Origin of the sequence: Sphingobacterium sp. MYb388, assembly GCF_037479535.1 — a bacterium.
Taxonomy (GTDB): Bacteria; Bacteroidota; Bacteroidia; order Sphingobacteriales; family Sphingobacteriaceae; genus Sphingobacterium; species Sphingobacterium anhuiense.
On sequence record NZ_JBBGYV010000005.1, the window covers coordinates 1 to 57,671 of the forward strand.

49 protein-coding genes and 2 tRNA genes (1 of these 51 running past the window's edge) are annotated in these 57,671 nt (G+C 36.2%); 16 read left to right on the forward strand and 35 right to left on the reverse strand.

Annotated elements, in window-relative coordinates; translation table 11 throughout:
* Window positions 1-441: 441 nt before the first annotated feature.
* From WH188_RS16380 to WH188_RS16390, 3 genes are read right to left on the reverse strand one after another with little or no spacing between them, the layout of a single operon-like run.
* Window positions 442-1,167: an MIP/aquaporin family protein gene (locus WH188_RS16380; RefSeq protein ID WP_132773140.1), complete on the reverse strand. Its 726-nt coding sequence runs from the start codon at window positions 1,165-1,167 to the stop codon at window positions 442-444.
* A 10-nt stretch (window positions 1,168-1,177) separates the two neighbouring features.
* A complete protein-coding gene (gene glpK, locus WH188_RS16385) occupies window positions 1,178-2,686 on the reverse strand; it encodes a glycerol kinase GlpK (RefSeq protein WP_339424407.1) in 1,509 nt (502 codons plus the stop codon).
* Window positions 2,687-2,704: 18 nt separating this feature from the next.
* Window positions 2,705-4,279, reverse strand: a complete 1,575-nt coding sequence (locus WH188_RS16390; protein WP_339424408.1) for a glycerol-3-phosphate dehydrogenase/oxidase — start codon at window positions 4,277-4,279, stop codon at window positions 2,705-2,707.
* A 525-nt stretch (window positions 4,280-4,804) separates the two neighbouring features.
* On the opposite strand from WH188_RS16390, the gene topA reads away from it, so the two are divergent.
* Genes topA through cmk form a run of 3 tightly spaced genes read left to right on the forward strand, consistent with a single transcriptional unit; the run spans window position 4,805 to window position 8,353 of the window.
* A complete protein-coding gene (gene topA / locus WH188_RS16395; RefSeq protein ID WP_183912082.1) occupies window positions 4,805-7,243 on the forward strand; it encodes a type I DNA topoisomerase in 2,439 nt (812 codons plus the stop codon).
* Between the two features lie 5 nt (window positions 7,244-7,248).
* On the forward strand, window positions 7,249-7,662 hold the full coding sequence (locus WH188_RS16400) for a hypothetical protein (protein WP_021191794.1): 414 nt from the start codon (window positions 7,249-7,251) through the stop codon (window positions 7,660-7,662).
* Between the two features lie 4 nt (window positions 7,663-7,666).
* Window positions 7,667-8,353 carry a (d)CMP kinase gene (gene cmk, locus WH188_RS16405; RefSeq protein WP_132842228.1) on the forward strand — a complete coding sequence of 229 codons (687 nt, stop codon included), beginning with the start codon at window positions 7,667-7,669 and terminating at the stop codon, window positions 8,351-8,353.
* Between the two features lie 14 nt (window positions 8,354-8,367).
* Here cmk and WH188_RS16410 read toward each other — a convergent pair whose 3' ends face one another.
* From WH188_RS16410 to WH188_RS16425, 4 genes are all read right to left on the reverse strand, one after another.
* Window positions 8,368-8,661 (reverse strand): hypothetical protein, encoded by a 294-nt coding sequence (locus WH188_RS16410; RefSeq protein WP_021191795.1) that lies wholly within the window; start codon window positions 8,659-8,661, stop codon window positions 8,368-8,370.
* 115 nt (window positions 8,662-8,776) lie between these two features.
* Window positions 8,777-9,976, reverse strand: a complete 1,200-nt coding sequence (locus tag WH188_RS16415; protein ID WP_168126993.1) for a pyridoxal phosphate-dependent aminotransferase — start codon at window positions 9,974-9,976, stop codon at window positions 8,777-8,779.
* Window positions 9,977-10,072: 96 nt separating this feature from the next.
* Window positions 10,073-10,447, reverse strand: a complete 375-nt coding sequence (locus WH188_RS16420) for a DUF1573 domain-containing protein (RefSeq protein WP_021191797.1) — start codon at window positions 10,445-10,447, stop codon at window positions 10,073-10,075.
* Window positions 10,448-10,573: 126 nt separating this feature from the next.
* Window positions 10,574-11,539: a KpsF/GutQ family sugar-phosphate isomerase gene (locus tag WH188_RS16425; protein WP_339424409.1), complete on the reverse strand. Its 966-nt coding sequence runs from the start codon at window positions 11,537-11,539 to the stop codon at window positions 10,574-10,576.
* Window positions 11,540-11,638: 99 nt separating this feature from the next.
* On the opposite strand from WH188_RS16425, the gene recQ reads away from it, so the two are divergent.
* The 3 genes from recQ to WH188_RS16440 all read left to right on the forward strand — a co-directional run bounded on the left by recQ (window position 11,639) and on the right by WH188_RS16440 (window position 15,926).
* Window positions 11,639-13,828 (forward strand): DNA helicase RecQ, encoded by a 2,190-nt coding sequence (gene recQ, locus WH188_RS16430; RefSeq protein ID WP_132773128.1) that lies wholly within the window; start codon window positions 11,639-11,641, stop codon window positions 13,826-13,828.
* A 15-nt stretch (window positions 13,829-13,843) separates the two neighbouring features.
* Window positions 13,844-14,659 (forward strand): 3-deoxy-8-phosphooctulonate synthase, encoded by an 816-nt coding sequence (kdsA, locus tag WH188_RS16435; RefSeq protein ID WP_132773126.1) that lies wholly within the window; start codon window positions 13,844-13,846, stop codon window positions 14,657-14,659.
* A 175-nt stretch (window positions 14,660-14,834) separates the two neighbouring features.
* Complete coding sequence (locus WH188_RS16440) at window positions 14,835-15,926, forward strand: SGNH/GDSL hydrolase family protein (protein ID WP_132842232.1); 1,092 nt, start codon at window positions 14,835-14,837, stop codon at window positions 15,924-15,926.
* Window positions 15,927-16,115: 189 nt separating this feature from the next.
* Here the strand turns inward: WH188_RS16440 and WH188_RS16445 are convergent, their stop codons facing one another.
* Window positions 16,116-17,297, reverse strand: coding sequence for an NAD(P)/FAD-dependent oxidoreductase (locus tag WH188_RS16445; RefSeq protein WP_132842233.1), 1,182 nt, complete (start codon window positions 17,295-17,297; stop codon window positions 16,116-16,118).
* A gap of 274 nt (window positions 17,298-17,571) precedes the next feature.
* Between WH188_RS16445 and WH188_RS16450 the strand changes: the two genes are divergently transcribed.
* Window positions 17,572-17,793, forward strand: a complete 222-nt coding sequence (locus WH188_RS16450) for a hypothetical protein (RefSeq protein WP_132773120.1) — start codon at window positions 17,572-17,574, stop codon at window positions 17,791-17,793.
* Between the two features lie 62 nt (window positions 17,794-17,855).
* Here the strand turns inward: WH188_RS16450 and WH188_RS16455 are convergent, their stop codons facing one another.
* The 12 genes from WH188_RS16455 to WH188_RS16510 form a co-directional block, all read right to left on the reverse strand.
* A complete protein-coding gene (locus WH188_RS16455; RefSeq protein WP_339424410.1) occupies window positions 17,856-19,178 on the reverse strand; it encodes a serine hydrolase domain-containing protein in 1,323 nt (440 codons plus the stop codon).
* Window positions 19,175-19,786, reverse strand: a complete 612-nt coding sequence (locus WH188_RS16460; RefSeq protein ID WP_132842237.1) for an HAAS signaling domain-containing protein — start codon at window positions 19,784-19,786, stop codon at window positions 19,175-19,177. Before WH188_RS16460 ends, WH188_RS16455 begins: the two co-directional genes overlap by 4 nt.
* A gap of 1 nt (window position 19,787) precedes the next feature.
* Entirely contained in the window at window positions 19,788-20,120 is a 333-nt protein-coding gene (locus WH188_RS16465) for a PadR family transcriptional regulator (protein ID WP_021187958.1), read from the reverse strand.
* 267 nt (window positions 20,121-20,387) lie between these two features.
* Entirely contained in the window at window positions 20,388-21,029 is a 642-nt protein-coding gene (locus tag WH188_RS16470; protein ID WP_339424411.1) for a DNA alkylation repair protein, read from the reverse strand.
* Window positions 21,030-21,502: 473 nt separating this feature from the next.
* Complete coding sequence (locus tag WH188_RS16475) at window positions 21,503-22,612, reverse strand: hypothetical protein (RefSeq protein ID WP_339424412.1); 1,110 nt, start codon at window positions 22,610-22,612, stop codon at window positions 21,503-21,505.
* Window positions 22,613-22,783: 171 nt separating this feature from the next.
* Window positions 22,784-23,242, reverse strand: coding sequence for a hypothetical protein (locus tag WH188_RS16480; RefSeq protein WP_339424413.1), 459 nt, complete (start codon window positions 23,240-23,242; stop codon window positions 22,784-22,786).
* Window positions 23,243-23,761: 519 nt separating this feature from the next.
* Window positions 23,762-24,316, reverse strand: a complete 555-nt coding sequence (locus WH188_RS16485; RefSeq protein WP_339424414.1) for an RNA 2'-phosphotransferase — start codon at window positions 24,314-24,316, stop codon at window positions 23,762-23,764.
* A gap of 222 nt (window positions 24,317-24,538) precedes the next feature.
* Window positions 24,539-25,222 carry an ankyrin repeat domain-containing protein gene (locus WH188_RS16490; RefSeq protein WP_021191020.1) on the reverse strand — a complete coding sequence of 228 codons (684 nt, stop codon included), beginning with the start codon at window positions 25,220-25,222 and terminating at the stop codon, window positions 24,539-24,541.
* A 151-nt stretch (window positions 25,223-25,373) separates the two neighbouring features.
* Entirely contained in the window at window positions 25,374-25,505 is a 132-nt protein-coding gene (locus WH188_RS16495) for an Arm DNA-binding domain-containing protein (protein WP_132842246.1), read from the reverse strand.
* A gap of 434 nt (window positions 25,506-25,939) precedes the next feature.
* Window positions 25,940-26,029 (reverse strand) — tRNA-Ser (locus tag WH188_RS16500).
* A 484-nt stretch (window positions 26,030-26,513) separates the two neighbouring features.
* Window positions 26,514-26,600 (reverse strand) — tRNA-Ser (locus WH188_RS16505).
* Window positions 26,601-26,732: 132 nt separating this feature from the next.
* Entirely contained in the window at window positions 26,733-28,847 is a 2,115-nt protein-coding gene (locus WH188_RS16510) for an HD family phosphohydrolase (protein WP_132773093.1), read from the reverse strand.
* 170 nt (window positions 28,848-29,017) lie between these two features.
* On the opposite strand from WH188_RS16510, the gene rpe reads away from it, so the two are divergent.
* The 4 genes from rpe (at window position 29,018) to WH188_RS16530 (ending at window position 36,194) form a co-directional block, all read left to right on the forward strand.
* Entirely contained in the window at window positions 29,018-29,698 is a 681-nt protein-coding gene (rpe, locus tag WH188_RS16515; RefSeq protein WP_021188287.1) for a ribulose-phosphate 3-epimerase, read from the forward strand.
* A gap of 454 nt (window positions 29,699-30,152) precedes the next feature.
* Entirely contained in the window at window positions 30,153-32,915 is a 2,763-nt protein-coding gene (locus WH188_RS16520; protein ID WP_132842248.1) for a bifunctional aconitate hydratase 2/2-methylisocitrate dehydratase, read from the forward strand.
* Window positions 32,916-32,974: 59 nt separating this feature from the next.
* Complete coding sequence (locus WH188_RS16525; RefSeq protein WP_339424415.1) at window positions 32,975-35,242, forward strand: aconitate hydratase; 2,268 nt, start codon at window positions 32,975-32,977, stop codon at window positions 35,240-35,242.
* A 61-nt stretch (window positions 35,243-35,303) separates the two neighbouring features.
* A complete protein-coding gene (locus WH188_RS16530; protein WP_132773085.1) occupies window positions 35,304-36,194 on the forward strand; it encodes a hypothetical protein in 891 nt (296 codons plus the stop codon).
* Window positions 36,195-36,236: 42 nt separating this feature from the next.
* Here the strand turns inward: WH188_RS16530 and WH188_RS16535 are convergent, their stop codons facing one another.
* Entirely contained in the window at window positions 36,237-37,073 is an 837-nt protein-coding gene (locus WH188_RS16535) for an MBL fold metallo-hydrolase (protein ID WP_339424416.1), read from the reverse strand.
* Between the two features lie 82 nt (window positions 37,074-37,155).
* Window positions 37,156-38,298, reverse strand: coding sequence for a serine hydrolase domain-containing protein (locus WH188_RS16540; RefSeq protein WP_339424417.1), 1,143 nt, complete (start codon window positions 38,296-38,298; stop codon window positions 37,156-37,158).
* 328 nt (window positions 38,299-38,626) lie between these two features.
* On the opposite strand from WH188_RS16540, the gene WH188_RS16545 reads away from it, so the two are divergent.
* Window positions 38,627-41,155, forward strand: a complete 2,529-nt coding sequence (locus tag WH188_RS16545) for a TonB-dependent receptor (RefSeq protein WP_339424418.1) — start codon at window positions 38,627-38,629, stop codon at window positions 41,153-41,155.
* Between the two features lie 82 nt (window positions 41,156-41,237).
* On the opposite strand, the gene gap is transcribed toward WH188_RS16545, so the two are convergent.
* The 7 genes from gap to WH188_RS16580 all read right to left on the reverse strand — a co-directional run bounded on the left by gap (window position 41,238) and on the right by WH188_RS16580 (window position 47,126).
* Window positions 41,238-42,236, reverse strand: a complete 999-nt coding sequence (gap, locus tag WH188_RS16550; protein WP_021190354.1) for a type I glyceraldehyde-3-phosphate dehydrogenase — start codon at window positions 42,234-42,236, stop codon at window positions 41,238-41,240.
* A 9-nt stretch (window positions 42,237-42,245) separates the two neighbouring features.
* A complete protein-coding gene (locus WH188_RS16555; RefSeq protein ID WP_021190353.1) occupies window positions 42,246-42,854 on the reverse strand; it encodes a TlpA family protein disulfide reductase in 609 nt (202 codons plus the stop codon).
* Window positions 42,855-42,952: 98 nt separating this feature from the next.
* Window positions 42,953-44,038, reverse strand: a complete 1,086-nt coding sequence (locus WH188_RS16560) for an AI-2E family transporter (RefSeq protein ID WP_132773075.1) — start codon at window positions 44,036-44,038, stop codon at window positions 42,953-42,955.
* A gap of 215 nt (window positions 44,039-44,253) precedes the next feature.
* Window positions 44,254-44,646, reverse strand: a complete 393-nt coding sequence (gene gloA2 / locus WH188_RS16565; protein WP_339424419.1) for an SMU1112c/YaeR family gloxylase I-like metalloprotein — start codon at window positions 44,644-44,646, stop codon at window positions 44,254-44,256.
* Between the two features lie 6 nt (window positions 44,647-44,652).
* On the reverse strand, window positions 44,653-45,717 hold the full coding sequence (locus WH188_RS16570; RefSeq protein WP_339424420.1) for an NADH:flavin oxidoreductase/NADH oxidase: 1,065 nt from the start codon (window positions 45,715-45,717) through the stop codon (window positions 44,653-44,655).
* A 53-nt stretch (window positions 45,718-45,770) separates the two neighbouring features.
* A complete protein-coding gene (locus WH188_RS16575; RefSeq protein ID WP_339424421.1) occupies window positions 45,771-46,487 on the reverse strand; it encodes a 3-ketoacyl-ACP reductase in 717 nt (238 codons plus the stop codon).
* Window positions 46,488-46,538: 51 nt separating this feature from the next.
* A complete protein-coding gene (locus WH188_RS16580; protein WP_231577778.1) occupies window positions 46,539-47,126 on the reverse strand; it encodes an NUDIX domain-containing protein in 588 nt (195 codons plus the stop codon).
* Between the two features lie 22 nt (window positions 47,127-47,148).
* Between WH188_RS16580 and pyrE the strand changes: the two genes are divergently transcribed.
* Both pyrE and WH188_RS16590 read left to right on the forward strand, forming a co-directional pair.
* A complete protein-coding gene (gene pyrE, locus WH188_RS16585; RefSeq protein ID WP_021190349.1) occupies window positions 47,149-47,796 on the forward strand; it encodes an orotate phosphoribosyltransferase in 648 nt (215 codons plus the stop codon).
* Between the two features lie 19 nt (window positions 47,797-47,815).
* Window positions 47,816-48,214, forward strand: a complete 399-nt coding sequence (locus WH188_RS16590) for an SRPBCC family protein (RefSeq protein WP_132773065.1) — start codon at window positions 47,816-47,818, stop codon at window positions 48,212-48,214.
* Between the two features lie 79 nt (window positions 48,215-48,293).
* Here WH188_RS16590 and WH188_RS16595 read toward each other — a convergent pair whose 3' ends face one another.
* The 6 genes from WH188_RS16595 to WH188_RS16620 form a co-directional block, all read right to left on the reverse strand.
* A complete protein-coding gene (locus tag WH188_RS16595) occupies window positions 48,294-49,010 on the reverse strand; it encodes a superoxide dismutase (protein ID WP_132842264.1) in 717 nt (238 codons plus the stop codon).
* A 448-nt stretch (window positions 49,011-49,458) separates the two neighbouring features.
* Window positions 49,459-50,751, reverse strand: coding sequence for a branched-chain amino acid transport system II carrier protein (gene brnQ / locus WH188_RS16600; protein WP_339424422.1), 1,293 nt, complete (start codon window positions 50,749-50,751; stop codon window positions 49,459-49,461).
* A 423-nt stretch (window positions 50,752-51,174) separates the two neighbouring features.
* On the reverse strand, window positions 51,175-52,266 hold the full coding sequence (locus WH188_RS16605) for a hypothetical protein (protein WP_339424423.1): 1,092 nt from the start codon (window positions 52,264-52,266) through the stop codon (window positions 51,175-51,177).
* Window positions 52,267-52,284: 18 nt separating this feature from the next.
* Window positions 52,285-52,845, reverse strand: coding sequence for a biliverdin-producing heme oxygenase (locus WH188_RS16610; RefSeq protein WP_339424424.1), 561 nt, complete (start codon window positions 52,843-52,845; stop codon window positions 52,285-52,287).
* An 18-nt stretch (window positions 52,846-52,863) separates the two neighbouring features.
* Complete coding sequence (locus WH188_RS16615; RefSeq protein ID WP_168126968.1) at window positions 52,864-53,583, reverse strand: HmuY family protein; 720 nt, start codon at window positions 53,581-53,583, stop codon at window positions 52,864-52,866.
* Window positions 53,584-53,587: 4 nt separating this feature from the next.
* Window positions 53,588-55,957 (reverse strand): TonB-dependent receptor, encoded by a 2,370-nt coding sequence (locus WH188_RS16620; RefSeq protein WP_339424425.1) that lies wholly within the window; start codon window positions 55,955-55,957, stop codon window positions 53,588-53,590.
* Between the two features lie 290 nt (window positions 55,958-56,247).
* Here WH188_RS16620 and WH188_RS16625 point away from each other — a divergent pair, with 290 nt between their 5' ends.
* Window positions 56,248-57,099 carry a heme/hemin ABC transporter substrate-binding protein gene (locus tag WH188_RS16625; protein ID WP_339424426.1) on the forward strand — a complete coding sequence of 284 codons (852 nt, stop codon included), beginning with the start codon at window positions 56,248-56,250 and terminating at the stop codon, window positions 57,097-57,099.
* 8 nt (window positions 57,100-57,107) lie between these two features.
* On the forward strand, window positions 57,108-57,671 hold the 5' portion of the coding sequence (locus WH188_RS16630; protein WP_208698610.1) for a FecCD family ABC transporter permease. It continues 471 nt past the right edge of the window; the window shows 564 of its 1,035 coding nt (coding positions 1-564); the start codon lies at window positions 57,108-57,110; the stop codon falls past the right edge of the window.

Sequence of the window (57,671 nt, forward strand, 5' to 3'; positions counted from 1 at the left end):
AGAACATAGCTATTCCTGTTCTTTCGGTAGCTTGTGCAGGCCCTTCATGCTCATCATTTTACCTATTCAGCTTTTACATCCTCTTCTTATGGGACAATCATACTGTCACTATATCTTTCGATCTCTAATTTTTAATACTCATATAATGCTATTTGATACTTCTTATGTACTAGGGACTATTATGTTCTCGTGAACGCTGGGGTTGTGCACTGCCTTTTTATTTCTTCGTTATCACTTAGCTATTCAGTTTTGTATGTAACATATGATAGTCCATTTGAGATCACATGATTTACGGGCAATAGGTTTCCCTTTCATTATACTTGATAAAAAATAACCTAATCCAGTTTATTTAGCTGGATTAGGTTATTCTTAATGCTTATTATGATATTTATTATAGAATATTGGATTTTTATTCTTGCAATTGGACAAATTTTAATCGTCTTAATTTATACATAAATAGATCAATGTGGCAAGAGTACTGCCTATAAGTGGACCGACTATAGGCACCCAGGCATATGCTAGATTAAATGTTTTTTTATTCTTTATCGGTAATAAAGCATGTGTAATTCGAGGGCCTAAATCTCGGGCAGGGTTAATGGCGTACCCGGTTGTACCGCCTAAAGATAATCCGATTACCCAAACAATAAAACTTACCGGTATTGCTCCTATAGTACCTAGGCCCAAAGTTTGTCCTTGTTGGATAGTTGGTTCAGTGAAATGTAAGATGCAAAAAATTAAGACAAAAGTACCTACAATTTCACTGATGATGTTAATTTTAGGATTAAAGATAGCAGGTCTTGTACAAAACACGGCCTCTTTGGCTCCTGCATCTTCGGTTTGGGTGAAATGATCTTTGTACATCAACCAAACGACAAATGAACCAAACATAGCCCCTAAAATTTGCATTGTGATGTATTGAAGTCCTAAACTTAAGGTCATTTTGTTCAATATTAAATTAGCAAGTGTAACCGCAGGATTAAGATGCGCCCCGCTATAGGGTCCTGCAATCGTTACTCCGGCGAATACAGCTAATGCCCAAGCTGTACTGATTACCATCCAACCTGAATTGTTCCCTTTAGTATCTTTTAGTACAACATTTGCGACAACTCCTCCCCCTAGTAAAATGAGCACGGCTGTCCCAATAAATTCTGCGATTAGTACATTCATAATAACTGGCTTAAGCGTTAAGATCGTAGTTAGCCCAAAACTTGGTTGTCTCTACAGCGCGCTTCCATTCTCGCAATGATTGTTCAATTGATGGATCTGGTATTGGTGTAAATGTTCTGTTTATTTGCCATTGTTTTGCTATTTCTTCCACACTAGGCCAAAATCCAACCGCTAGACCGGCTAAATATGCTGCTCCAAGTGCTGTCGTTTCTGTCACTTCAGGACGTATGGTAATTGTATTGAGAAAGTTAGCCTGGGTTTGCATCAGAAAATTATTCGCACTGGCTCCGCCATCTACACGAAGTTCTTTGATTTCAATATTTGAATCAGACTGCATAGCAGTCAAAATATCTGTTATTTGAAATGCGATTCCTTCTAGCGCAGCCCTGGCAATATGAGCGACATTGCTGCCCCTAGACAATCCTAATATCGTACCGCGTGCATAAGGATTCCAATGTGGTGCTCCTAAACCTGAAAAAGCCGGAACCATATAGACACCATCGCTGTCCGGTACACTTTCAGCCAATTTTTCTATTTCTGCAGAAGTTTTGATGATACCTAATTCATCTCGTAACCACTGCACAACAGCTCCTCCAATGAATACACTTCCTTCCAGAGCGTATGTTACCTTTCCTCCAATTCTCCAAGCAATCGTAGTGACTAAATTGTTATTCGAAAAAATTGGTTTTGAGCCAATGTTCATTAATAAGAAGCAACCTGTTCCATAGGTATTTTTTGCCATTCCTTTTTGGGTGCACATTTGTCCAAATAGTGCCGCTTGCTGATCGCCCGCAATCCCTGCAATAGGTACACTACTGGAAAGGATCTGACCCGAAGTATGTCCATATACCTCTGACGAGGAGGCAACTTTAGGAAGGATACTTGCAGGTACGTTAAATATGGTCAGCAATTCATTATCCCATGTTAACGTTTCGATATTGTACAACATCGTTCTTGATGCATTGGACACATCGGTTACATGGACAGCTCCATCAGTTAGGTTCCAAATAATCCAACTATCTATGGTTCCAAAAGCGAGATCGCCCACATTTGCTCTTTCTCTAGCACCTTTTACATGATCTAATATCCAGTTGATCTTAGATGCGGAGAAGTAGGCATCGATACGAAGACCTGTTTTTTTCTGAATGGTATTGCCATGACCTTGATTTTCGATCTGCTTACAATAGTCTGCTGTTCTTCGATCTTGCCATACAATAGCATTATAGATGGGTTCCCCGGTTTTTCTATCCCAAATAATAGTGGTTTCACGCTGATTTGTAATTCCGATGGCTTTGATATGTTTTGGGGTAATCTTCATCTTGGCCATAACTTCTGTAAAAACTGAAAGTTGACTGGACCAAATCTCTTTAGGATCGTGCTCAACCCAACCAGATTTTGGATAAATCTGCTTGAATTCTTTTTGTGCTATCGCTTCTATTTTTCCTGACTTCGAAAAGATAATTGCTCTTGAGCTCGTTGTGCCCTGGTCTAATGCCAAAATGTATTCTTTAGTACTCATAAATGCGTTGTTAATGGATTAGGAATTGTAAGTATAGTTTTTACAAAGTATAAGGAATTGTGCAAGCTGTTCTTCTTCCCATGTTTTCGATTGCTCAAGTTCTTTGGACATAATCTGAACAACTAGGGGAGCTGCCTCCATGGCTGCTTTTGCATCTAAAAACAGCATGCGTATCCTTCTTGCTAAAACATCTTCCAGGCATCTTGCCATTTCATTTCTTACTGCCCATACTACTTCTGCTGCGATATAATCAAATTTGGGGTGAATCTTTTGGGACAAATTTGGATCCTTTTGTGCTAACTCTTGTATTAACTTTGCATCTGAACCGTATATCTGCCAGTGTCCCTGCTGTTTTTCTTGAAGATAACCATGTATTTTTAAGGTTTTTGTAATACAAGGAGCTGTATTTAACTTTCCGATTTGAATGGCTTTGTTAACGGTATCTTCTGCCATTTTACGATATGTCGTCCATTTCCCTCCTGTAATGGTAATCAATCCTGATTTACTGCTGATCAGTTTATGGTCCCGGGAGATTTCTTTTGTTGAAGCTGGATTACTTTCATCTGGTGCAGCCAGTGGTCGCAAACCTGCAAATACACTGAGTATATCTGCTCGGGTAGGAGCAGGATTGAGGTAGTTTTTAGCTGTTTCTAAAATAAAATCTACTTCTTCTTCTAAAGGTCTTGGTTCAATAGTGTGAATATCTAAGGGCGTATCTGTCGTTCCTAATAGGATGTGGTCGTGCCATGGCACACCAAATAGCACACGTCCGTCATTAGTTTCCGGAATCATAAGGGCATCTTCTTCCCCTAAAAATTTCTTGTCAATGACAAGATGTGTTCCCTGAGATGGTCTTACTAAATTCTTATGGACAGGTGATTCCAGTTTTAATATATCATCAACAAAGATTCCGGTCGCATTAATGACTGTTTTTGCTTTAACTTCAAAATTCTGGTTTGACTCTAAATCTGTAAAAGAAACACCACAAACTTGACCATTTGTATCTTTATGAATGGCATTTACATCACAATAGTTTAAGATTGTTGCATCAAGAGAATTTGCTGTCTGTGCTAGATTGATCGCAAATCGGGAGTCATCAAACTGGCCGTCATAGTAGATTATACCCCCTTTTAGATTATCCTGTTTGACAGCATGCAGTTTTGCAACAACCTGACTGCTGGATAAAAATCTGGAAGTTCCGATCCGGTATGCACCGGCCATCCAATCATAGATTTTTAATCCAATCAGATATTTCCACTTACTGAAAAATGTATAGCATGGAATAATAAAACTTTGAATTTTAGCTAAGTGTGGTGCATTTTGGAAAATTAATCCTCTTTCATGCAATGCGGAATAGACAAGTTTAATATCTCCATTTGCGAGATACCGCACACCACCATGGACTAATTTCGTACTCCTACTTGAGGTTGCTTTTGCAAAATCATATTTTTCGAGTAATAATGTTTTAAATCCTCGAGAAGCCGCATCGACAGCGATACCAAGCCCAGTTGCCCCGCCTCCAATGATAACAATGTCCCATTTTGAAGTTTTATTTACGTTTTCTAGATTCGTCTTTCTTTTGAAATTGCTCATACAATGATATGATTTTGGATATTTTGTTTATCAAATGTTCACTTTTTCAGGTATATCTTTTATAAAGAAGGGCCTTACATTATAAACGAAATAGCTTGAAAGTTTGTTTTATTTATTTTTTAATTAGTATTTTGTTCTCCAAATTGTTTTTTACAAAGTCACCAACCGATTGGAGTTTGTTTTCTTGTCGTTAGGTAAACCAAGGTAATCTTTTCGTCAGCTATAACGATACCTTAACCATTTATTAGCTATATGGTTGTTGTCAATAATTGGTAGGTCATACATTTGATGTACGATTTCATCCAATATAGATGTAATTTAAAGAGGTACGTCTTTGGTATTATTAAAGCTTGTTTGTTAAATTTCTACGGGTAAAAAACAGAATTTTATAAAAAAATATGAACCCTTGTTTTGGAATAAAACAAATGGTTATTTATTTTTTTTTCCTTAAATAATGTAAAAAAAGACTAAAAATATTGTCATTCGTTAAAGAAATGCCTTTATTTGCACAAATCTCAAATTTAAATGGCTAAAAATTTACTCATAGTAGAGTCTCCGGCGAAAGCGAAAACAATAGAAGGGTATTTAGGGAAGGACTTTTTGGTAAAGTCCAGTTACGGACATATTCGTGATTTGGTGAAGACCGATGATGCTATTGATACAGATAAAGATTTTCAACAAAAATATGAAGTGCCGAGTGATAAGAAGGCTGTTGTCAGTGAGTTAAAGAAATTAGCAAAAGCTGCAGAAACAGTTTGGCTAGCATCCGATGAGGACCGCGAGGGGGAGGCTATATCGTGGCATTTATTTGAGACTTTAGGTTTAAAAGATGAGAGTACTAAGCGTATTGTATTTCATGAGATCACCAAACCTGCGATTTTAAAGGCCATTGAGAATCCACGTAAAATAGATTATAATTTAGTAAATGCACAGCAGGCCCGTCGTGTACTGGATCGTTTGGTAGGATTTGAGCTTTCACCTGTGTTATGGAAGAAAGTAAAACCATCGTTGTCCGCAGGACGTGTTCAATCGGTAGCAGTGCGTTTAATTGTAGACCGCGAGCGCGAGGTTATAAAATTTAATGCGGAAGCATCATTTCGTATTGTGGCATTTTTCCATACTGGAAAAGTTAAAGATAGTTTTAAAGCTGAGTTGCCACAGCGTTTTGCAACAGAGGCTGAAGCAAAGCAGTTTTTAGAGGATTGTAAGACAGCGGAATTTGCTGTTAAGAGTTTGGAAACAAAACCTGCGAAAAGAGCTCCAGCGGCTCCGTTCACTACCTCAACGCTACAGCAGGAGGCTAGTCGTAAGCTAGGATTTTCTGTTGCGCGTACTATGCAGGTTGCTCAACGCTTATATGAAGCTGGTCGCATTACCTATATGCGTACCGATTCTGTTAACTTAAGTGATACAGCAACAGAAGCTGCTGAGAAAGAAATTCGTTCTGCTTATGGTGATCGTTATCATAAGTTAAGAAAATATAAAACAAAAACTTCTGGAGCTCAAGAGGCTCACGAAGCCATTCGTCCAACTTATTTTTCTGAACATAGCATTGAAGGTGATGCAGCAGAAAAACGTTTATACGATTTAATTTGGAAACGTGCTATTGCTTCTCAAATGAGTGAGGCAGAGTTCGAGAAAACATTAGCTAAAATTTCTATTTCTACACGTAAGGAGGATTTATCTGCTTCAGGTGAGGTCATGAAGTTTGATGGATTTTTGAAAGTTTATTTTGAATCTACAGATGATGATCAAGAGGTAACGAATGATGATGATAGCGATAACTCCTTGTTGCCACCTTTGGTAACAGGACAATCGGTCGTATTGAAAAGCATGAACGCGACAGAGCGTTTTACAAGACCTCCTGCTCGTTATACAGAGGCAGCTTTGGTGAAGAAGTTGGAAGAATTGGGTATTGGTAGACCATCTACTTATGCACCGACAATTTCTACGATTCAAAATCGCGGTTATGTAGTGAAAGAAGAAAGAGAAGGACGTTCACGTGACTATCGTGTATTGACTTTAGAAAATACGGAAATCTCTGCCGTTACTAAGACTGAAATTACTGGCGCTGAAAAAGGAAAAATGTTTCCAACAGATATAGGTATTGTTGTTAATGATTTCTTAGTTGAACACTTTAAAGGCATTGTAGATTTTAATTTCACGGCAAAAGTAGAAAAGGAATTTGATGAAATTGCACATGGTTTGACCGAATGGACAGATATGTTGCGTGAATTCTACGGACCTTTTCATTCAGAAGTACAGAATACGTTAGAAAATGCTGAACGTGCTAACAACGAACGTGAGTTGGGTGTCGATCCTGTATCGGGTAAACCTGTCTCTGTACGTATTGGTAAGTTTGGTCCTTTGGTGCAGATTGGTGCACAAGATGATGAAGAGAAACCTCGTTTTGCATCTTTGAGAAAAGGACAGATGATCGAAACGATTACTTTTGAGGATGCTATGGAATTGTTTAAGCTTCCTAAGAAGGTTGGTATCTTTGAAGAAAAGGAAATGACTGTTGCTATTGGCCGTTTTGGACCTTATATCCGTCATGATTCTTCTTTTTATTCTTTACCAAAGAATGTTGATCCACTTGATGTGACAGAGGAAGAGTGTATCCAGATTATCAAAGACAAGAGACAAAAAGATATTGAAAAGGTAATTCGTGTTTTTGACGAAAATCCTGAAGCTCAAATTGAACAAGGCCGTTGGGGACCGTTTATCCGTTTTGGAAAACAGAATTTGAAAATTCCAAAAGGAACAGAAGTAGAGCAGATCACGTATGAAGATGTCTTGAAATGGGCGGAAGCTGATGCTCCTAAAGGCAAAGGAAAAGTAACTGCTAAAAAAGCGACTACTGCAAAGAAAGCTCCTGCTAAAAAAGCTCCAGCAGCGAAGAAAGCGACTGCGGTTAAAAAGACAGCTACAAAGGCTGCTGTGAAAGCGACTAAAGATAAATAATTGAAATGAAAAAGGATTTACCTGAAAACATTGTTCAAAATATTACGATTGCTGTTGTTTTGGAGAGTGAAAGCCCGGAGTCAAAAGTTTGGAATGTTTATTTAATTAATGAAAAGAATCAAGAAATTCAAAATGTCTTGGTTACTTCAAAAGGTTATGGCGAAAAGGATGGTGCAAATGTGATCACAAGCACATTACGTCATTTTATCGGTAATGTTGCTCCACATTCTTTCGAAAAAATCGAAGCTATTGATGAACAGGTATTCGGTTTAACCAATGAATATTGGTTAAGCTTTTATATTGATAATATTATTTACGATAAGAAATACATCTTCCTACCTGAAAGCATTATAGAAGGGAATTTAATACTGGTTCCTTTAGTGAATAAGCTTGGGGTGATTATTGGGGGGATGAATTAGTTTTATGACAACAAGACATAACTTTATTATCGCTATTGATGGTTTTTCATCATGTGGTAAAAGTACAGTGGCAAAAGCACTGGCCAAAAAATTAAAATTTGTTTTCATTGACAGTGGTGCAATGTACCGTGCTGTGACACTTTATTTTCTCAGAGAGGGAATAGATATGAAAGATGATAAAGCAATAGCTGAGGCGTTGGAAAATATTCATATCGATTTCATTCCTAATGATGATAAAACTGAGATTCATCTTAATGATGAAGATATATCGGATGAGATCCGTCAGATGTATATTTCGGATATGGTGAGTGAAGTGAGTACAATAAAAGCTGTGCGTCAAGCCATGGTAAAACAACAGCAGAAATTAGGGCGGAGACGTAATATCGTGATGGATGGTCGCGATATAGGCACAACTGTATTTCCGGATGCAGATATGAAAATTTTTATGACAGCGGATCCGCAAGTACGTGCTAATCGACGTTATTTAGAATTGACCAATAAGGGAGAGCAGGTGACGATCGATGAAATTGTTAAGAATCTGGCACATCGTGATCATATTGACAGTACCAGGGAAGAAAGTCCTTTGCGTAAAGCGGAAGATGCCATTGTATTGGATAATTCTTATATGAGTCAAGAAGATCAATTGACATTTGTCATTGATGAATATACAAAAAGAAGAGCTTCCAAATAGGAAACTCTTCTTTTTTATTTAATGCTATTGATCTGTTGTTGTTCTTTTAGTTTCGCAACATTGTTTTTCTCTCCAAATTCTTCTGTTTTTTCTTGGAAAGAATCTAATAGTTGACGGATTGCATCTGAATTGTCTGCTGTACGTTGAAAAATATCCGGTAGAATCTTTTCTAGATTTTGGTCTCCAAGTTCGATATTATCCACCTCGATTTTCCCAATTTTTTCTAATACGGCTTGCTGACTTTTCCTAACATCTTCTAATTCTCTCGCAATTTTTTCCATCAATTCAAATTTCTTCAATTTATCCATATTATATAAAATTTAGTGATCAATTACTATATATAACGTATAAAGTGGTCAAAATGTTTTAAATAAAAAAGGGTTGCTCATTTGAGCAACCCCTTTTATCATCTATACTCACTGATTAGTGTGTACGTCCTGGGTAAACTTCCAGTCCTTTTTCTAAGCAGATCAATGCTTTTTTTAGATCGTTCTGATTAAGAACGTATGCTAGTCGAACTTCGTTGATTCCGGCACCTGGAGTGCTGTAGAAGCCTGTTGCAGGAGCCATCATAACCGTTTCATTTTCGTATGCAAACTCTTCTAGCATCCATTGACAGAATTTATCTGCGTTATCGATCGGTAGTTTTGCTACAACGTAAAATGCGCCACCTGGATTAGGTGAAAATGCACCTTCAATTTTATTTAAGCCGTTGACTAAAGTATCACGACGTGCAGTATACTCTTCAGACACTGCCTCAAAATAACTATCTGGTGTATCTACAGCTGCTTCACCTGCAATTTGTCCTTCCAAAGAAGGGCTTAAACGCGCTTGTGCAAACTTTAGAGCGACTTGGTACAGTTCTTTATTCTTTGTGATTAAGCAACCTATTCTGGCACCACATGCTGAGTAACGTTTTGAAACGGTATCAAAAACAACAACATGTTGTTCCAGTCCCTCCAGATGCATAGGTGAAATGAATTCACGCCCATCATAACAGAATTCGCGGTAGGCTTCATCAGAGAATAAGTATAAATCATATTTTAAACAAAGCTCACGCAATGCTTCTAGTTCTTCTCTAGAATACAAATAACCTGTAGGGTTGTTCGGATTACAGATCGCAATCGCTTTTGTTTTTTCAGTGATTACTTTTTCAAACTCCGCAATAGAAGGTAAAGCGAATCCATTGTCGATATAAGACATGATCGGTTTTACCACAATGTCTGACGAGCATGCGAAGCCGTTGTAATTGGCATAGAAAGGCTCAGGAATGATTACTTCTTCACCCGGGTTAAGACAGGCCTGCATCGCAATCATAATCGCTTCAGAGCCACCGTTTGTCACTAAAATATCAGTAGGTTGGATATTGTAGTTTAATTTATTGTAGTATGTCGTCAGTTTATTGCGGTAAGATGCTGTTCCTTCAGATGCCGTATAGGCCCAAACTTTGAAATCAATGTTTTTTAATGCATTGAGCATTACTTCTGGCGTTTCAATGTCCGGCTGTCCGATATTTAAGTGATAGATTTTTTTCCCTTCTTTTTTTGCTTGATCAGCGAAAGGTGTTAGTTTTCTAATTGGGGATGCGGGCATGTTATACCCTTTTTCTGATATTGATGGCATTATTTTATATAAATTAGCGAAACAAATCTACTGAATTAAAACTAAAAAAGCCACTTTACTTGAAGTGGCTTTTCTTTAATTATGTACGCAAAGTAATTATTCTACAATTCCTTTGATGTATAAAGTTTTTACAGGTGTTTTTGTGTTGGATGTTACTGTAAAGCTTTTTGTAAAAGGTGCTTTTGAAGCAGCGTTGAAAGTAACTTTAATTGTTCCTGTGTCACCTGGTTTGATTGGTGTTTTTGTAAATTCTGCTACTGAACATCCACATGAAGGCTTAACATCAGAAATAATGATAGGCTCACTTCCTGCATTCGAAAATTTGAAACTGTATGATACTGGAGTTCCTTGTGCGATCTTTCCAAAATCATGTGTTTCTTTTTCAAATTTAAATTCGCTCTGACTTGTTTGCATTGCAGTAAATCCTACAAATGCAATAATAACAGTTAATACGGCTAAAAACTTTTTCATATCTTCTTCTTCTTAATTTGTTAACTATGCTCTTTGATAATGTCAAACAACGTACCAAAATAGAAATTTTAATACGTAATTGCCTTAGAAAAGAACGCGATAACAATAATATTACATTATGTATGACTAGATTATTCCTTCTTTTAATAAATCTTGAATATGTATGATGCCATCATACATATTTCCTTGTAAAACAATTAATTGAGACACGTTATTCTGACGCATCATATGCAGCGCATTTACAGCAAGCTCTGTTTTGTCGATCGTTTTAGGATGTGTCCCCATAATATCGCTCGCAGTTAATCCTGTAAGATCTTCATGATTTTCAAGCATACGGCGAATATCCCCATCGGTAATGATGCCCACAATCTTTTCATCTTGCAATACTGCAACAGCACCTAATCTGTTTTGTGTGATGGTCAGTATGATTTCTCTGATAGTGGCATTACTTGGGATTTTTGGTTTTTCATTTTGATCGGAGAGATCCGCTACTTTTAGGTATAATTTTTTACCTAGCGCACCTCCTGGATGGTATTTTGCAAAATCCTGATCTGAAAAATCGCGACATTCCTGCAGACATACCGCCAGTGCATCGCCCATTGCTAGCTGAGCAGTGGTACTTGAGGTAGGAGCAAGATTGTTAGGGCATGCTTCTTTTTCAACAGTGGTGTCCAGTACGAAATCCGCTTGTTCAGCCAGATAAGAATTGATATTTCCTACCAGAGCGACCAATGTATTTCCGGTCTGCTTCAAGAAAGGCACCAGGACTTTGATTTCAGGAGTTGTACCACTTTTTGAAATTGCGATGATTAAATCTTGGTTTTGAATGATCCCTAAATCACCATGAATGGCATCGGCTGCGTGCATGAAAATGGAGGGTGTTCCAGTCGAATTCATTGTCGCAACAATCTTTTGTGCGATAATAGCACTTTTTCCTATTCCAGTGACAATAACACGGCCTTGTAAGTTAATTATATGTTTAACCACGTTAACAAAGTCGTCGTCAATCCGTTGTGATAAATCAGCTACCGCTTTAGCTTCTTCTTGTATAGCTTGGATAGCTATATTTTTTATATCGATGTTGCTTTTCACAAAAAAAATATCTACTTTTATATTAAAGAATGAATACAAAAATAGGTTATTTTACAGATTTTTTGGTCATTTATCTATCTTATTTTTGCCCGAGGCTCGATGGAAATAGAAAAATCACTTTTCGACAATTTACAAGATTTTTTTGGTTTTGATACTTTTAAGGGGGATCAAGAAGCAATCATAACAAATGTACTACAGAGAAAGGACACATTTGTCATAATGCCTACTGGGGGTGGTAAATCCATCTGTTACCAGTTGCCGGCATTGATGAGTGAGGGGACAGCGATTGTCATTTCACCGTTAATTGCCTTGATGAAAAACCAAGTTGATCAGCTTCGCGCATTTGGCGGAGAGGATAGTATTGCTCACTTTTTAAATTCTTCATTGAACAAAGGTGATATCATGCGTGTCAAACAGGATGTTACAGCAGGGAAAACAAAATTACTTTATGTAGCACCAGAATCGCTTTCGAAATTGGAGAATGTCGAGTTTCTGAAGCAGATTACGGTATCTTTTGTTGCTGTCGATGAAGCCCATTGTATCTCCGAATGGGGACATGACTTCCGTCCGGAATACCGCAAGATTCGTCAGGTTATCAATGGTATAGGTGAAAAAATACCCATTATTGCATTGACAGCTACAGCTACACCTAAGGTGCAGTCAGATATTCGTAAGAATCTTCAAATGAATGATGCTATGCTCTTTAAATCTTCATTTAACAGAGGTAACTTATTCTACGAAGTAAGGCCGAAGAAAAATGTCGTTAAAGAAATTGTTCGTTTTATAAAAGGACAGTCTGGTAAAACAGGTATCATCTATTGCTTGAGCCGTAAGAAGGTTGAAGAAATTAGTGAAGTTCTTAATATCAATGGAATCAAAGCACTTCCTTATCATGCTGGATTGGATGCGAAAACACGCGCCGATACACAGGATAAGTTTTTGATGGAAGATGTCGAAGTTATCGTAGCAACGATAGCATTCGGTATGGGTATTGATAAGCCCGATGTACGTTTTGTGATTCACCATGACATTCCAAAATCTATGGAAGGTTATTACCAAGAAACTGGTCGTGCTGGACGTGATGGTGGAGAAGGTCTATGTTTAGCTTTTTATTCGGAGAAAGACGTTGAGAAATTAACGAAATTCATGAAGGATAAGCCCGTTGCTGAAAGGGAAATCGGAACACAAATTTTAAAAGAAGTTATTGATTATTCAGAATCTGCAGTCTGTCGTCGTAAACAAATTCTACATTATTTTGGTGAGAATTTTGACGAAACCGGATGTAGTAATATGTGTGATAATTGTCGTGCTCAAAAAACTTATTTTGAAGCAGAACAATCGTTATTTGAAGTTCTTTCTTTTATTAAAGAACAAGGTGAAAACTTTGACGATCTACACGTGATCAATGTCATGGTGGGTCAGAATAATCAACCTGTTTCTGCTTATAAACATGATGAGCATCCTTTGTTCGGAAAAGGTAAAGATAAAGGAGTAGTGTATTGGGAATCATTGGTTCGTCAAGCGGTGCTCAATAACTTTCTAGCAAAGGATATTGATCATTATGGCTTATTAAAGATGACGGACATTGGTCGTCATTATCTGGAAAATCCGTATGCACTGAAATTTGTGATGAACCGTCCTTTGGATTTTTCAGATGATTCATCATCTGAAGATGCTGGACATTCAACAGGCGCTTTAGATACGGAGCTATTGAAAATGCTGAAAGATCTTCGTAAAAAGATTGCGAAATCAAAGTCACTTCCTCCGTTTGTTATTTTTCAAGATCCATCATTGGATGAAATGTGTACGCATTATCCCGTCTCATTGGACGAACTGAAACAGATACAGGGTGTCGGTAACGGCAAAGCGGTTAAATTTGGCGCTCAGTTTGTAGAATTGATCAAGGCGTATGTCGAAGAAAATGATATTGATCGTCCGGTAGATTTAGTTATAAAAGGTACAGCAAATAAATCAGCGCTTAAGGTCGCGATTATTCAAAATATAGACCGTAAAATTGGTTTAGATGATATCGCAGCCGCAAAAGGAATTAGCTATGAAGAATTGTTGAAAGAAGTAGAAACAATTGTAAATGCTGGTACCAAACTTAATATCGGATATTTCGTTGATGAGATGATCGATCAAGATCGTCAAGATGAAGTCTACGATTATTTTAAGCAAGCAGATTCGGATTCTATTGATGAAGCTTTAAAAGATTTAGGTGGAGATGATTATTCGTATGAAGATATTCAACTGATGCGAATAAAGTTCATGTCTGAATTAGGGAATTAGAAACGCATATATTAAATGATAAATACAGTACTACCTCAAATTAAAAATGGAGATTCGACGAATTTCTTTTTAATGGCAGGACCATGTGCGATAGAGGGAGAAGAAATCGCTTTAAGAATCGCAGAGAAAATCGTAACCATTACAGACCGCTTAAATATTCCTTATATATTTAAAGGATCTTACCGTAAAGCAAATCGTTCGCGTGTTGATTCTTTTACAGGAATAGGTGATGAGAAAGCTTTGCGTATTTTAGAGAAGGTTGGTAAAACATTTGGTGTACCCACTGTAACAGATATTCATGAAAGTCATGAAGCAGCTTTAGCTGCAGCATATGTTGATGTCCTACAGATTCCAGCTTTTTTATGCCGCCAAACAGAATTGCTTGTTGCAGCAGCGCAGACTGGAAAGGTAGTGAACATTAAAAAAGGACAATTTTTAAATGCAGCATCGATGAAGTTTGCTGTTGATAAAGTTATTGACTCGGGCAATAAGAACGTGTTATTAACAGATCGCGGTAATACATTTGGTTACCAGGATTTAATTGTTGATTTCAGAGGAATTCCAGAGATGAGAGGTTTTGGTGTACCAACTATTATGGACTGTACACACTCTTTGCAACAGCCAAATCAAACTTCTGGCGTAACGGGTGGTAAACCTGAATTGATAGAAACGATCGCAAAAGCTGCAATAGCAGTTGGAGCTGATGGTTTATTTATTGAGACTCATCCAAATCCAGCACAAGCAAAATCTGATGGCGCTAATATGCTACATTTAGATTACTTAGAAGACTTAATGGAAAAGTTAGTTCGTGTAAGACAAGCTATTCTTTAATTAAAGAGCTTTTATCATAAAGAAAAGTCATCGTTCTAAACGATGACTTTTTTTTATGCACTTATTTCTTGTTGCCTCGATGAATTCTTTATGGCAACTAAAGTAATTCGAATGATACAAAAGAATTATTTCTATTTATCCTGATAATTGGTAGATTTGGTTTTCAATCTAAATTATGAAATTAAACTTAGTTTTATCTTTTGCCAGTCTATTTGTTGCTTTTAGTTCATTTGCTCAACAATCGATCAACTGGAATGATCCGCTTAAAAATAAGGTGATTCAAGGACGTATTCATACGGAAGAATTATCTAATTATTACCGTTTGCCCGAGAGCTTGAAAAGTCAGGTGCGATCTCCTGTATGGAGCTTAGGTACCAATAGTGCCGGTTTGTATGTTGACTTTCAGACCGATGCGGAAGCCATTAAAGTACGCTATAAAGTAAGCGGATCTTTAAATATGCCACATATGCCTACGATTGGTGTTAGTGGTGTCGATTTATATGCGCAAGATGATAGGGGTAATTGGAACTGGGCATTTGGTAACTATAATTTTGCTGATACGGTAACCTATAATTATAAAGCATTAGGCAAAAATTCAAATTTTACTTATCGCTTATACCTGCCTTTATACAATACAGTGGAATGGTTGGAAATAGGAGTAGGGTCTGATAAGAGTTTTAAATTTGTTGTTCAAGAAGGTAAGCCAGTTGTTGTTTACGGAACTTCAATCGCTCAAGGCGCATGTGCTACTAGACCTGGATTAGCCTGGAGTAATATGCTAGGTAGAGCTATTAAAAACCCAGTCATCAATGTTGCCTTTTCGGGTAATGGTCGTTTAGAACAACCTATTATCGATCATATAAATCAAGTGGATGCTGCTGTTTTTATATTGGACTGTATTCCAAATCTAGCTTTAACGAAAGATAGAACAGCACAGCAACTGGATTCTTTACTGTCTAATGCAGTTACCGAAATTCGAAAAAAACATCCGAAGACACCGATTATTGTTACCGAGCATAGCTCAGGATTTAATAACGCCATCTTCAATTTAGATATTAACGAAGAATATAAAAAGAGCAGTGCTGTCGCTAACCAATTTGTAAATCGTATTAAGCAATCTGGAGATAAAAATCTCTATCTACTAACAAATAGGGAAATTGGTTTAGATATTAATTCAACCGTAGATTCTGCTCATCCAAATGATATCGGAATGAAAAAAATAGCCGATGCTTATCAAAAATTGATCAATAAGGTTGTTAAAAAGTAAACGTAGTTTTATTGCGACCAAATGGGCCATTATCATGATTCATTAAGCGTCCAATTGCTAGCATTAGATGCTTAATTACAGTTTGTGTTATAGCTGTAATTAAGCATTTTTTATGTACGTCAAGTTAGAATCCTATTCATAGAAGGGACTTGGAGCATAAGTTCGTCCTCCTTGCGATAATCAAAACCCTTAAATTGTTAAAGGGTGATTTTTACTGATCGATGTAGCAACCCAAACACCTGTACTAAAACAAGCTTGTAGCAGATATCCGCCTGTTGGTGCTTCCCAGTCTAGCATTTCGCCGGCACAGTATACCAAAGGAAATTTATGTAATGAAAGGTCTTTATTCAGTTCATTAAAGGGTACACCTCCAGCTGTAGAGATCACCTCATCTAAGGGTCTTAATCCTGATACTTGGATAGGGTAGTTTTTAATGTGCTGTCCTAGTGCTATTGCATCTGTGAATGTTTGTTTATCCAATTTCTTTAATAGCGCAACTGCAGTGGATGAAAGTTTAAGTTTGTTTTTTAATAGTGAGCTTATATTTCCGCCAGATTGCATCTGCTTTAAAATTGCATCTAATGACACATTGGGCTTGAGATCAATATGAAGTGTGATCGGGAATTCGTATGGTCTGCTATAGCGGTTCATATAATAGAGCGGACTCCCTTCTATTCCATAGGTTGTAAATACAATTTCTCCTAATTTACTCGTGCCGTTAAATGCAACCTGAATGTTTTTTAATACCTGTCCCTCTAGATCGCTCAGGTCATTGGTCGTATTATATCCCGAATTGGCCGCTTGTAAAGGGGTAATGTTTATCTTTTTATTTGTCAGAATCGGAATCCATGAAGCATCTGATCCTGTTTTTTTCCATGAGCCACCACCTAGTGCCAAGATGAGCTGACGATAACTTTTGCGGACAACTTCTTTGTTGTGCAGCAATATGACAGAATTTGCATCAAAATCCACGAAACTGTACTCATAGTTAATGATGACTCCCAGTTGGTTGAGATGATCTAGCCATGCTTGTAAAACTTGGATGGGTTTTATATGTTTTTCGGGAAATATTTTTCCAGAACTGCCAATATATGTCGGAATTCCGATTGATGAAAGCCATTCCACAGTAGCATTATTATCAAAATGGCGTACGATCTTTTGGATTTCCGCGGCATCATATTGAGTAACGAAGTTTTCTATTTGCTCACTATGCGTTAGGTTAAATCCGCCATGACCAGCGACTAAGAATTTTCTTGCCGCAGCTTTATTTTTTTCATAGATGTGTACCTGATAACCTCTTGTTGCCAGTTGTTGCGCAGCCATCAGTCCAGCTGGACCAGCACCAATGATGATAATAGGATCTTCGTTCATGATCTGCAAAAATAGGCATTTACGACTAGGAATAAACTAAATTGACCGGAAATATAAATACGGGCCTATATAGTGTGGATGTTTACCGCAAATCTATGATCATCTGTTATGATAGTAGGATTTTCTATTTTGAAATTTAGCTGTTGTTTAATGCGACATTACCATAGCTAGTAAGAAAGCTTTCGTGTCAATTTTTCTCAAGAGAATAGGGGGAAATTATGAATTGGAATAAGAATTTGATTTTTGTATATTTAGTTAAAAAATATATCTTCATATGGCTAAATCAATTAAACTAACTCAAAGGGTTAAAAAAGGTGATGAAGTAGTAGAAAGACCCATCTTTTTTATAGCCGAAAACATTGTTCATTTTGTTCAAAATGAATATCAGGGAAGGACCTTGACTACTATATTTTGTATTGTTTCGTCAACGCACGGAACGACGTCTTTTGATGTTATTGAAACGGCAGAAGAGGTTGATAGATTGATCAATTTGTAATAACTTAAAAACCCGACCTATTGTCGGGTTTTTATTATTCAGGATGTCCTCTGGATAGAAACTTATTTTTCTTTATTAAAGATGTATTGTCCACCACCTTGTTTAAGAATCATTACGTTCTCTGCAGGTTTAAATTCGAGTACAATTCCAGCCTTATCAGATTTGAATATATTTTCCGCAGTACATTCAAGTTGCATGGATGCTTGTCCGTCAGCTTGCGCAGTTAAATTTTTGCCATCATTGGTAATTGTTATTTTTATGGGTATTTGAGCGGATGCATAAACTCCGTTATACTTTGCCAGTTCCTCAGCATTTATTTGATATGTTGAAAATTCGGGAATTTCAAAAGGTTTACCGAATATGGCATTCAAAACAGTCACAGCTACTTCATTATTGTTATAATTGGAACCGTTTGAAGTCAGTGCAAAAGATATGTGATCGCTCGGAAAGTAAGAAAATACTGCGGTGAACTTATCTATTCCGCCACGATGACCAAATCCTTGCTTGTCGTAAAAAGGTTGTTTAAAAAGTCCCAGACCATGTCCATCTTGGATTTTTTCCATTAATGCCAGACTTTCGGCTTTTAATATCTTTCCTGAAAAAAGGGCGTCGCTAAATTTTATCAGATCAAGCGGATTAGAAACGATTCCTCCAGCTCCTAAAGGAATTGATGTGTCGGTTTCTTTGGCAACTTTCCAGTTATCTTCAAAGGTATATGATTTTGCCTCATTATTTGAAGTATTAATTGAACCTCCAAAATAAGTATTTTTAAGCGAGAATGGATCAGTAATACATTTTTTCAAAAGTGTTGCATAGGGCGTTTTGTAAGTTTTCTCAAGAATATAGGTTAATAGTACATAGTTTGAATTGCTATATTCCGATTTTGTATCAGGTTGAAAGTCCGAACCTCCCTTTTCAATAAATGCCATCATTTCCTTTTCGCTTTTGGGAGTATAGCACCAGTTGATGTAATTTTCATCATCCGTAAAGTCATGGACACCACTTCTATGGCTAAGCAAATGACCAATTGTTATGGCAGATGCGTTTGTTAAGGAAGGAAAGAATTTATCAATATGTTGAGCGAGGTCCAGTTTTTTTTCCTCAACTGCTTTCATGATCAGTACTGCAGTAAACGTTTTAGAGATTGAACCGATTCTATATTTGGTATTAGCATTAGATCTGGTATTATTTTCATAATTGGAATAACCTATGGATCTACTGTAGATAATTTTTTCATTTTTCGACACTGCAACAGTTCCCATAAATTTATTAGCTTTCTCCAGGGAGCTGAAATACAAATCGAGTTTGTTCGTGTCAAATTGTTGGGCATTTGTCAATGTCGAAACAAAAAAACAGGATAACAAGAAGAGATATTTTTTAATCATAACGGTTTGTGGTTTATATTTTTTTTCAATTTTAACAGTAAGGTTAATAGTATATATAATGTGATCGAGGCTACAACCATTAAAGGGATAAACCAATTTCCTAAGCGCTCATATTGAAGATAACTGACACCATCTGAATTATTATATTGCCCGAGTATAAAGATGTCCTTTGCACGATAAAAGAGTCCCACGTGATCCGGGTCGATCAGTTTAGCAATGATTAAAAAAAGAAATCCAAATAAAAATAGATATAGTATTGCAAATATTATATAGGAAATTCCGTTGCTAATATTTAATGTTAAAGCTTTCACTATTTCGAGAGGATTGAAAGTACGTGTTGCTTCCTCCAGTTTCTTATTTGCTACCAGAGGTTTTAGAAATTCTTCCGGTTGTCCGAGTTTTTCTAAAATATCTAATAAATGTTCCACTTCGTCCCGACCATTGGGATTATCTGAAAAGCCTTCGAAAAGATGACTGTTTATCTCCAGTAAAATTTCCTGTTGATTTTGTTCATTTAATACCTTAACAGTATTTCGGACACGTTTAAGGTAATCTCGGTATATCCGTGTACAATTCCTGTTTTCAAATTCTATTTCTTTAAACTTCATATTAGATTGAATTGATGGTGTCGTTTAATGTGATCCAGTATTTTTTCATCTCTTCGGCTGTTTCCTGACCTAAACTTGTGATGTTGTAATATTTTCTGGGAATTCCTGAATTCTGTTCTACCCATTTATAGTCAACAAGTTTTTCATCTTTAAGTCTGTTCATCAACGGATATAATGTGCCCTCCGCGATTTCAATGGCCGTCCTTTTTTTTATTTCGTTAATTAGATCATAGCCATAATATTCACGCTTATCCATTAAGATCCTTAAAACAACAAAAGATAAGGTTCCCTTTTTGAGCTGTGAAGTCCATTTATTTACAAAGTCATTATCCATGGAGCTAAGCTAAAGAAAATACATAGTATAACAAAGTACTTGGTTTAAAATTGTTTATTTTTTTGAATTGATATTTGATGTAGGATTTATAGGTAAACTATTTTTGAGGTAACCAGTATACGATATCTGCAGCGATATGGAGGGATTCAATAGTTGATTTTAGTCGTAAGCACTAAAAATAGCAATAGCGTTACGATAGGAGATTATTAGTGATCCTATCATAACGCATTGAATTGATCTAATGTTGATTAGAAATTGTTAACTGGATTATAAATTTCGTTTGTTGCTTTCTATAGCAATGAATTCTGGTAAATAATTTGGTGTACAGCCTTTTGATACCATATCACCTTTATAGAGGCCTGTTTTTTCTCCGATTGCAATACACCGGTCTCGGTATTGTTTTTCATAAACGCCAATCCATCCTGCTAGGAAATTCATTGCCCATTGTACTTCTGGCTCTTCTCTGGCAATTTTGGCTTCTATTTTATTTAATAATTCTAGTGAATTAGGAGGAGGTATTTGTCCTGTCCATCTTAAACGGGCTTGGTAATACCAGAATATCCGCCTTTGTAGCGGTGATACACTATTTTGCCAGGATTCAATAAGTGCAATCGTTTTTTTGTCTTTAGTCAGTTGGTTTGCCATAAGCCAATCCATAAGCTGATTCCGTTCTTCGGGTGGATGCATAAGCATATCCTGATCGAGCTGATTGACGGTGTCTTGTGAAATGCGCTTATTATCCATAATCAGAATGGCCAATAGCCTTGCTAAAAAATCAGGTGTAGACCATAACTCCAGTGCTAATTCGTGATCTTTTTTGATCTCCTTCGCAATTTTTCTTAAGTCTCCAAGCTTAGTTGTTGTGGTGATCTGACTTAGAATATGCGCTGTTTTTGACGAAAGTTTCATGACAATTCTTTTTAATATTGAATACCTAGAAATTCAACGTTAAGTTATCAAAAACAATTTACTCTTTTTTAACGAATTCCTTGACAATAATTATTGATTCTTACCTCTTTGCAGTGCAATAGGTATCAAGTTATTTCATTGTTTATGGGCTTTTTTAAAACTTAGGTTTGCAAAAGTCCATAAACAATAAAACTTTGGCTACGGATTCCTGATCAATCCTTTTTATAATCAAGGACATCGGTTGATTGCTCATGATGGTGGCTTTTTTGGAGCTAAAGGTGGGGTAGTGGAAATACGAAAAAACTATTTAAATGAACCCAAAGGGGAATAGTAGAACAATTCACAAAGTATTTCATTTTATCGAGACCCTAGATGACCAAATTTAAGGGGCTCGTTAGGTCTCTTTAAAGATGAGAAGTATTGAAAAAAAACGATAGGTGTATAAAAGGCAAATCTTGTTGGTCGATCGTTTTTTATTTTTTTATTTCAACAAAAATAGATTGTGCATATCCGTTTTTTGTACCATCAGTTAGGTTTTTAGCAACCCCGTTTATCCATAATTTCGCCACATCTCTGTCGTTATCATTTTTTTCATATCCTCCGATGTAAATATTATTGTTGTTTACAAAAACTGAATTAGCAACAGCGTGATGTTTTCCATCTGTAATGGATTGTACTTTTCCATTTATCCATAATCTCGCCACTTCAACTCCATTAATATTTTCACTACCAACTATATATGTATCATTGTTCCAAATATATATGGATCTTGCATATGAATCATTTAGGCCATCAGACAAATTTTGAGATTTTCCATTTTTCCATAATTTGGCTATATATTTATCATTTTCTATTTCATATCCCACAACATAAATGGTACCATTTTCAACAAATAACGAGAGCGCATAAGCATCATTTAATCCATTACTAAGATTTTGTGGTTTTCCGTTTTTCCAGATTTTAGCTACACTATTATTTCTGTAATGTTTACTTTTATTTCCGGTTTGTTCGTGTCCACATATATATTCATCTCCTTTATATACAAAAATCGAAGCATCATCTGTTGGGTTTTCTCCATTTGTTATATCAGTATAAACACCATTCTTCCATACTTTAATCATATAATTTTTTGTACTATACTGAGCACCAAGAATATAAATATTGTTCTTATCTATAAACAAAGAACTGGTATGAGCAGCAGTTTTACCGTTTGTTAATTTTTGTATTTTTCCATTTTTCCAAATAGTTGCAACGTATTCATTATCAAGTATAATTGATCCTACAATATAAACATCATTGTTGTTTACAAATACGGATTTAGCATCTGAATATAGTTCACTGTTTTCTAAGTGAATGTCTTTACCATTTTTCCATAGTTTTGCTACGTGTTTCATGCCTACCTCGTCTGCAATTTCTTCTATTGAAGATTCAAACTTGCTATCATTGTATTCGTACCCTACAACATATATATCAACCTCATTTAAAGTTTTACTTGTATCAGTTGATATTTTGCTTGTTTTACAAGACATTAATAAACTTACAATTGAAATAGTGAATGATAATTTTATAAAAGACGAATTCATTTTACCTTATTTTTAGCTTTTATTATTTTATTTATTGAAATGTCGCCCAATGTCTTACAGCTTGTCGATTGTGGAGAATTGTACGCAATTCCGCTCAAATTATTACTGAAGATTACTAGAATTACTCATGCTGAAATTTAGCAGTTGAGCTCCACTATAGTTAAAGCGATGTTAGCAATTTTTTTTATTTATTTGCTTCTTAACAGTATTATAAATTTCATTTTTGTCTGACTTAGACAAGACATTTAGCGCGGTCAATATTTTTCGTCCTGAACTTGTTTCTATTTCCAAATAGTTTCCTTTCCAGAAATCTTCTACATAATATATATTAGTAATTTTTGAATAATGTAAAAGTGTAAATGGATTTAGGTCAAAAGATAATCTTTCAAGTTTATTACCTCCTGTAATTTCTTTAAAATATAATCCCTTGTCATCAGTTTTTGCTCTAATGATTTTACTTCTATATTTTATAGTAATATATCCAAAAAAGATCAAGCCAGCTCTGAAAAGCAATAACAATATAGAGACAATAAAATGCATTATACCTCTGAAATCAATAATCATGCTTTGAAAGTTATTCCAAAATGACCTTTTTATATCAAACCCAATAAATGTTGTGGCAATGCCCATAATTATAAAAATTACTCCTATAGTTATGGACCTAAAATTAGATAAATAATAACTTTTCACTTCCATTTATTATCTTTTCCCTTCTATGGTGTTTCTTAAAATTACCTCTAACTCAAAAATTGATGCAATGCATATTTTGTTTTATTAGACTTATTTTAGTTATCAATATACCGTAAATTCATGAAATATCTAAAATCCAACATTAATATAACGACGTTAATGTATCAAAAGTGTTGATGAAATTTACAACGCTTACAAACCCTAGCTTTATAATTAAAACGAGTAGGAGGACTGTTGTTATTTGCACGGGATTGTTTTTAAGCTGACGCAAAACGTTCCGGTGCTTTACGCAATGGCGGATTTCGGAGCCGAAACTTTCAACTCAAATACAAATTTCTACCAAAGCACAAAACTTGAAGTATGTACATTCTGCCCACTATTGTCATCTGCGATGTAATCATTAAAACAAAAAAAAGACAAGATGTGATACCCCATTGCTTGTTACCAACTTTTATTATTTTATTCGTCATTCGACTTTAAATATCTTGCAGGTACATGGTCAGTCAGCCAAACACCATTGGCCGAAATGAAAAACTGAAAATTGTCGGTGTACATTTTTTCAGCAAGGACTTTAAGTACAACAGGCTTTCCGTGTCTTCGTCCAACCTTAATTGCTGTTTCAATGTCGCTACTCAAATGAACGTGCTGTCTGCTCCGCTTTTCAAGTCCTTTGTCAATTATTGATTGTACTGATTTTTCGCTTGTTCCATGATATAGAATTTCAGGTGGTTTTTGGCTCTCGTAGCCTAATTCAATTTCTATTGAATGTCCTTGACTTGCTCTTATTTTGTCAAGCGTTTCATTAAAAGCAAATCTCTTTTTTGGATTTGTCGCAACAATATAGTTAAGTGTATCTCGGTCGAAACTTATACCATTTTCGTTTGCCTTTTCAATTAATTCTTTAATGTCGGTCCAACCATTTTGGTCAAGTTGAATACCAATTGTTTTAGGTTGGTGTCTTAGTACCAAACTTAAAAACTTGCTTATATGTGTCAGTTGTTTATCGCTTGTCATATTATTTTGTATAGATGAGGAAATACTCTTTCAATTTTATTTCTGTCAGTTAAGTCTATTAGCTCTAAACTGTTCCAATCAATTAACACCAATTTACAACTTTCGCCTAATTCATAAAGTGCATCTGAAAATTTAATGAAATGATCATTTGTTATTTTGCAGATTCGCGATACGCTTGCGACTAACGGTTCGGCAAGACCCTTGTCATGTGAAGGCATAATTTCATTCGAAAATTTGGTCAATTAAATTTTTGTAACTTTCATAAACCGTATTTCCTCTTTCGCTAACACTTGGTAAATCAAAGTCAGTAATTTTCTTTATCTTGAATAGTTCAAATATCGGATGTAAATCATCTATTGTTTCTTTAGCCAGTGGTCTTTTATTGTCAAAATGATAATTTGCAATGCGATTACATATAAATTCGCTAGCACTTATTTGATAATTACTAGTTGAATTAGATGAATGAATGTCAGCACCTTTTTCTATTAGTAATTTCATAATTTCAAATGCCTCTCGATATTTTTTTGTCGGTTCACTTTTAACCGTCCATTGGTCTTTTTTGAATAATCCTAAAAAGCCAGAATTATTTTGAGGACTATATTTAGGAATGTAAATTTCATCTCTTGAATTGGCAATAACTGCTTCAATTGCAAAATGTAAGGCCGGTTTTCTCCAATCTTCATCTTCAATTTCTGTTTCCATAAATTTTACATCAGCTCCACGTTCAATTAGTAGTTTAGCTATGTCAAAGTTTTCAGTTTTAATTGCAGTCTGTAAAGGAATTTCTCCATCATCGCGTTTAGATATTCCTTTTGCAATACAATTTACTAATTCCGGATTTTTGTCGAGAATTTTAGAAATTTCGTTAATTTCTTTTTTCCTTATTGTACTAAATAATTTTTTCATCTTTCAGTCTATGGATTATGCTTGAAAATGTTAGCAGATAACTCAAAAAATGACGCAATGCATATGTTGTTTTGTAAAACTTATTTTAGTTATCAATATACTGTAAATTTATGAAATATCTAAAATCCAACATCAATATAGCGACGTTCTTTTACTTGCTTTCTTTGGTCGAGAATTCGGTTCGTTTACCTTGTATGGTTATGCGGACATAAATGGGATGTAGTCCTGCTTTGTTAGCTTTTACAGCACGGGTATACATGTAGATAGTAACTTGATTGCTCATTGTGGTGGTGTTTTATTTCAATATTCAATTTATTCTATTGGATATAAACTGTCAAGATGTTCAGCATCTGGTCATGTCATGCCTTTATGCGGTATTCATCTAGCGGTTCATTTTAGCGAGACCCTAGCTAGCCAAATTTTAGGGTCTCGCTAGGGTCTCGCTAGAAATGAGAAGTATTGAAAAAAACGATAGGTGTATAAAAAGAAAAACCCTATAAATCCTTGAATTTATAGGGTTTTGATATATTTTCTTTATCAGGATGCGGAAGAGGAGGGATTATTTTCATGATCCCAAAAAGGGGGGGGCTTCAAGACAAAACAAAGCCATTCACTCCGTTCATCACTTTTGTTGTTTATATACTTTTTTTTAAAACTTACGTTTACAAAAGTACATAAACGACAAAACCCGACTAATAGTCGGGCTTTGTTTTGTCTTGGCGGAAGAGGAGGGATTCGAACCCTCGGTACCGTTTCCAGTACGACAGTTTAGCAAACTGTTCCTTTCGGCCACTCAGGCACTCTTCCTTGTTTTGACAATGCAAACATAAGGCAATTATTTTATTTTTGCAAAGTCTAGAAACGCCTTTTTTATCCTTTTATTGATTTTTTTTTATGAAAGTCGATAAATAGCAAAAATCGCACTTATCAGCAGGCTTTATTTTGTCTTGATGAAGGGATTATTTACTTCATCATGAATGGAGATCGTTATTCTTATAAAATTTAATGATCCTCTTCGCCCATTATTTTACTGTACATCGACTTTCTTAAAATCGATTTTTACAAATGTATGTAAACAACAAAAGCCGACTATAAGTCGGCTTTTATTTTGTCTTTGCGGAAGGGGAGGGATTATTTTCATGATCCCAAAAAAGGGGGGGCTTCAATACAAAACAAAGCCATTCACTTTGTTCATTACTTTTGTTGTTTATATCCTTTTTGTTAAAACTAACGTTTACAAAAGTCCATAAACAACAAAACCCGACTATTGTCGGGCTTTGTTTTGTCTTTGCGGAAGGGGAGGGATTCGAACCCTCGGTACCGTTTCCAGTACGACAGTTTAGCAAACTGTTCCTTTCGGCCACTCAGGCACCCTTCCTCGTTTTGACATTGCAAACATAAGGCAATTATTCTATTCTGCAAAGTCAATTTTATAAAAAAAATACAAAAAATACGTAAGGTTATAGTAAGCGATTGTATGTCAATTTATTGCTTACAGAATAATTTTCACTTATTTTTTCTTGCTGAGATCGTAATCGACCCGAACATGGTAAATGCTCTTCAACATTGCCTTGAAAATGGTTGCAGATTCTGTGATTTCCTTTAATGTAATATTACTATTTGCAAATTGATTCAGCTTCAGCTTATGCTCAATAATTTTATCGACAAGCGTATTAATAGAATCCTCCGTATGTTCTTTAAGAGCTCTAGATGCTGCTTCTACAGAATCTGCCATCATTAGTACAGCTGTTTCTTTCGAATAGGGAATAGGTCCAGGATATTGGTACAAAGATTCGTCAACAAGTTTGTCGGGATTATTCTTTATAAATAAATTATAGAAGTAATCGACTTTTGTCGTACCGTGATGCGTTTTGATGAAATCGATTATAACATCTGGAAGCTGATTTCTTTTTGCAATCTCAACGCCCTTTATAACGTGTGAAATAATAATTTGTGCACTCTGTTCAGGTGATAATTCATCATGCGGATTCTTTTCTGTTTTTTGATTTTCAATAAAGAATTGCGGGTTTGTCATTTTACCAATATCGTGGTAAAGTGCACCTGCCCGTACTAAGAGAGGATTTCCGCCAATTCGGTAGATAGCCGCTTCAGCTAAATTGGCTACTTGTAAGGAGTGCTGGAAAGTACCAGGGGCTTTAAATGAAAGTTCACGCAGAAGCTTTGAATTACTGTTGGTCAATTCCATTAATGTCAGATCAGATACGATTCCAAATAGTTTTTCAAATGCGTATACTAATGGGTACGCCATTAATGTGATCATGACACTGACCACAAAAGGGATGACGTCCATGACGTTAATGGTACTTAAGGATCCGTTACGTGTGAGTAAAAGTCCAAAATAAGCAATCAAATAAGTCGCGAGTATAATGGCTGACGAGATGAAGAATTGTTCTCTCTTTACTAATGTTTTGATACTGTAAATCGCCACGATTCCAGCCATGAATTGCAGAAATACAAATTCATACGAGTTCGGAACAAATAACGCTGCCAGTAGGACCATCAGTAGGTGAATATTCAAAGCTACCCGGGAATCAAATAGGATGCGGATAATGATCGGAACTGAACAGAATGGAATGTAGTATAAATTAGGAATTTTAATCTTAATGGCCCATGACAAGACGGCAAGCATGCCGATGATCACAATCATAATGATTGATAGCAGGCGATTGTTGTAATAGATGTCTTTTCTGAAAAGATATAGAAATACCATCAGAATACATAAAGCAAGAGAGATAATCAAAAATTGCCCCAGTGTAACGTAAATCTGATTGCCAGAGATTTTTCCTTCGTCCTCATAAATCTTGCGTAATGATTCTAGTTTCTGATAGGTTTCATTACTGATAATTTTATCCTTTTCAGCAATTAATTCTCCCTTTTGTACAACTCCCCGGGTAGAGGAGATATTTGCTAAAGCATTTTGTTCCAGTCGCTCTGTCTGTTGATCATTGTAAACATAATTTAGGGTAATATAGTTTTTTAATGTCTCTAAGAGCCATTTCTTGTACACGATCTTTGACGAATTGCTTAAGACTGAATTGGCGTATTCATAAGAAGATTCGATTGTATAACAATCTGCCGTATTTTTTTGAGTGGCGACTTTATCTTGTATCAAGGTAAAATTATACTGCTTTGCAGCAGGACTCTTGTCGTCATTTCGGTTTTGAAAACGATTATTTAAAGACAGGATGCCTCGGTCGTATAGATGCGTTAATATGGCATTTCCGACGGCACGGTAATCCTGTATTTTTTGAGGAGTAGTGTCTAATTTATTGGTTTGCCATTTTTCAGCTAGATCAGTTTCAAATTGATCGATCTGTTCCCTACTGATGGTCGAATTAACGTCATAGATAGGTTGAATGGTTTTAAGAATATTTTTCTTGTCTTCATTTAGTTCCTCCTGTGTTTTGAGTATCGCAAAATTATAGGGAGAAATTAAGTTTTCGTGATCCCAGACTTTTCCTTTCTGAAATTCATAGCGAAAGCGAGCCTGTTTTGGAAGGAAGATACAAATAAGAATGATGGTTGCCAATATTAAGCTTATCTTACGGATAAGGTTAAGATTAGTGTCGGACTCACGATTATATTTAATTTTTAATCTACTCACGGGGTTGAATTGTAGTTGGATAATAAAAAATTACTCAAACAAATGTACTTAAAAATGCGCTATTATAAAGTTCATTGTCATTAGGAGGTCAGGTTATATTTAATTTTTTTGATTTAAATTCGGGCTATCCGCAAGACTTAATTATCTTTGCAAAAACAAATCAAAGACTCATGTCAAGTAAAAAGCATCTTATTGCACCTTCAGTTTTGGCAGCGGATTTCGCTAAATTGTACGATGATATTATAATGGTAAACAATAGTGAAGCCGATTGGTTTCATATTGATATTATGGATGGCGTGTTTGTGCCAAATATTTCTTTTGGTTTTCCAGTAATGCAGGCAATCGCTAAACATGCTACAAAACCTTTAGATGTACATTTAATGATTGTAGATCCTGATCGTTATTTACAGCTATGTAAAGATTCTGGAGCTGCTGTTATTACCGTGCATTATGAGGCTTGTACACATTTACATCGCACGTTAGCAGCGATCAAGGAATTAGGCTGTAAAGCTGGCGTCGCTTTGAATCCGCATACACCAGTTTCTTTATTGGAAGATGTGATTGCAGATTTAGATTTAGTGTGTTTAATGTCTGTAAATCCAGGTTTTGGCGGGCAGAAATTTATTCAAAACACCTACAATAAAGTAAAACAATTGCGCGCTATGGCAGCAGGTGTGAATGATGGATTATTGATTGAAATCGATGGAGGTGTCGGAGTAGGTAATGCAGGCGCTCTTTTACAAGCTGGCGCAGATGTGTTGGTAGCGGGAAGTTCTGTGTTTGCAGCAGCAAATCCAACACAGTCAATAGCTGATTTGAAAGCTGTTGATATTCAATTGAAAAATATTTAGTTAAACTAATATATTGGCTATAAAGGGAGATCGGATATGATTTCCCTTTTTTTGTGGGTTATTTCCACATTATATTTAATCTTAGCGTCAAAATTTACTAATTTCTTACCCTAAATATTTTAAATTTAAATAGTCAAGTGTCTGTATTTTAGCATGTTGTTTCGATATTTTATTTTAAAATAAATGTTGTTTAGAATATTTCCAAATTAAAGCAATAAGTCTTATTGGTACGTATTAACCGTTGATTTTTAGTATTTTTGTAGTACGAGATGAGAAGTTTTTTTTAATGAAAACAGATCGTCAAAATGAAAGAATTGTAGAGTTAAATTTAAGCACCGGCTTGCAGTGCATTACTGATGTTTTTTTAGCTTAATTATTAAACGTGTGGTAGTATCAGGAGATAATATTTGATATTTCTTGTATTGCCTTTAAACATATAAAAGATTTATATACTATGAGTATTTACAACGATTACGTACAAGAGGTTGTAGAACGAAAAGGTGAAGGTTTAAATCCTAAACCAATTGACGGAGCAGAATTACTAAGTGAAGTTATTGCTCAAATTAAAGATTTGAATAACGAAAATAGAGTCGAGTCTCTGAAGTTATTTATTTACAACACTTTATCTGGTACGACTAGTGCGGCTGGTGTAAAAGCAAAGTTCTTAAAAGAAATTATTCTTGGTCAAGAGACTGTTGCAGAAATTACACCTACTTACGCATTTGAGTTGTTATCTCATATGAAAGGCGGTCCTTCTATTGAAGTACTTCTGGATTTGGCGTTAGGTAATGATGCAGCTATTGCTAAGCAAGCTGCTGAAGTTCTTAAAACACAGGTTTTCCTTTATGATGCCGATACAGAGCGTCTAAGAGAAGCATTTAACAGCGGTAATGCAATTGCGAAAGAGATTCTTGAAAGCTATGCCCAAGCTGAATTTTTCACGAAACTTCCAGAGTTACCAGAAGAAATAAAAGTTGTAACTTATATTGCAGGTGAAGGTGATATCTCTACGGATTTACTGTCTCCAGGTAACCAGGCGCACTCGCGTTCTGATCGTGAGCTACATGGAAAATGTATGATCACTCCAGAAGCGCAGCAAGAAATCAAAGCTTTACAGGTACAATATCCAGACGCAAGCGTTATGCTGATTGCTGAAAAAGGTACAATGGGAGTGGGATCTTCAAGGATGTCAGGTGTAAACAATGTGGCGTTATGGACAGGTAAACAAGCAAGTCCTTATATCCCATTTGTAAATATTGCTCCAATTGTTGGTGGTACGAATGGTATTTCTCCAATCTTTCTGACAACCGTAGATGTTACCGGTGGTATTGGAATTGATCTTCAGAACTGGAAGAAAAAAGTAGACGAAAATGGTCAAGTTGTCCGTAATGAAAATAATGAACCTGTTTTAGAAGAAGTTTATTCTGTTGCTACAGGAACAGTTCTTACAATCAACACGAAGACTGAAAAATTATATAATGGAGATCAGGAATTGATCGACATCTCTAAAGCGCTTACTCCTCAAAAAAGAGAGTTTATAAGAGCAGGTGGCTCATATGCAATTGTATTTGGTAAAAAGATCCAAACGTTTGCAGCTGGAGTTTTAGGGATTTCAATTCCGACTGTTTTTGCTCCTGCAAAAGAAATTTCTATTGAAAATCAGGGCTTAACGGCTGTTGAAAAAATCTTCAATAAAAATGCTGTTGGTTCAACTCCAGGAAAAGTGTTACATGCTGGTTCTGATGTTCGTGTTAAAGTGAATATCGTAGGATCTCAAGATACAACAGGTTTAATGACCGCTCAAGAGTTAGAGGCAATGGCTGCTAAAGTTATTTCTCCTACAGTTGACGGTGCGTATCAATCAGGATGTCACACAGCATCTGTATGGGATAAGAAAGCGCAAGCTAACATTCCTAAGTTGATGAAGTTTATGAACGACTTCGGATTAATCACTGCACGTGATCCTAAAGGAGAATACCATGCCATGACTGACGTTATTCACAAGGTATTAAACGATATTACGATTGATGAGTGGGCGATTATTATTGGTGGCGATTCTCATACACGTATGTCTAAAGGTGTTGCTTTTGGAGCTGACTCTGGAACTGTTGCCTTAGCATTAGCTACGGGTGAGGCGTCTATGCCGATTCCAGAATCCGTTAAAGTAACTTTCAAAGGCAGTATGAAACAGCACATGGATTTCCGTGATGTGGTTCATGCGACACAATCTCAAATGTTACAGCAATTTGGTGGAGAGAATGTGTTCCAAGGTAGAATTATCGAGGTACATATCGGTACACTTCTTGCCGATCAGGCCTTTACTTTTACAGACTGGACTGCAGAGATGAAAGCAAAAGCTTCGATCTGTATCTCCCAAGATGAAACGTTAATTCAGTCTTTAGAAATCGCTAAGAGCCGTATCCAGATCATGATCAATAAGGGTATGGAGAATAAAAATCAAGTATTACAGGGATTGATCGATAAAGCTAATAAACGTATCGAGGAAATTAGAACAGGTGAAAAACCAGCTTTATCTCCAGATGCAAATGCTAAATATTATGCTGAAGTCGTGATCGATCTTGATATTATTGATGAGCCGATGATTGCCGATCCTGATGTTAACAATGTTGACGTTTCAAAACGTTATACACATGACGCAATTAGAGAACTTTCTTATTACGGCGGTGACAAAAAAGTAGACTTAGGTTTCGTAGGTTCTTGTATGGTACATAAAGACGATTTAAAAATCGTTTCTCAAATGCTTAAGAATGTGGAGAAACAACTTGGTGTTGTTAAATTTAATGCACCATTAGTTGTCGCTGCGCCTACTTACAACATCATTGATGAATTGAAAGCAGAAGGAGATTGGGAATACTTACAGAAATATTCGGGTTTTGAATTCAGTGATGCTTTGCCAAAAAGTACTGCACGTACAGAGTACGAAAATATCATGTATTTAGAGCGTCCAGGTTGTAACCTTTGTATGGGTAACCAAGAAAAAGCGGCAAAAGGTGATACGGTAATGGCTACTTCAACCCGTCTTTTCCAAGGTCGTGTTGTTGAAGATAGAGACGGTAAAAAAGGAGAATCTTTATTAGCATCTACTCCAGTGGTTGTGCTTTCTGCTATCTTAGGTAGAATTCCAAACGTTGAAGAGTACAAAGCTGCTGTCGAAGGTATCAACTTAACTAAGTTTGCGCCTATCTCGACAAAGTAGAAAAAACTAATATTGAAGTTTTGGTAATTAACTAAATTAATATCATAAATTAGAAATATATGGCTTTTGATATAGAAATGATTAAAAAGGTCTATAGCCGTTATGAGGAGCGTGTAAACGCTGCTCGTAATCTGGTTAATAAACCTTTAACCCTATCTGAGAAAATTTTATATACTCACTTATGGGATGGTAATGCAACTGAAACATACGATAGAGGTGTATCTTATGTAGACTTCGCTCCAGACCGTGTAGCGATGCAAGATGCGACTGCACAAATGGCTTTATTGCAATTTATGCAAGCAGGTCGTCCTCAAGCGGCTGTTCCTTCGACTGTGCACTGTGATCACTTGATTCAGGCAAAAGAAGGAGCTCAAGTGGATTTACAAAGAGCAAATACAGAATCAAAAGAGGTTTTTAATTTCTTGGGTTCTGTTGCAAATAAGTATGGTATCGGATTCTGGAAGCCTGGAGCAGGTATTATTCACCAAGTTGTATTGGAGAACTATGCTTTCCCTGGTGGTATGATGATTGGTACAGATTCACATACTGTTAATGCTGGTGGTTTGGGTATGTTGGCTATCGGTGTCGGTGGTGCTGATGCATGTGACGTGATGGCTGGTTTACCTTGGGAACTGAAATTCCCGAAATTGATCGGTGTTAAATTAACAGGTAAGCTAAGCGGATGGACGTCTCCTAAAGATGTTATCTTGAAAGTTGCAGGTATCTTAACCGTTAAAGGTGGTACTGGTGCTGTTGTAGAATACTTTGGTGAAGGGGCTCAATCTATGTCTTGTACGGGTAAAGGTACCATCTGTAACATGGGTGCTGAAATAGGTGCTACGACATCTACTTTCGGTTATGATGAGTCAATGGAACGTTATTTACGTGCAACTGACCGTGCGGATGTTGCGGATGCGGCGAATGCTGTTAAAGAACATTTAACTGCAGACCCTGAGGTGTACGCAAACCCTGAGCTATATTTTGATCAAGTTATTGAAATTAATTTATCTGAATTAGAACCTTCTTTAAACGGTCCTTTTACACCAGATTTATATACCCCAGTTTCACGCATGCGTGAAGAAGCGGCTAAAAATGGCTGGCCTACAACAGTAGAATGGGGATTGATCGGGTCATGTACAAACTCTTCTTACGAGGATTTGTCACGTGCTGCTTCTATCGCTAAACAAGCGGTTGATAAAGGTTTAGTAACGAAGGCAGAATTTGGTATCAATCCGGGTTCTGAGCAAGTTCGTTATACTGCTGATCGTGATGGTTTATTGAAAACTTTCGAAGATCTAAATGCGACGATCTTTACCAATGCTTGTGGTCCATGTATTGGTATGTGGGACCGTGTTGGTGCTGAAAAACAAGAAAAAAATACGATTGTTCACTCGTTCAACCGTAACTTTGCTAAACGTGCCGATGGTAACCCAAATACATTTGCTTTTGTAGCTTCACCTGAAATCGTTGCTGCAATTGCAATTTCCGGTGATTTAGGTTTCAATCCATTGACAGACACCTTGACAAATGCTAAGGGTGAGCAGGTTAAATTAGACCCGCCTACAGGTGACGAATTGCCTTCAAAAGGTTTTGCTGTAGAGGATGCAGGTTATCAAGCTCCTGCGGCGGATGGTTCATCGGTTAAGATTGATGTGGATCCAAATTCTGATCGTCTGCAATTATTAGAGCCTTTTGCGGCTTGGGAAGGTACAGACTTGAAAGGTTTGAAATTATTGATCAAAGCTAAAGGTAAATGTACAACTGACCATATTTCTATGGCTGGTCCTTGGTTGAAATACAGAGGTCACTTGGATAACATCTCGAACAATATGTTGATTGGTGCTGTTAATTACTTTAATGAGAAAACAGATTCCGTTAAAAATCAATTGACAGGTGAGTACGGACCAGTTCCTGCAACGCAACGTGCTTATAAGGCTGCCGGTATCGGATCTATCGTTGTTGGTGATGAAAACTATGGTGAAGGTTCTTCACGTGAGCATGCTGCCATGGAGCCTCGTCATTTAGGTGTTCGTGCAGTGTTGGTTAAATCTTTTGCTCGTATCCACGAGACAAACTTGAAAAAACAAGGTATGTTAGGTTTAACTTTTGCTAATAAAGAAGATTACGATAAAATCCAAGAAGACGATACAATTGACATCTTAGGATTGACAACATTTACTCCAGGGCAACCGCTAACGTTAGTACTTCACCATGCAGATGGTACGGAAGATCAGATCTTAGCTAACCATACTTACAACGCTCAACAAATTGAGTGGTTTAAAGAAGGTGGTGCTTTGAACATTATACGTAAAAACCAAGCAAAATAATTTTATTTGCTTTTCAACGCATAACCCGGTACTTTTGTGCCGGGTTTTTTTTGACAACAATATGAATAAATTTTTATTAGCCTTAAGTGCGCTAACTTTATCTGCTTCTTCTTTATTTGCGCAAGATAATAGTAATGAATCTCCTGCAAAACCAATTGCTAAGAGTATTTTCAATCCAAAATATTCCCGTACAGAAAGTAATAAGGGAAAATTTTATTTTCACTGGGGCTATAATTTTTCATCTTATGGTAAGAGTGATATCCGTTTTAAAGGAACCGGATATGATTTTACATTAATGGATGTAAAAGCTGCAGATAGACCGACTAAACTGTCCATGACTTATATTAACCCGGCAACTATCTCCATTCCGCAGTTTAATTTCCACTTCGGTTATTTTATAAAAGATAATTATTCGATTTCGCTAGGTTGGGATCACATGAAATATGTTGTTGATATTCCGCAGACGGTAAGAATTAAAGGACATATAAGTCCTGAGATCTCTGAACCAGGTATCCCAACATATGGTATGGCTGGAACCTATAATGGGGAACAGGTTACTTTGGTTGATTCGGTATTGCAATTTGAGCATACTGATGGTTATAATTTTGCCTCTGTCGCTTTAGAAAGACATGATGATATCTGGGTTTCCAGAACCGGAAAGTCTTACTTGTCGATGGAAACAGGTGCTGAAGTAGGTTTATTGGTTCCTAGAACTGATGTTCGTCTGTTTGGAGTTGGAGAGAATAACTACTGGAATATTGCCGGCTACGGTGCTGCTGCAAAAGTAGGTTTGCAATATCATTTTTTTAGAGGATTATATCTTCAAACGAGTTTTAAAACAGGTTGGACAGACCTGAATAATATTCGTACAACGGGTAGAAATAATATAGATAAAGCAAGTCAATCCATATGGTTTTTCGAGAACTATTGGGTCCTTGGATTTAAATTCTAATAAAGTAAAAATGGGATGATCTAAAAATCATCCCATTTTTGTTTAAATATCAGAAAGTTGAAAACTGTCTTTGAGCCGTATTCCTTTTTCTGTATGCTGTAAGGTACAGCAAGCATTCATGGCGTCATGCTCTAAGAAAAGTATATATTCTTGATCGACAATCTCTTCCCAATAATTTTTCCTTTCTTCCATGGTTGTCAATGGTCTTACATCGTAACCCATCACATACGGAAGGGGTATATGTCCCACAGAAGGAAGTAAATCTGCCATATAAAGAATTGTTTTGTCTTTATATTTGATCTGGGGCAACATCATTGACTCTGTATGTCCATAGGCATATCTGATTTGGATATCTGGTCCAAACGGATTTTTTTCTTTTTCGACAAACTTGAGTTGTCCGCTTTCTTGTATCGGTTTTATATTTTCCTCTAAAAAAGAAGCTTTTTCTCTTGGATTTGGATTTGTGGCCCAGTTCCAATGTTCGGCATTACTCCAGTAATTCGCCTTTGTAAAAGAAGGTCTCAGTTTTTCACCTTCGCGGACTATAGCACCCCCACAATGGTCAAAATGCAAGTGTGTTAAAATAACATCGGTGATGTCTTCTCTATTAAAGCCATGTTTTGCTAAAGATTTATCAATGGAGTTGTCTCCGTGTATATAATAATGTCCAAAAAATTTCTCAGACTGTTTGTCTCCGAGTCCAGTATCGATAAGAATTAATTTTGCGCCATCTTCTATCAATAATAGGCGATTGGTCCAGGTGCACATATTATTTGCATCGGCAGGATTTGTTTTGTGCCATATGGATTTTGGAACCACACCGAACATGGCACCTCCATCTAATTTGAAGTTCTGCGTTTCAATTGTATAAAGTTGCATGATATTCTCTTTTTACTATTTACACGAATATACTAGTTTTGTTTTGGAAAAAATAAACCTTAATAATATGATAATATAGTGGTTATTGCTGTATCATTTCTTTATAAATGAGCTGTATGCAATCTTTTAATAATGGGTTAAAGTCTACGTTTTCAGGAATACGGCAACCATTTGTTATCACAACAATTCCGAATTTTTCTTTAGGATCGAAAAACATAGCACTGTAGAGACCATATGCGGAGCCTGTATGTCCAATTAATACTTTATTAGGGATCAATGTGTTGATGGATCTTAAAGCTAGCCCATATCCTTCTTCAGCAGTAATGGGCGTCTGCATAATTTTAGAATTCCGTTTTTTAATGATCTGTTTTCCATTTAATCCTGTACCATAGTTCATATGCATACCCATGTATTTAGCAAGATCGACTGCTGAGATCTTCATCCCGCCCGTAGGTGAGAAAATAGGAGTGGAATGCCCTAGTGTATAATTTTTTATTTCTAGCGATCTTGGATTATAAGCGCTGGGCTGTGGAAAAAAATCATGCTTAGCAGGATCGTATTCATATAAGGTTACAAATTTGTTTTGATCTAGAGAGTCCACGCAATATCCTGCATACAACTGCAGCGGATCTAAAATATGTTCTTTAATATATTGGTCAAAACGTTGTCCTGAAAGGCGCTCAATCACAGCGCCAACCATATTAAAGTTGAGGTTGCAATAATCGTAGGTCGTGCCAGGTTCGTTTGGGCTGTAAGAAGAGGCATATTGATCTGACTTTGATGGATTGATGACATCAAGATCAAAATATCCATTTTTATCATTAATACTGGAAGTATGGGAGAGAACCATTCTGAGTGTAATCTTCTTATTTGGAAACTTTGGATTTTGAACTTTAAAACCTATTAGATTACCAAAGTCATCATCGAGATGACATTTCTTTTGCTCTATTAACTGCATAATAGCTGTTGCTGAAAAGGACTTTGAAATAGAGGCAATTCTGAATAGGTCATCCTGATCCAAAGGTTGTGCTTGTGCTCTGTTTTTCAAACCGTAGGATTTATTGAAAAACAACTCGTTATTTTTAATAACAGCTACCGACAGTCCAATGGCTTCATATTGAGCCATGATATCAGTAATTTTTTTGTCTAAACTGTTCGTTTGTGCCCACGTTATTGGACTTATCAGAAACAAATAAATTAAAAGAAGAGGAACGTACTTTTTCATGATTTAAGGATTAGTATTGGAAAGGTATAAATAAATAATAAGGATCATGATATTGTCTTGCAGTTTTATGCAATTTTTATGCTGATTCATTCGGTTTTTAATGGTTTGGAATAATAAACGGGAACCGATCTTAATTGAAGCTGATTTTAGTATTAATAGCTATAAAATATAGTTTAAACTACTTTTTTTTAATTTAAAGTGCTGTTTTTTAGCTTGTTATAATTATTTGCAAATTAACTCTTTTTATTTAAAATAAATCTAAATAGAATCAAAAAAAAGATTGTAAGTTTGCATCCAAAATAAAATTAATCTAATTATTCATACACATATGAAAAAGTCATTTCTCTGCTTAGTTTTAAGCTTAGGATTAGTTGGAGGGGTACAACTTGAGGGGGTTGCACAACATCATGGAATTCATGGGAAACTAAAAAGCAAATCCGGTGCTCCAATCGAAGCAGCTACAGTTACAGTTAAAGAATTGGGGACTTCTACTGCAACAGATCGGAATGGATCGTTTTCATTTTCAACTTTACCAGATGGAACTTATACCATAATTGTTAAAAGTTTAGGTAATGTTATAGACGAAGAGAAGATAAAAGTAGTGAACGGTTCTTCTCAGCCTATTAATTTGGTTGGAGAAAGTCGTGATTCGAAATTGGATGTGGTAGATGTTCGAGGATATAACTCGCATAATAATCAGACTGTCAATGTTGGAAAAGCTGGCATTATCGATAAAGACTTACCGCAAAGCGTTCAGATCATTAATGAGCAGGTGATCCGGGATCAACAGGTTAATCGATTGAGTGATGCCTTGAAAAATGCCAATGGTATTGCTATGGGCGCAAATAGAGGTGGTGTAAATGAAAATTTTTATGCACGTGGATATAGCCTTGGTGCGAATAATATTTTCAAAAATGGTGCACGTACCAATAACGGTGGATCTATTGAAGCGAGTACATTAGAGTCGGTAGAAATATTGAAAGGTAGTGCCGCATTATTATATGGTGGTGTAACTGGGGGTGCTGTCGTGAATTTAGTAACTAAGAAACCTAAATTTGAATATGGGGGTGAAGCTTCATTCCGTGTGGGAAGTTATGATTTTTACAAACCAACGGTTGATGTGTACGGGCCTATTTCAGATAAGGTTGCTTTCCGTGTAATCAGTACTTATGAAAAATCTGGAAGTTTTAGAGATCATGTCGACTCAAAAAGATTGTATGTCAATCCTTCTATTTTATATAAGATCAATGACCGTACGGATATCAACTTTATGTTTGATTACCTAAAAAGCGATTACACACCAGATTTTGGTATTGGATCGGTAGACGGTAAATTGAATCAGGATGTTGGTCGCAATACTTTTATGAATACCTTGTGGGCATATAATAAAACCAATACCACAAATGGGCAGATCAACTTAAATCATCAGTTTAATGATAACTGGAAGTTGAATGCAATTGCGAGTTATCAAAGTTATGGACGTGATTACTACGGATCGGATAGGGTTCAAGCAAATGCACAAGGTATCGCGCCACGTAATTTGACGCGTTCAAAATCGGATGAACTTACTTTCAATCAGCAGTTGAATTTAACCGGAACTGTTAAAACAGGTGCTATCAAGCATAAGATCTTAATCGGAGCTGATGCTGATCAGTCTAATACAAAAGCATATGCATACTTTATAGACGGTATTAATTATTATGATAAGCAAGGGGCATTAAAAGTCAATGTTTATGATTCTATTTATGTCTTTAATCCGAGTGAAACGGCGGCTCATTTACCTTCTGGCAAAGGTTTGCGCACAGATATGCCTGGTGCAGAGTATTTGACCAGAACAACGACTAATATTTACCGTTATGGTGTATTTTTTCAAGATTTAATTGAAGTTTCGGAAAAATTCAAAGTATTAGCGGGCTTACGTTATACTTACCAAAGAACTCCATATGCAGATAAATACACCTATGCAACTGGTGAAACAGAGGAGGTAAAGAACCTAGATGCAAACAAAAATGAACTGGGTGCTAAAGTTGATCAGGCATGGTCGCCAAAATTTGGTTTGATTTATCAACCGATTAAGAGCTCTAGTGTTTATGTAACTTACGCGAATAACTTCACATCAAACGCAGGTTATGATGTTGATTATAAGCCAATGGGGCCTTCAACGATTGATCAGTACGAAGCTGGTGTTAAAAATGATTTCTTCAATGGTCGTTTAACCCTGAATGCATCGGTTTACAGAATCAATAACAATCGCTTTGCTCAGCAATTATTGGTGAAACCTGATGGAACTGATAATGGAGATACAAACATGAAAGAGTTTTCTGGTAAAACATCTTCAGATGGTGTTGAAGTAGATGTAACTGGTTCTATCTTACCAGGACTAGATATCTTGGCCGGATACTCGTACAACTACATGCGCTATACGGAGACAAGTCCGATCACAAAGATTACGACTGTTGTCAACGGCAGTTCTAAAGTGACGGAGGTTTCTGGTAATCAGGAAGATGTACGTCTGGTGGGAACAACAGCACATACAGCCAATGGAACTATTTTCTATACTTTGCAAAATGGTGGTGCTAAAGGTCTGAAATTTGGGGTTTCTGCATTTTACACTGGAAGAAGAAATGCCGGTTGGAATAATACAAAAATCAATGTGAGAGATGTTGTTGACCGTTTAATTACTGTTAGCCCATTCACAACAGTAGATATCTCTGCTGGTTATACATATAAAAAATGGAGCATTTTAGCTAAAATGTCTAATGTTAATAATGCTTTCAATTATTATATCCATGAAAACTACAGTGTGAATCCAATTCCTCCAAGAAGTTTCATGACAACATTGACGTATAAATTTTAAAATGTTTAGTTTGCTTATAGTTTATGTTAAAAGGGCCTCCATGGAGGCCCTTTTTATCTTGAATAGCATGTGATTTCGTCTTTTATAGCTTACTGATTTTATCAAGAAGATCAACAAGTCGATTTGAGTATCCAAACTCATTATCATACCAGCCAACAACTTTTACCAGACCTCCTACAATTGAGGTAAGTTCTGAATCAAAGACACAAGAATATGGATTGTTGATGATGTCAACAGATACAATTGGATCTTCTGTATAGTAAAGTACATTTTTCAATTCACCTTCTGCTGCTTCTTTAAATTTTGCATTAATCTCTGCTACTGTTGGTTGATGTGTCAATGTACAGGTAAAATCTGTTAACGAACCGTTTAAAACAGGAACACGAATACCGGCACCACCTAGTTTACCCTCTAAATGAGTGAAAACATTGGTAATTGCCTTAGCAGCACCAGTTGTAGTTGGAATAATGGAAGATGACGCAGCACGTGCCCGGCGAAGATCACGGTGGGGGGCATCATGCAGATTCTGATCACCTGTCATGGAATGTACCGTCGTGATATAACCGTCTTTGATTCCCCAGTTTTCATCTAAAATTTTGACCAAAGGAGCAACATTATTCGTTGTACAAGAAGCATTAGAAAGAATAGGGACATTTAAGTCAAAATCCTTGTCATTAATGCCCAATACGATTGTTGGTATATCTTTATCTGAAGAGGGGGCAGAAATGATTACTTTTTTTGCTCCCGCTATCAAATGTAAATTTGCTTTCTCTTTACTGGTAAAATGACCCGTTGACTCGACAACGACATCAATGTCAAGCGTATTCCAGGGCAGATTTTCGGGATTCTTTTCATTCGTGACTAAAATACGCTTGTTATTGATGATGAGATGATTGTCATCAAAGTCAACCGTTCCAGAAAATGGACCGTGAACAGAGTCATACTTGAATAGATGTGCTAATGTCTTTGTATCTGTTAGATCATTGATCGCAATGACTTCTAGATGTTCAGCATCCCTTATGAAAATATTGCGCAGTGTATTACGGCCAATACGTCCAAACCCATTGATTGCAATATGCATAACTGATTGTTATTTATGAAATTCAGCTATAGCTTCATTTATATTTTTATCACCTTCCCATTGTGCTTTTAATTGACCGTCGGCACCGTAAACATAATTTGCAGGGAATTGCTCAGGAACATGTATTTTTTGAATAAACTCTTGGCCTTTGTCTACTAAAACTTCAACATTCTCCATTTTTGATAATTTTGGAGCGAAATTGTCAAAGAAGCCTAATATTAAAGCAGGATCATTCATTGAAACATAGTAGATGTTAACATCTTTCAAGCGATCTCTGTTTTTTTCTAAAGCAGTTGCTTCTTGTTGACAGTGGCTGCATCCTGGATCAAAAAGGATAAAAACTGTGTTTTTATCTTTGGAAACATCTGATTTTGAAACTTTAATACCCGATCTTAATTGGTAAAAAGTGAAGTCAGGAAGTGTTTTTGCAGCTTCTTTTTGCATAGCTGCAGGAGCTTCCGTATGTGCACTATGATCATGCCCACTATGGTCGTGACCATCATGCTCATCATGTGCTTCTGTTTTTGCCGCTTCTTGCGTTTTAGTATTTGAATTGCAAGAGAATAACAGGGACGCTGTGACAACTCCTGTTATGCCTAATATTAATTTTTTATTCATGGTAATGGGTATCAATTATCTATCAAAACTATAAAAAATATTGAATTTAAACCTTAAAAAAGCTGATTAATGACACTGTACTGTATAATCATACGATGTTAAGTAATGATATTATTATCATTGTCATAATTTGTGAAGGAGGTTGATTCTATGATTTCAGGTTTTCCCTTTCCATATTCATTGTTGTATACTTTTAATAATACACGAACTGATGAGATGATCAATGGTCCAAAAATAAGCCCCAGCATACCAAAAAGATTTAACCCCAGTAATACGCCAAATACCGTAATCAGTGGCGGTACATCGCCAAGTTTGCGCAATATCGTAAAACGAAGTACATTGTCAATACCACCAATTAATATAAATCCATATAAAGCCAGACCAATGGCATTTCCTGTCGAGCCAATAGCTAACAGATAAATTGCGGTAGGTACGTAAACAGTCATCGTGCCCAAGACCGGGATAATCGTGGAAACGGCCGTTATTATTCCCAGTAGAATAGGGCTGTCAACTCCAAAAATCCAATAGCCAATACCGGCAACAACGCCCTGACATATGCCAAGAATTGGAATACCGATAGCATTTGAACGTACCATCATGCTTATTTCGTTCCAGAGTTCCTTTTTACTTTGTTGCGAAAAAGGAATAGCATGCTGAATCGTAGATTCCATCTCTTTGCTATAATATTGCATAAAATAAAGTACAAATAAAGCGACGATGATATTGACGACAGTTTCCGCGACAGAATTTAAAACATTGGGTATGTATTTTGCTAATTTTTGAAGAGAATTAAGAATTGCGGCATCGGATAAATCTATGTTTTTTAATACAGGCTTATTGTGCATATAGTCTTTTACAGAATCAAATTTAGACAATAGGTCTTTTTGATTAACAATAAGCTGTTCTAACTGGGGAATTAGGTAGTTAATCAATCCCCATAATGGAAACACAATAAAGATCACAGAAAGACTGATCAGGAATATACTTGAAATAGATTTACCCCACTTTTTCTTTTCAGTGAGGGTATGGTAAATATTTCTAAATAATATATAAAGTGTTATTGCTCCTAAAAAGCCCGGTAGATAGTATGATAAATTTGTAAATATTAATATACAGATCAAAAGTATGATCGTAATCAACATGATTTGGTTAATGGAGTTATTGTTTATTTGTTTGTACTTCATGGCTGGATCCTCAGAATAAATAAATACTAAGCATTTTTTAGCTAAACTAAGATAAATTTGTTTTATTTAATTGTATCATAATATAAAACAAATTTATTGATATCTGCGCTACCTTCAAGAATTATTTTATACTTGAAATTGATTAAATAGGACTAAGCAAGTTCCGGAATGAAATAAAAAAATGTTGGACTAAAGTACAGCTAGCGCTATTGAAATCAAATTTCATAAAGCTCAATGGGTAATCCATCGGGATCTTCAAAAAATGTAAATTTTTTATTTGTAAGTTCATCAACCCGGATGGGCTCTACTGAAATATCAGACTGCTGTAATAGTTGGACTTCTGTGGAGATGTCCTGTACCGCAAAAGCAAGATGTCTCAGCCCTACGGCCTCAGGTCTTGAAGGTCGTTTGGGAGGATTTGGAAATGAAAATAGCTCAATGATATAATTGCCATTTAAGGCTAAGTCTAATTTGTACGAGTTTCTGTTTTCACGATACACTTCCTGTATAATGGTAAATCCGAGTAACTCGGTGTAAAACTTTTTGGATTTTTCATAATCGCTACAAATAATAGCAATATGATGTACTTGTTGTAAATTTAATTTCATACCAGATTATTTAGCACGGGCGTATTGATTGGTCCATTCGATGTGATCACCTAAAGTTTCTGCAAAATAGAGTGGAAGATGTGGATTTTTTAGAAAAGCACGCGCTATCATGATGATGTCTGCTTTTTTATCTTGTAAGATTTGTTCAGCGTGCGACGCTTCTTTGATAAGCCCAACAGTTGCTGTGATAAGATCTGTTTCTTTCTTTATTGCCGCAGCAAAAGGTAGTTGGTAATCTTTTGCAGGACTAATTTTTTGATGTGCAACTGCTCCACTAGTAGAAACATCAATTACTTCAACACCTAATTGTTTCAATTCTTGGGCAAGAGTAATAGACTGTTCCAGATCCCAGCCATCAGTAGCCCAGTCTGTCGCAGAAATACGAACCCATAACGATTGTGTTGTAAGTTCATGCTGAACGGCCTCAATGATTTCTTTTAAAAATCGCATTCTGTTGTCTAGAGAACCACCATATTGATCAGTTCTATCATTCGATAGGGGAGATAGAAACTGATGGATTAGATATCCGTGAGCGGCATGAATTTCGATAATATCATAGCCAGCGGTGACAGCTCTTTTCGTAGCTAGCTGAAAATCAGTAATTGTTTTTTTGATATCATCTAAGGTCATGGCACGAGGGGCTATGTCCTTCTCGGGTCTGAATGCCAGAGCAGAAGGTGCAACTGTTTGCCATCCGTTTTCAGCATCCGGTGCAATTTGATAATGATTTTCCCAAGGTTTGCCTGAACTTGCTTTACGTCCAGCATGTGCTAACTGTATGCCAGGTATTGAATTTTGTTCTTTTATGAATGTCGTTATTTCTTTTAATTTTTCGATTTGTTCATCTTTCCAAATCCCTAGATCTCCGGCACTGATTCTTCCTTCGGGCGAAACAGCCGTTGCTTCCTGAATAATGGCGGCGGCGCCTCCCATTGCAAACTGTCCCAAATGAACAAGGTGCCAGTTATTGGCAAAACCATCTACAGCCGAATATTGGCACATCGGAGAAACGACTAGTCTGTTTTTTAAACTTATGTTTTTTAGGCTAAGGCTTGAAAATAGAATGCTCATATAAAATGATTTAATTGAAATAAAAAAGGAGCATGATGCTCCTTTAAATTATATTATGGATTTGTTGACCAAAGCGAAGCAGATTTTAACATCGCTCTTCTTGGTAATTTTAAGTTTGCAATAATCAATTCTGCAAAATCCTCAGGTTGCAATACTGATTCTGGATTTCCATCTGTTAATCCGAGATCTTTGGACATATCCGAAGCAATTGTGCTTGGCATTAGCGTACAAACGCGAATATTATGTTTACGGACCTCCCGCATTAACGAATCCGCCATACCGATTACAGCAAATTTTGATGCACTATAAGCAGAAGTCGTTGCGGCTCCATTCAGCCCTGCGGTAGAAGAAACAAAAATAATGTCACCTTCTTTTTTTTCAATCAACTGTGGAAGTACTACTTTTGTTACGTGGTAACTACCCAATACGTTTGTGTTAATAATATTTGTCCAAGTTTCGGCATCCATATCCACTAAAGATCCAAAGGCTGCAATTCCGGCATTGTTGATGATAATGTCAAACTGACCAAATGAAGCATTCAATTTTGCTATTGCTTCCTGCACAGCTGCTAAATCTGAAACATCAAAAACTTCATAAGTAGCTTGTACGCCTATATCCTGTAATTCCTTTACCGTAGTTTTCAGAAGTTCTTCGTTACGACCTGTGATAGCCACATGAACACCTTCTTTCGCTAGTGCGATAGCAGTTGCTTTTCCTAATCCACGAGCACCACCAGTGACGAGTGCTTTTTTCCCAGCTATATTTTCCATGTTTTAAAATTACTGATTCAAGTCCAGTTTAATGTCAATCAAATTTAATAATTACAAGTTTTCCTCTAAAATATTTGCGATGATCGGATAGGTATTTTGTTTTACCTGCTTCAGACTATGTTTATCTAACCATTCTGCTTTGGTGATATCCTCTTCAGTTTGAGGTATGAGTTTAGGGATTTTATTAACACCCATTTCATACCAATTGGTTTGTTTCAGGATAAAATCACCATTTCTCAAATAATAAGTATGGTATGATGTCTGTATTTTCTTTCCGAGGTAATCTATTTTTATGCCACATTCCTCTTCCACTTCCCTTACAGCAGCTTCTTTCATCTTTTCATGACTTTCTACTTTCCCTTTCGGAAGGTCCCATTTGCCTAATCTAAAGATGAATAAATAGTCGCCATCGCCATTTTTCACTAAGCCTCCGGCCGCTTTTATGATTTTATTCTTTTCCTTTAATTTATGGAAAATCAATTCACAGTCTTTATGAATATATAAAAATGATTTAGGAATGTCATTTTGTTCAGATAATTTAAAAAGTTTTTCAAGTTCAATATCTTGAACATCAATAGTTTGAGGGTTTTTAATACCCGTGGGAACAAAATCTGCCAAAATTAGCACAGATTGGTTCATATAAATTTTATAAATTTGCGACATGAATAATTTAAATGAGGTTGAACAAAAAGTTGCCGAATCCTTATTGCAAATTAAAGCAATAAAATTGCAACCTAAAAACCCTTTTACTTGGGCATCGGGTTGGAAGTCTCCAATTTATTGTGATAATCGTATTACTTTATCGTATCCAGCAATCCGTACGTATATTCGTCAGAAGCTTTCAAAGTTGATTCAAGAAGAATTTGGATCAGTGGATATGATTTCTGGTGTAGCTACTGCAGGTATTCCACAAGGTGTACTAGTTGCTCAAGATTTGGGCTTACCATTTTCTTATGTGAGAAGCAGTGCTAAAGATCACGGTCGTCAAAATATGATTGAAGGTGAGATTGTTAGCGGTCAACGTGTTGTTGTTGTTGAAGATTTAGTTTCAACGGGTAAAAGTAGTTTAATTGCGGTAAAAGCTTTACGTGAGGCAGGATGTAATGTGGTAGGTCTAGTATCTATTTTCACATATGGTCTGGATGAAGCAACAAAGAATTTTGCTGATGCAAAATGTACTTTACATAGTCTTTGTGATTACAATTCACTCATTCAAGTGGCTGCAGAAAATGGTTTTATTTTTGAAGAAGATGTTGAGTTATTAAAAGATTGGAGAAAAAATCCTTCAACCTGGTCACCAATTGTCTAATTTATAAAAAGGAATTTTTATGACAACTATTCAGAACAATGTAACAATTGAAAAGTCGGTTCAGGAGGTTTATGCTTTTTTGAAAGACTTAAATAATCATGAGCAATTGATGCCTGAGAATATTTATAATTGGTCGTCAACTGCCGATGAGGCACGTTTTACAATTCAGAATATGGCTAAGTTGGCCCTGAAAGTAGACGAAAGGATAGAAGATCAAGAAATAAAACTAGTTCCATCTGAAAAGGCTCCTTTTGATGTTACATTAAAATGGACTTTGTCAACAGTTTCGGCTAACGTAACAGTGGCAACATTTACGATTGAAGCTGACTTGAATATGATGATGAAAATGATCGCTTCAGGACCTCTTCAAAAATTAGCTGATTTTCAAGTGAATAAATTGAAAGAGATTTTAGGATAATCTATCCCTATTTTATCCTATAAATTTTCAGTCTATAAAGAAATGTCTTCCAATTTGGAAGACATTTTCATTTTATATATTATGCAAGTCTTTCGTGTACTTTATTCCAATTCACTACATTCCACCAGTTTTTGATGTAATCTGCTCTCTTATTTTGATAATGTAAATAGTAGGCATGTTCCCATACATCTAATGCTAAAACAGGAATACCTCTTTGATCGACCACATCCATTAATGGATTGTCTTGATTAGCGGTTGATGTTATTTTTAGCTTACCTGAATCGTCCAAGATTAACCAGGCCCAGCCTGAACCAAATCTTGAAGTCGCCGCAGCCGCAAACTGTTCTTTAAATTTGTCCATTGATCCAAAAGATGAGATGATCAATTGCATCACTTTTTCAGAAGGACCCGTTTGTTTTCCAGATAGGTTTTCCCAGAAAAAATTATGATTCCAAGCCCCGCCAGCGTTATTGCGTGCTTTAGCAGAATATTTAGAAATATTTGCCAACAACTGCTCTTCAGAAGTTTCAGTAATATTTTCTGCTACTATTGCCTCATTGATAGCTTTAATATATGCAGTATGATGCTTCGTGTAATGGATTTCCATTGTTAAGGCATCAATATTGGGTTCGAGGTCGGAATAAGTATAAGGAAGTTTGATTTGACTAAAAGAAAGAGGAGCGGCTTGATTACGTGCAGGTTCAGCTTGGGCTAAATTAGTTAAAACACTGCCCGATACTGCGACAGCCAAGGTTGCTTTAGCGGTGTTGTGAAGGAAGTTTCTACGTGTTTGCATTCTTTTATTTATTAAGTTAATGGTAGTAATATAACGCGTTTTTTTTGTTTTATTATTCTTTAACACGGGAAATTTTAGAATAGAACGAGAATGTTACTAAACCATGACTTTTACTATTTTTTTAAGATGCTATTGTAGTTGTAATTTTCTTTTAAAATTAATAAAGTTAAAATTAAGTATAAAAAGTGGCGGAGTATTAACTCTTAATCTTTACTTCGTGGACCAAACTTTTTAGGATACGATTTAAACTTCTAGTCGAAATACCGCGGTATGATACAAGCTCTTATTGTGAAATTATAATTGCTTGCTGATGCTGTAAATGCATGAGGATAGCCACATTTATCTTGCACCAGCAAGAGGTCTGACGGGAAATTTGGTTTTGTATATAGCGGTTATGAAAAGGTTGTTATCATACTCTTTGACAACAACCCATTTTAGGATATTATATCTAGCGGCTAACTTTTAACTTATCCAAGAGCAAAAACAATAAAAATCCAACAATTGAAGGAATAACCCACCACAGTTCATATGTCGCCAAAGGAATTGATGCTAATATATTTTCAGCTCCTTTAATATGTATATCAAATCCTGCTAAGAGATAAATTGTAGAAACAAGTGTTGTTCCTGCTAAAGCTCCAATGTAGGGTAGTCTAGATTTAATCAAACGACCAAAGATAAGTACATAGAGTACCAGGGTAATTACAATTGGATAAATGAATGCTAAAAATGGATAAGCAATTTGAATAATATACTCCACTCCGGTTATGGCAAGTACTGCCGAAAAGAGACAGCAAATAATGACAATCCACTCGTAGGTAATTCGATTATTAAACAGCTGACTAAAAAATGTACCTACAGCACAAGTTAAGGCGATTGCAGTAGTTAGGCACGCTAAAGCAATACTGACTGAAATGGCAAGCACCCCATAGCTTCCAAAGATTTTATGCGAAATAAACAGGAGTAACTCTGCCCGTTTTACATCTGGAGATAAAGGATATCCAGATTTTGCCCCTAACAAAACTAAACCACCGTAGATCAATAATAAACAAAATGTTGCTAGGCAACCTGCACTCGTGACGATTCTATTTTTATCTTTAAGTTTTTCATATCCTTTGGCTTTTGCTGCAGCGATAATAATACTGCTAAAAATGACAGAAGCCAACACATCCAATGTTTGATACCCTTCTATGAAACCAAGCTTAAAGGCTTGCAGGGATTCCATCTGATGTGCGATATTCGGTGATAAAGGAAACAAAATTCCCATGATGATCATACCGATCAATAAGATCAAAAGTAACGGTGTCAGAAAATTTCCAATTACATTCACGACTTTGGAAGGGCGGATAGAAAGGATAAAAGTAACCGCAAAAAATAGTATTGAACCCCAGATGGGAGATAAGTTCGGAAATGCAGGCAATAAACCTACTTCAAAAGTAGTCGCGGCTGTTCTCGGAATGGCAATTAGAGGCCCTATACCCAGCATGATGATGATACCCAGGATGGTGGCTATATAAGGATGAGTTCGATTACCTAAATCTTTGAATGATTCACCTGAATTGATGATCGATAAAACGCCTAACAGAGGAAGTAAAATACCTGTAAGCCCAAAACCTATTATTGCCCAGTCCCATTGATCTGCCGCATTTAATCCAATAAAAGGAGGAAGCAGTAAGTTCCCAGCTCCAAAAAACATAGCAAATAAGGCGAATCCTAGTGTCGTAATATCTTTGATTTTTTTCATCAATAGTTAATTATGTTCTTTCAAACAGGTCTGAGCTTCTTATCAACACAAGAGTGTTCATAGGCTGCACGTTGTAGATCTTTGAGATTTAAATAGTATTATCGAACGGCAAATATAATAGGACTTTCCAATTAAACAAGAAATAAGTAACGCTGTTTTTAAATAGCTTATTTATATTGTTGACTAGGGTTCGGAAATAAAATGCAGTATAAGCAATATGGTTGCAGTAGTTTGAATGTCTGTATTGCTGCGTAAAATGATCAGATCTAAGATTTTTTTACCTTCCCTAAGTTATGCTGAAATCAGTTGATTTCAAAAAAGAGACCGAATATCACGGATATATCATACATCTTATTAAAAATAAGAAAGCATCTTGATTTATGTCAAGATGCTTCATGCTATTATAAAAATTGACTTTACAATCTATTTTATAAACTGTTTTATTTTCAATTTGAAGGTTAAATCTCTACCTGCAGGAACAAGTTCATCTGCCTTGAATATGATGACTTCATTAGGGCTTTCAGATAAAGATGTTCCTTTATACAATAATACATACCGATCAGCAGTAGGAGATACAGCATGTGTTGGGGCACCTGCGTATATCATCCATGTTGGACCTGAAACCGGTTGCCCCATGCTTGTAGCATCTAGTCCCAAAGATGTTGCTTCTTTGAAATCAAGTTCTTTTAAGTTCGCGATTTTGATATCTTCAATAGCCTTTCCTTTTAAATCAAAATACCCAAATTTATAAGCTGTTGTACTTGGTTTAAGAGTTGTACCGGAAGTTCCTGAGAAATTTACTAGACTTGTTTCGACAGTTTCAGTAATTTTATCATTTAATAAATCATAAAATACTGTTTTCCCAGAAGCAACAGCAACAGTACCTGTTTTTACTTCTTTTTCTTTGAGGATATTGATATCATGCGATTCCGATTTTAATTGGTATCGTGCATTTCCATCTTTAGCTGTTACTTTATCTGCTTGCATAATGATGACTTCAGTTTGTGCACTACTTGTGATGTCTGCTTTTTTGTAGAATACAATATAACGATCTGCAGTCGGGTATACAGCATGATTATTTTTATAGTCATAAATAATCCAAGTTGGACCGTTTGCCGGTTCTCCTGCAGTGGATGCATCAATGGTTAAAAAATTAGTTTCTTTAACATCCAACTGGTTAAAGTCTGCTGTATTGGTCAATTTAATATCTTTGATACTCGTATTTTTCAAGTCAAAATATCCCATTTGATAGCCTTGGTTTCCCAAATCTAAACGAGACCCGTACATGCCTGAAAGTTTAAAAGTATAAGAGCTTTCTGTCGCATCTTCTTGTTTCTTTAAGTCGTAAAATATGGTTTTACCACTTGGTACAGCAACATTAAGTCCTTCAGTTTTGAAAACTTCTTCTTCTTTTGGATCTTCAACTTTATCTTTTTTACAAGCTGTAAATTGAAAAGAGGTCAGTGCAATAGCACTAACACACAGGATACTTTTTAATTTGTGTGATGATTTCATGATTACACGGATTTAAAATTACGAGATAACTGCTTTTGAATTAAATGTATTGGTAAATGCTTCAAATGTCGCTAATGCAGCATTGATAGCTTCTTGCTCGTCATTTTCGGCAACTTCTGCATTGATTATTGCAGTAAACTCCGCCCATTTTTCCATTGATTGGTCACCATAACCATTAAAAAAGTTAAATCCCGAATTGATACCTCTATGTTGAAGCATTTTGACAATATGTGGTCCGCCCATGATAGATCCCTCTAGTACATAAAGAGCACCGATAGCTTGGTTTTTTGTGCTGATCGTCGGTAACACAACTTCAGGTAAGTTTTCTAAACTACCACCTAGTTCAATGATATCTTTGGCAACATGTGATGCATTTCTGCGTGTGGCATAGTAAGATGCTAAGCTTGCTGGTAATGCCGCTTCAATGTTTCCTTCTGCAGCATTAAAATAAGCATAGAAATATTTCAATACGTCTGCATAATCTAAGTTATTTTCAATAGCCTTCAATTTAAAAATAACATTTTTTTCTAACTCTTGATGGCCATTTTTTGTGGCTTCTTTGATTTTTAAGTTTAACATGATATTTGCTTATTAATTTTATAAATTACTCGTTTTTAAATTTTTTGTTCCATCTTCTTGTATGAAATATCGGAAAGTAAAGTAGGGGGCAGGCCAGTAAAGGTCAGTAATCGGCGTAAAATTGTGAATACCCTGATATACACTGATCATTTGTAGCTTGACATATTTCCCATTACTTAAACGGATGACATAGGTGCGGTCAGGCATGGCCTGTACCAGATGACGCTGTATATTATAATCATACCAGCCTGACGACTCGGCATCCATAATAATACCGAATGCATTTATCTTTGAGTTTTCAAATTCAATATCCTCAGGAGCAGAATCGACCTGGTCATATGGCTTTTTAATCAGTACAACTCGGTGTCTTGATGGATTTCCGTAAGCGGGATTATTTTCCATCGTTCCATCATTTATAAAAATTGTTCCATTGTATTGTCCTGTAAAGGCAAGATCCCAATCTGTTTTTGCAAAGTTCGTTACCGAATCGGTATGATTTTTTAACCAAGTCTGGTTTTGATCTGAAAACCGAAATAGGAAAGTATAAAAGTCTCTTGTTTCTTTGGGGTTTCCGCCACCGACACCAGCTCCGACATAAGCATTTACATCACCAGCAAGATCTTTTATGATCGTACTTTTTCCGTCGGCTAAGATGTCTGGCTCAATGTTGGGTTTAAAACATGAAGTAAACACTGTTGCTATGCAACTATAAAAGAGTATTTTTATGGATAATTTCATCTTTTTACTTTATTAATCTGTAGGATAGGCCAAAGGATACACTTCGACCAATTTGGCCTGGAATTAAATAATTAATATAGTTTCCGAGGTTTTCTCCAGTCACCCGGACAGTTAAAGGAAGTTTGTCAAACTTTTTTTCAATAGTTGCATTATAGAGAATATGCTGATTGACAAATGTGTCAAAACGATCAATAAAATGATTGCCATTTGCATCTGAAAATGCATACTTCCCTCTGTAGTTAGCACGTGCATTTATTGTCAGATTCCAAGGAGCTTGATAAATTGCACCTATGTTGAATTGATGTCTTGATCTGTTTTCTAAGCCCCAGTAGTCTTTTGATGTTGGCGTAAATGTCTCTCCGGTCTTTGGATCTCTTAAGGTATTAAATGGCCAATTCCCTTGTTTTATACTATCAACAACACTCATATCTTTCGCAATCAGGTATTGATAGCCTGCATTGATTGTGATTTTTTCTAATACCCGAGTAGAAAAAGATATGTCAAATCCTTTATTGACTGACTTTGGTAAATTTTGATACGAATAAATCGCCATGTTTTGCATACCTGTAGCAACCTGTATACTATTGATTTGATTTTTAAGCTGATGACGAAATACATTGACTTCTACTGTTGTATTTGTTAACGGCTTCCAGGTCAAACCTGCATTGATTGAGGTGTTGTGCTCGGCTTTTAAGTTACCATCAAGTTGATTGATGATGTAATTGCGACGTTCAGAAATTTGTCCTGCGGCATCCATTTCATCCAGAGTACTGTTTAAAACTTCATTGCCGATAACGTAGTAATTGGCAGCAGGGTTGTAAAACACTTGATAACGGGTCTTGAAGTCAGGAGCTTTAAATCCAGTTCCTATACCTGTTTTCAAAGCAAGCTGAGGCAGTAATTGATAGGTCACACCTAAACTTGGGTTTAATCGCCCTCCGTAATTGTCTGTCTGGTCATAGCGCAATCCTGCAACAACAGTGGTTTTTTCTCCGATTGTTTTATTCGCTTGGGTATATAAAAAGAAGTTCTTCTGATTTTTGTTGTCAAAATTTTCAGCAAGATCCATAGCTTCTATAGCGCCACCTAGTCCCATAGTCACATTTAAGCCTTCTGACTGATAAGCAAATTGTTGTTCCAGACGATGGACCATCTGTGTGAAATTGTCTGAAGCTAAATTGGCATTGTTTTGCTGTGCTGTTACTTTATTATCGGATTGATAATGCGATACGTAATAGGTAGAAAGCGATTTCAAGCGTTCATTCCAACGGCTATCGTAGAACAATGAAGCATTGATGTCAGTCTCTTTTTGTTGATCTAGCGTGCTGAAATCTTGTCCGTAACCACGGTGCATATCGGATTGGCGATAGTTATAACGCCCTGAAGCGCCAATGAAATGCTGATTATCTTTCAATTGATGTCTTACTTTTCCCTGGATGGAAAAAGTTTGGTAGGGTGGGACTGTGGTTCCGCTTGACTGAAATTTTTTGTTTGTATTAAAACCATCCGTACGGTAGTAATTCGTAGAGAGTAAAGCTGTTCCTCTATTTTTATTAAAGGAAGTCTCACCTTCTAAGGTTGCATCCAATACGTTGAAACTTCCATAGTTAATATTTGCATGCATTTGAGGAGTTACTTTACCTAAACGGGTGATGATATTGATCGCTCCTCCCAGTGCATCACTCCCATAAAGACAAGAAGAAGCCCCTTTGATAATCTCTATACGTTCTATATTTGTTACCGAAATACGTGATAAGTCAAAGTTACCGGAACTTCTGCCGAGCATCGGCTGTCCGTCAATAAGGATCATGACGTATTCACTAGAGAATCCCTGCAGCTGCACACCTACAGAACGGTTACCGCCAGCAGTATTGTTAACAATAGCAATACCTGTCTGTTCTTTTAAGACCTCGTCCAAACGTCTACTCCCCATAAGTTCAATTGCCTTCCTGTCGATAATAGTAACCGGCATAGCAGAGTTCTTAGGATCAATTAATGTTGGACGGTTTTGAATCTCTTGCGTAACCAATGCTTCATCTAAAACTTGATTCGATTTATGAAGCTGGAAGCGATGTAGCTGCTTGTCTTTTGCGATCAACTCAATAGAACCAGTTAAGGTTTCATATCCAATTGCACTTAAAGTATAAGTATATGTTCCGGCATATAATTTTTTGACTATGAAATTTCCCCGATTATCTGTTTTTGTCGTAGATCGGTCTGGTTCGATTAAAATACTAACATCTGCCAACGGTTTTTGTAATTCATCCACAATAAGCCCCTGAAATTGCGCATTCTGTTGTGCAAGCACTGAATTGCTTTTCCCGATCAGAAAAAGAAAACTAAATAGCAGGCATAGATAGTGTGTTGTCTTCAAAGTTATTTGTAATAATTCTAAATAATAATGCAAGTATCTCCATAAAATGCCAAAGTTTATTTATGCATTGTGTATTTTGATTTGTGCAAAGCGTATTAATTTTTGTGCAATATGATATTATTTAAATGACATAATGATCCCTGCTGTTTAGTTAATTTATTGTTAACCAGAGTATTTAATTTGTTTATATCTATTCTTGTGTATTAGTGTAAGCGTATTGCAAACAGAACTCTTTATTTGTAATTAGTTTAAATAAGCCCATTTTTGTTCTTCATAAATGAACAAATTATATGAAGAAAATATTAAATAATTTTGCGCTTATCATCATTTTATGGTCTAGCTATACAGTAGCTATAGCACAGGGCAACACGCCAAAAAGAATTGTTTCCTTAAGTGGAAGTTTGACGGAAATTGTTGATGCATTAGGGCTAGGTGCTAATCTAGTGGCTGTTGATGTGACAAGCGATTATCCAAGTTATGTGAAAGAGATTCCTAAAGTGAGCAAAAACAGATCAATTACGGCTGAAGGAATTGCTTCATTTCGTCCAGATATCGTACTAGGTTTTGAAGGAGAGGTCAGTGCGGCTGTATTGGCGCAATTTAAGACCTTGAATATTTCATGTGTTTTGTTTAAACAGGAATTTTCTGAGGCAGGATTAACAGGATTGGTTCGCAAAGTAGGACAATCTTTAAATGTTACTACAAAGGGAAATCAGGTTGCAGATCAATTATCGAAAGATCTAAAGTCGGCAATTGCGAAGGGGAAATCGAGTAAAGCAACTAAAATGATGTTTGTATATGCACGTGGGGCAGGAGCAATGAGTGTATCTGGTTCAGGAACTGCCGTTGATGCGGTAATCAAGTTAGCCGGTGCTCAAAATGTGATGAAAGGTTTTACAGGATACAAAACATATAATACAGAAGCTTTAGTTCAGGCCAATCCGGAAGTTATTTTGTTATTTGATTTTGGGATGTCCAGTTTAGGAGGAAAAGAAGCTATTTTGAAGTTACCAGGTGTTAACTTAACTACAGCAGGTAAAAATAAAAGAGTAATTGCTATGGATGCATCCTTGTTAAATGGTTTCAGTATGCGTTTACCACAGGCGATACAGCAGTTGCACGAAAAATTATTTGGAAAATAGTTGCTGTAATGAAAAATACCTTAATTTACACGCTACTCAGCATATTACTTATTATCGTAGTCATATTTTCATTAGGGATGGGATCGATTTCGGTTTCCTTTTGGGATGTTTGCTCTATACTGTTACATAAGATAGGTCTTAAAGCTTCATCAGGTATTGATGAGCTGACTGTGAATGTCTTGGAGCAAATACGATTACCTAGAATTCTAATGGGAATTGCAGTTGGTGCAGCTTTAGGAATCAGTGGAGCAGCTATCCAAGGTATATTTCGAAATCCATTAGCGGAACCTGGCTTAATGGGAATTTCTTCAGGCGCTTCTTTCTTTGCCGCACTCGTTATCTCTTTCGAAGGCTTGTTACTTCCCATGATTTCTGCAAGCCTGGGTTATTACGTTCTGGCATTTGCAGCGTTTTTAGGAGCAACATTGACAGTGCTTATTGTTTATCGTATATCCATGAACAATGGGAAATCTCATATTGCAACCATGCTTTTAGCAGGTGTTGCTATGAATGCATTTGCAGGAGCCTTAACGGGATTATTGAGTTATTTAGCAACTGAACAACAATTACGT

Bases quoted from the DNA above. Each gene is read 5' to 3' on its own strand.
- WH188_RS16530 (WP_132773085.1), top strand. From the start codon at position 35,304: ATGAATAAATTTTTATTAGCCTTAAGTGCGCTAACTTTATCTGCTTCT.
- WH188_RS16545 (WP_339424418.1), top strand. From the start codon at position 38,627: ATGAAAAAGTCATTTCTCTGCTTAGTTTTAAGCTTAGGATTAGTTGGA.
- WH188_RS16380 (WP_132773140.1), bottom strand. From the start codon at position 1,167: ATGAATGTACTAATCGCAGAATTTATTGGGACAGCCGTGCTCATTTTA.
- WH188_RS16570 (WP_339424420.1), bottom strand. From the start codon at position 45,717: ATGAGCATTCTATTTTCAAGCCTTAGCCTAAAAAACATAAGTTTAAAA.
- WH188_RS16445 (WP_132842233.1), bottom strand. From the start codon at position 17,297: ATGAACGAAGATCCTATTATCATCATTGGTGCTGGTCCAGCTGGACTG.
- WH188_RS16485 (WP_339424414.1), bottom strand. From the start codon at position 24,316: ATGACAAGCGATAAACAACTGACACATATAAGCAAGTTTTTAAGTTTG.
- WH188_RS16540 (WP_339424417.1), bottom strand. From the start codon at position 38,298: ATGAAAAAGTACGTTCCTCTTCTTTTAATTTATTTGTTTCTGATAAGT.
- glpK (WP_339424407.1), bottom strand. From the start codon at position 2,686: ATGAGTACTAAAGAATACATTTTGGCATTAGACCAGGGCACAACGAGC.
- WH188_RS16580 (WP_231577778.1), bottom strand. From the start codon at position 47,126: ATGAACCAATCTGTGCTAATTTTGGCAGATTTTGTTCCCACGGGTATT.
- WH188_RS16595 (WP_132842264.1), bottom strand. From the start codon at position 49,010: ATGCAAACACGTAGAAACTTCCTTCACAACACCGCTAAAGCAACCTTG.
- WH188_RS16460 (WP_132842237.1), bottom strand. From the start codon at position 19,786: ATGAAGTTTAAAGAAATAGAATTTGAAAACAGGAATTGTACACGGATA.
- cmk (WP_132842228.1), top strand. From the start codon at position 7,667: ATGACAACAAGACATAACTTTATTATCGCTATTGATGGTTTTTCATCA.
- WH188_RS16480 (WP_339424413.1), bottom strand. From the start codon at position 23,242: ATGGGCATTGCCACAACATTTATTGGGTTTGATATAAAAAGGTCATTT.
- WH188_RS16605 (WP_339424423.1), bottom strand. From the start codon at position 52,266: ATGAAATCATCACACAAATTAAAAAGTATCCTGTGTGTTAGTGCTATT.
- WH188_RS16535 (WP_339424416.1), bottom strand. From the start codon at position 37,073: ATGCAACTTTATACAATTGAAACGCAGAACTTCAAATTAGATGGAGGT.
- WH188_RS16475 (WP_339424412.1), bottom strand. From the start codon at position 22,612: ATGAATTCGTCTTTTATAAAATTATCATTCACTATTTCAATTGTAAGT.
- WH188_RS16440 (WP_132842232.1), top strand. From the start codon at position 14,835: ATGAAATTAAACTTAGTTTTATCTTTTGCCAGTCTATTTGTTGCTTTT.
- WH188_RS16590 (WP_132773065.1), top strand. From the start codon at position 47,816: ATGACAACTATTCAGAACAATGTAACAATTGAAAAGTCGGTTCAGGAG.
- WH188_RS16615 (WP_168126968.1), bottom strand. From the start codon at position 53,583: ATGAAATTATCCATAAAAATACTCTTTTATAGTTGCATAGCAACAGTG.
- WH188_RS16520 (WP_132842248.1), top strand. From the start codon at position 30,153: ATGAGTATTTACAACGATTACGTACAAGAGGTTGTAGAACGAAAAGGT.
- WH188_RS16490 (WP_021191020.1), bottom strand. From the start codon at position 25,222: ATGAAAAAATTATTTAGTACAATAAGGAAAAAAGAAATTAACGAAATT.
- recQ (WP_132773128.1), top strand. From the start codon at position 11,639: ATGGAAATAGAAAAATCACTTTTCGACAATTTACAAGATTTTTTTGGT.
- WH188_RS16555 (WP_021190353.1), bottom strand. From the start codon at position 42,854: ATGAATAAAAAATTAATATTAGGCATAACAGGAGTTGTCACAGCGTCC.
- WH188_RS16410 (WP_021191795.1), bottom strand. From the start codon at position 8,661: ATGGATAAATTGAAGAAATTTGAATTGATGGAAAAAATTGCGAGAGAA.
- WH188_RS16470 (WP_339424411.1), bottom strand. From the start codon at position 21,029: ATGAAACTTTCGTCAAAAACAGCGCATATTCTAAGTCAGATCACCACA.
- WH188_RS16560 (WP_132773075.1), bottom strand. From the start codon at position 44,038: ATGAAGTACAAACAAATAAACAATAACTCCATTAACCAAATCATGTTG.
- topA (WP_183912082.1), top strand. From the start codon at position 4,805: ATGGCTAAAAATTTACTCATAGTAGAGTCTCCGGCGAAAGCGAAAACA.
- WH188_RS16455 (WP_339424410.1), bottom strand. From the start codon at position 19,178: ATGATTAAAAAATATCTCTTCTTGTTATCCTGTTTTTTTGTTTCGACA.
- gloA2 (WP_339424419.1), bottom strand. From the start codon at position 44,646: ATGAAATTAAATTTACAACAAGTACATCATATTGCTATTATTTGTAGC.
- WH188_RS16390 (WP_339424408.1), bottom strand. From the start codon at position 4,279: ATGAGCAATTTCAAAAGAAAGACGAATCTAGAAAACGTAAATAAAACT.
- WH188_RS16415 (WP_168126993.1), bottom strand. From the start codon at position 9,976: ATGCCATCAATATCAGAAAAAGGGTATAACATGCCCGCATCCCCAATT.
- gap (WP_021190354.1), bottom strand. From the start codon at position 42,236: ATGCATATTGCAATCAATGGGTTTGGACGTATTGGCCGTAATACACTG.
- WH188_RS16575 (WP_339424421.1), bottom strand. From the start codon at position 46,487: ATGGAAAATATAGCTGGGAAAAAAGCACTCGTCACTGGTGGTGCTCGT.
- WH188_RS16420 (WP_021191797.1), bottom strand. From the start codon at position 10,447: ATGAAAAAGTTTTTAGCCGTATTAACTGTTATTATTGCATTTGTAGGA.
- WH188_RS16400 (WP_021191794.1), top strand. From the start codon at position 7,249: ATGAAAAAGGATTTACCTGAAAACATTGTTCAAAATATTACGATTGCT.
- kdsA (WP_132773126.1), top strand. From the start codon at position 13,844: ATGATAAATACAGTACTACCTCAAATTAAAAATGGAGATTCGACGAAT.
- WH188_RS16495 (WP_132842246.1), bottom strand. From the start codon at position 25,505: ATGAGCAATCAAGTTACTATCTACATGTATACCCGTGCTGTAAAAGCT.
- pyrE (WP_021190349.1), top strand. From the start codon at position 47,149: ATGAATAATTTAAATGAGGTTGAACAAAAAGTTGCCGAATCCTTATTG.
- brnQ (WP_339424422.1), bottom strand. From the start codon at position 50,751: ATGAAAAAAATCAAAGATATTACGACACTAGGATTCGCCTTATTTGCT.
- WH188_RS16450 (WP_132773120.1), top strand. From the start codon at position 17,572: ATGGCTAAATCAATTAAACTAACTCAAAGGGTTAAAAAAGGTGATGAA.
- WH188_RS16465 (WP_021187958.1), bottom strand. From the start codon at position 20,120: ATGGATAATGACTTTGTAAATAAATGGACTTCACAGCTCAAAAAGGGA.
- WH188_RS16610 (WP_339424424.1), bottom strand. From the start codon at position 52,845: ATGTTAAACTTAAAAATCAAAGAAGCCACAAAAAATGGCCATCAAGAG.
- rpe (WP_021188287.1), top strand. From the start codon at position 29,018: ATGTCAAGTAAAAAGCATCTTATTGCACCTTCAGTTTTGGCAGCGGAT.
- WH188_RS16525 (WP_339424415.1), top strand. From the start codon at position 32,975: ATGGCTTTTGATATAGAAATGATTAAAAAGGTCTATAGCCGTTATGAG.
- WH188_RS16625 (WP_339424426.1), top strand. From the start codon at position 56,248: ATGAAGAAAATATTAAATAATTTTGCGCTTATCATCATTTTATGGTCT.